64 protein-coding genes and 2 pseudogenes (1 of these 66 only partly in view) are annotated in these 53715 nt (G+C 71.5%); 41 read left to right on the forward strand and 25 right to left on the reverse strand.

Annotated features, from left to right (window positions below):
• Positions 1–86: 86 nt before the first annotated feature.
• Both AB0J72_RS22645 and AB0J72_RS22650 read right to left on the reverse strand, forming a co-directional pair.
• Positions 87–401, reverse strand: coding sequence for a muconolactone Delta-isomerase family protein (locus AB0J72_RS22645; protein ID WP_363401690.1), 315 nt, complete (start codon positions 399–401; stop codon positions 87–89).
• Positions 402–512: 111 nt separating this feature from the next.
• Positions 513–1199, reverse strand: a complete 687-nt coding sequence (locus AB0J72_RS22650; protein WP_363401692.1) for a TetR/AcrR family transcriptional regulator C-terminal domain-containing protein — start codon at positions 1197–1199, stop codon at positions 513–515.
• 78 nt (positions 1200–1277) lie between these two features.
• Here AB0J72_RS22650 and AB0J72_RS22655 point away from each other — a divergent pair, with 78 nt between their 5' ends.
• Entirely contained in the window at positions 1278–2714 is a 1437-nt protein-coding gene (locus tag AB0J72_RS22655; RefSeq protein ID WP_363401694.1) for an MFS transporter, read from the forward strand.
• 54 nt (positions 2715–2768) lie between these two features.
• Entirely contained in the window at positions 2769–3467 is a 699-nt protein-coding gene (locus AB0J72_RS22660) for an SDR family oxidoreductase (RefSeq protein WP_363401696.1), read from the forward strand.
• On the opposite strand, the gene AB0J72_RS22665 is transcribed toward AB0J72_RS22660, so the two are convergent.
• Positions 3439–3864 carry a hypothetical protein gene (locus AB0J72_RS22665; protein WP_363401698.1) on the reverse strand — a complete coding sequence of 142 codons (426 nt, stop codon included), beginning with the start codon at positions 3862–3864 and terminating at the stop codon, positions 3439–3441. The two genes, AB0J72_RS22660 and AB0J72_RS22665, sit on opposite strands and share 29 nt — an antisense overlap.
• 76 nt (positions 3865–3940) lie before the next feature.
• On the opposite strand from AB0J72_RS22665, the gene AB0J72_RS22670 reads away from it, so the two are divergent.
• On the forward strand, positions 3941–4069 hold the full coding sequence (locus AB0J72_RS22670) for a hypothetical protein (protein WP_363401700.1): 129 nt from the start codon (positions 3941–3943) through the stop codon (positions 4067–4069).
• Positions 4069–4401 (forward strand): hypothetical protein, encoded by a 333-nt coding sequence (locus AB0J72_RS22675; protein ID WP_363401702.1) that lies wholly within the window; start codon positions 4069–4071, stop codon positions 4399–4401. Before AB0J72_RS22670 ends, AB0J72_RS22675 begins: the two co-directional genes overlap by 1 nt.
• A gap of 7 nt (positions 4402–4408) precedes the next feature.
• Here the strand turns inward: AB0J72_RS22675 and AB0J72_RS22680 are convergent, their stop codons facing one another.
• Together AB0J72_RS22680 and AB0J72_RS22685 are read right to left on the reverse strand one after the other, a co-directional pair.
• Complete coding sequence (locus AB0J72_RS22680; protein ID WP_363401704.1) at positions 4409–5188, reverse strand: hypothetical protein; 780 nt, start codon at positions 5186–5188, stop codon at positions 4409–4411.
• Between the two features lie 5 nt (positions 5189–5193).
• Positions 5194–5748 (reverse strand): SigE family RNA polymerase sigma factor, encoded by a 555-nt coding sequence (locus AB0J72_RS22685; protein ID WP_363401706.1) that lies wholly within the window; start codon positions 5746–5748, stop codon positions 5194–5196.
• A 211-nt stretch (positions 5749–5959) separates the two neighbouring features.
• Here AB0J72_RS22685 and AB0J72_RS22690 point away from each other — a divergent pair, with 211 nt between their 5' ends.
• The 6 genes from AB0J72_RS22690 (at position 5960) to AB0J72_RS22715 (ending at position 10822) form a co-directional block, all read left to right on the forward strand.
• Positions 5960–7036, forward strand: a complete 1077-nt coding sequence (locus AB0J72_RS22690) for a phosphoribosylaminoimidazolecarboxamide formyltransferase (protein WP_363401708.1) — start codon at positions 5960–5962, stop codon at positions 7034–7036.
• A gap of 78 nt (positions 7037–7114) precedes the next feature.
• Complete coding sequence (locus AB0J72_RS22695) at positions 7115–7996, forward strand: prenyltransferase (RefSeq protein WP_363401710.1); 882 nt, start codon at positions 7115–7117, stop codon at positions 7994–7996.
• A gap of 64 nt (positions 7997–8060) precedes the next feature.
• Positions 8061–8861 carry a helix-turn-helix domain-containing protein gene (locus tag AB0J72_RS22700; RefSeq protein WP_363401712.1) on the forward strand — a complete coding sequence of 267 codons (801 nt, stop codon included), beginning with the start codon at positions 8061–8063 and terminating at the stop codon, positions 8859–8861.
• A gap of 21 nt (positions 8862–8882) precedes the next feature.
• Positions 8883–9821, forward strand: a complete 939-nt coding sequence (locus AB0J72_RS22705) for a hypothetical protein (protein WP_363401714.1) — start codon at positions 8883–8885, stop codon at positions 9819–9821.
• A 9-nt stretch (positions 9822–9830) separates the two neighbouring features.
• A complete protein-coding gene (locus AB0J72_RS22710) occupies positions 9831–10352 on the forward strand; it encodes a hypothetical protein (RefSeq protein WP_363401716.1) in 522 nt (173 codons plus the stop codon).
• Positions 10352–10822, forward strand: coding sequence for a DinB family protein (locus tag AB0J72_RS22715; protein ID WP_363401718.1), 471 nt, complete (start codon positions 10352–10354; stop codon positions 10820–10822). The genes AB0J72_RS22710 and AB0J72_RS22715 overlap by 1 nt, the downstream gene beginning before the upstream one ends.
• 5 nt (positions 10823–10827) lie before the next feature.
• On the opposite strand, the gene AB0J72_RS22720 is transcribed toward AB0J72_RS22715, so the two are convergent.
• On the reverse strand, positions 10828–11316 hold the full coding sequence (locus AB0J72_RS22720) for a DUF5997 family protein (protein ID WP_363401720.1): 489 nt from the start codon (positions 11314–11316) through the stop codon (positions 10828–10830).
• A 23-nt stretch (positions 11317–11339) separates the two neighbouring features.
• On the opposite strand from AB0J72_RS22720, the gene AB0J72_RS22725 reads away from it, so the two are divergent.
• The 4 genes from AB0J72_RS22725 to AB0J72_RS22740 are packed head-to-tail and all read left to right on the forward strand — an operon-like array spanning position 11340 to position 14278.
• On the forward strand, positions 11340–12002 hold the full coding sequence (locus AB0J72_RS22725) for a LysR family transcriptional regulator substrate-binding protein (RefSeq protein WP_363401722.1): 663 nt from the start codon (positions 11340–11342) through the stop codon (positions 12000–12002).
• Positions 11999–12469, forward strand: coding sequence for a hypothetical protein (locus AB0J72_RS22730; protein ID WP_363401724.1), 471 nt, complete (start codon positions 11999–12001; stop codon positions 12467–12469). The genes AB0J72_RS22725 and AB0J72_RS22730 overlap by 4 nt, the downstream gene beginning before the upstream one ends.
• Before the next feature lie 20 nt (positions 12470–12489).
• Positions 12490–13305 (forward strand): DUF72 domain-containing protein, encoded by an 816-nt coding sequence (locus AB0J72_RS22735; protein WP_363401969.1) that lies wholly within the window; start codon positions 12490–12492, stop codon positions 13303–13305.
• Positions 13306–13348: 43 nt separating this feature from the next.
• Entirely contained in the window at positions 13349–14278 is a 930-nt protein-coding gene (locus AB0J72_RS22740; protein ID WP_363401726.1) for an SDR family NAD(P)-dependent oxidoreductase, read from the forward strand.
• Between the two features lie 61 nt (positions 14279–14339).
• Here the strand turns inward: AB0J72_RS22740 and AB0J72_RS22745 are convergent, their stop codons facing one another.
• Positions 14340–15116 carry a hypothetical protein gene (locus AB0J72_RS22745; RefSeq protein ID WP_363401728.1) on the reverse strand — a complete coding sequence of 259 codons (777 nt, stop codon included), beginning with the start codon at positions 15114–15116 and terminating at the stop codon, positions 14340–14342.
• Between the two features lie 63 nt (positions 15117–15179).
• Positions 15180–17942 carry a BTAD domain-containing putative transcriptional regulator gene (locus AB0J72_RS22750; protein WP_363401730.1) on the reverse strand — a complete coding sequence of 921 codons (2763 nt, stop codon included), beginning with the start codon at positions 17940–17942 and terminating at the stop codon, positions 15180–15182.
• Between the two features lie 132 nt (positions 17943–18074).
• Here AB0J72_RS22750 and AB0J72_RS22755 point away from each other — a divergent pair, with 132 nt between their 5' ends.
• Complete coding sequence (locus AB0J72_RS22755; protein WP_363401732.1) at positions 18075–18701, forward strand: hypothetical protein; 627 nt, start codon at positions 18075–18077, stop codon at positions 18699–18701.
• On the opposite strand, the gene tnpB is transcribed toward AB0J72_RS22755, so the two are convergent.
• The gene (gene tnpB / locus AB0J72_RS22760; RefSeq protein ID WP_363401734.1) at positions 18696–20075 is read right to left on the reverse strand and encodes an IS607 family element RNA-guided endonuclease TnpB; all 1380 of its coding nucleotides are present in this window, start codon (positions 20073–20075) and stop codon (positions 18696–18698) included. The two genes, AB0J72_RS22755 and tnpB, sit on opposite strands and share 6 nt — an antisense overlap.
• Positions 20072–20653 carry an IS607 family transposase gene (locus AB0J72_RS22765; protein WP_363401736.1) on the reverse strand — a complete coding sequence of 194 codons (582 nt, stop codon included), beginning with the start codon at positions 20651–20653 and terminating at the stop codon, positions 20072–20074. The genes tnpB and AB0J72_RS22765 overlap by 4 nt, the downstream gene beginning before the upstream one ends.
• 428 nt (positions 20654–21081) lie before the next feature.
• On the opposite strand from AB0J72_RS22765, the pseudogene AB0J72_RS22770 reads away from it, so the two are divergent.
• Positions 21082–21522 (forward strand): annotated as a pseudogene (locus tag AB0J72_RS22770) (glycoside hydrolase 43 family protein); the annotation flags it as partial.
• A 147-nt stretch (positions 21523–21669) separates the two neighbouring features.
• On the opposite strand, the gene AB0J72_RS22775 reads toward AB0J72_RS22770, so the two are convergent.
• Positions 21670–22083 (reverse strand): ATP-binding protein, encoded by a 414-nt coding sequence (locus tag AB0J72_RS22775; RefSeq protein WP_363401738.1) that lies wholly within the window; start codon positions 22081–22083, stop codon positions 21670–21672.
• Between the two features lie 101 nt (positions 22084–22184).
• Between AB0J72_RS22775 and AB0J72_RS22780 the strand changes: the two genes are divergently transcribed.
• Together AB0J72_RS22780 and AB0J72_RS22785 are read left to right on the forward strand one after the other, a co-directional pair.
• Entirely contained in the window at positions 22185–22490 is a 306-nt protein-coding gene (locus AB0J72_RS22780; protein WP_363401740.1) for an STAS domain-containing protein, read from the forward strand.
• 119 nt (positions 22491–22609) lie between these two features.
• The gene (locus AB0J72_RS22785; protein ID WP_363401742.1) at positions 22610–23839 is read left to right on the forward strand and encodes a SpoIIE family protein phosphatase; all 1230 of its coding nucleotides are present in this window, start codon (positions 22610–22612) and stop codon (positions 23837–23839) included.
• A 26-nt stretch (positions 23840–23865) separates the two neighbouring features.
• On the opposite strand, the gene AB0J72_RS22790 is transcribed toward AB0J72_RS22785, so the two are convergent.
• Positions 23866–24498: a hypothetical protein gene (locus AB0J72_RS22790; protein WP_363401744.1), complete on the reverse strand. Its 633-nt coding sequence runs from the start codon at positions 24496–24498 to the stop codon at positions 23866–23868.
• A gap of 30 nt (positions 24499–24528) precedes the next feature.
• Between AB0J72_RS22790 and AB0J72_RS22795 the strand changes: the two genes are divergently transcribed.
• Positions 24529–24942: an ASCH domain-containing protein gene (locus AB0J72_RS22795; RefSeq protein WP_363401745.1), complete on the forward strand. Its 414-nt coding sequence runs from the start codon at positions 24529–24531 to the stop codon at positions 24940–24942.
• A gap of 37 nt (positions 24943–24979) precedes the next feature.
• On the opposite strand, the gene AB0J72_RS22800 is transcribed toward AB0J72_RS22795, so the two are convergent.
• Complete coding sequence (locus AB0J72_RS22800) at positions 24980–25573, reverse strand: hypothetical protein (RefSeq protein ID WP_363401747.1); 594 nt, start codon at positions 25571–25573, stop codon at positions 24980–24982.
• A 27-nt stretch (positions 25574–25600) separates the two neighbouring features.
• Here AB0J72_RS22800 and pyrF point away from each other — a divergent pair, with 27 nt between their 5' ends.
• The gene (gene pyrF / locus AB0J72_RS22805; protein WP_363401749.1) at positions 25601–26308 is read left to right on the forward strand and encodes an orotidine-5'-phosphate decarboxylase; all 708 of its coding nucleotides are present in this window, start codon (positions 25601–25603) and stop codon (positions 26306–26308) included.
• Positions 26309–26316: 8 nt separating this feature from the next.
• Here pyrF and AB0J72_RS22810 read toward each other — a convergent pair whose 3' ends face one another.
• Together AB0J72_RS22810 and AB0J72_RS22815 are read right to left on the reverse strand one after the other, a co-directional pair.
• Positions 26317–27042, reverse strand: coding sequence for a GAF and ANTAR domain-containing protein (locus AB0J72_RS22810; protein ID WP_363401751.1), 726 nt, complete (start codon positions 27040–27042; stop codon positions 26317–26319).
• A gap of 168 nt (positions 27043–27210) precedes the next feature.
• The gene (locus AB0J72_RS22815; RefSeq protein ID WP_363401753.1) at positions 27211–27726 is read right to left on the reverse strand and encodes an AAA family ATPase; all 516 of its coding nucleotides are present in this window, start codon (positions 27724–27726) and stop codon (positions 27211–27213) included.
• Positions 27727–27809: 83 nt separating this feature from the next.
• Here AB0J72_RS22815 and AB0J72_RS22820 point away from each other — a divergent pair, with 83 nt between their 5' ends.
• A complete protein-coding gene (locus AB0J72_RS22820; protein ID WP_363401755.1) occupies positions 27810–28778 on the forward strand; it encodes a nitronate monooxygenase in 969 nt (322 codons plus the stop codon).
• Positions 28779–28792: 14 nt separating this feature from the next.
• Here the strand turns inward: AB0J72_RS22820 and AB0J72_RS22825 are convergent, their stop codons facing one another.
• Positions 28793–28933, reverse strand: coding sequence for a hypothetical protein (locus tag AB0J72_RS22825; RefSeq protein ID WP_363401757.1), 141 nt, complete (start codon positions 28931–28933; stop codon positions 28793–28795).
• Between the two features lie 26 nt (positions 28934–28959).
• On the opposite strand from AB0J72_RS22825, the gene AB0J72_RS22830 reads away from it, so the two are divergent.
• Positions 28960–29355, forward strand: a complete 396-nt coding sequence (locus tag AB0J72_RS22830; RefSeq protein ID WP_363401759.1) for a hypothetical protein — start codon at positions 28960–28962, stop codon at positions 29353–29355.
• 109 nt (positions 29356–29464) lie between these two features.
• On the opposite strand, the gene AB0J72_RS22835 is transcribed toward AB0J72_RS22830, so the two are convergent.
• Complete coding sequence (locus AB0J72_RS22835) at positions 29465–29638, reverse strand: hypothetical protein (RefSeq protein WP_363401761.1); 174 nt, start codon at positions 29636–29638, stop codon at positions 29465–29467.
• Positions 29639–29869: 231 nt separating this feature from the next.
• On the opposite strand from AB0J72_RS22835, the gene AB0J72_RS22840 reads away from it, so the two are divergent.
• From AB0J72_RS22840 to AB0J72_RS22865, 6 genes are all read left to right on the forward strand, one after another.
• On the forward strand, positions 29870–30394 hold the full coding sequence (locus tag AB0J72_RS22840) for a YcxB family protein (protein ID WP_363401763.1): 525 nt from the start codon (positions 29870–29872) through the stop codon (positions 30392–30394).
• A 265-nt stretch (positions 30395–30659) separates the two neighbouring features.
• Positions 30660–31088, forward strand: coding sequence for a RidA family protein (locus tag AB0J72_RS22845; protein ID WP_363401971.1), 429 nt, complete (start codon positions 30660–30662; stop codon positions 31086–31088).
• 118 nt (positions 31089–31206) lie between these two features.
• Positions 31207–31668 (forward strand): hypothetical protein, encoded by a 462-nt coding sequence (locus AB0J72_RS22850; RefSeq protein ID WP_363401765.1) that lies wholly within the window; start codon positions 31207–31209, stop codon positions 31666–31668.
• Positions 31669–31887: 219 nt separating this feature from the next.
• Complete coding sequence (locus AB0J72_RS22855) at positions 31888–32271, forward strand: hypothetical protein (RefSeq protein ID WP_363401767.1); 384 nt, start codon at positions 31888–31890, stop codon at positions 32269–32271.
• A gap of 983 nt (positions 32272–33254) precedes the next feature.
• A complete protein-coding gene (locus AB0J72_RS22860) occupies positions 33255–33743 on the forward strand; it encodes a hypothetical protein (protein ID WP_363401769.1) in 489 nt (162 codons plus the stop codon).
• 773 nt (positions 33744–34516) lie between these two features.
• The gene (locus AB0J72_RS22865) at positions 34517–35329 is read left to right on the forward strand and encodes a hypothetical protein (RefSeq protein ID WP_363401771.1); all 813 of its coding nucleotides are present in this window, start codon (positions 34517–34519) and stop codon (positions 35327–35329) included.
• A 284-nt stretch (positions 35330–35613) separates the two neighbouring features.
• On the opposite strand, the gene AB0J72_RS22870 is transcribed toward AB0J72_RS22865, so the two are convergent.
• The 3 genes from AB0J72_RS22870 to AB0J72_RS22880 all read right to left on the reverse strand — a co-directional run bounded on the left by AB0J72_RS22870 (position 35614) and on the right by AB0J72_RS22880 (position 38772).
• Complete coding sequence (locus tag AB0J72_RS22870) at positions 35614–36639, reverse strand: hypothetical protein (protein WP_363401773.1); 1026 nt, start codon at positions 36637–36639, stop codon at positions 35614–35616.
• Entirely contained in the window at positions 36636–37124 is a 489-nt protein-coding gene (locus tag AB0J72_RS22875; RefSeq protein ID WP_363401775.1) for a SigE family RNA polymerase sigma factor, read from the reverse strand. The genes AB0J72_RS22870 and AB0J72_RS22875 overlap by 4 nt, the downstream gene beginning before the upstream one ends.
• 271 nt (positions 37125–37395) lie before the next feature.
• Positions 37396–38772: a VWA domain-containing protein gene (locus tag AB0J72_RS22880; RefSeq protein WP_363401777.1), complete on the reverse strand. Its 1377-nt coding sequence runs from the start codon at positions 38770–38772 to the stop codon at positions 37396–37398.
• A 104-nt stretch (positions 38773–38876) separates the two neighbouring features.
• Between AB0J72_RS22880 and AB0J72_RS22885 the strand changes: the two genes are divergently transcribed.
• Positions 38877–39014 (forward strand): hypothetical protein, encoded by a 138-nt coding sequence (locus AB0J72_RS22885; RefSeq protein WP_363401779.1) that lies wholly within the window; start codon positions 38877–38879, stop codon positions 39012–39014.
• Between the two features lie 145 nt (positions 39015–39159).
• On the opposite strand, the gene AB0J72_RS22890 is transcribed toward AB0J72_RS22885, so the two are convergent.
• Positions 39160–39834, reverse strand: coding sequence for an alpha/beta hydrolase-fold protein (locus AB0J72_RS22890; RefSeq protein ID WP_363401781.1), 675 nt, complete (start codon positions 39832–39834; stop codon positions 39160–39162).
• Between the two features lie 22 nt (positions 39835–39856).
• Here AB0J72_RS22890 and AB0J72_RS22895 point away from each other — a divergent pair, with 22 nt between their 5' ends.
• Positions 39857–40165, forward strand: coding sequence for a hypothetical protein (locus AB0J72_RS22895; RefSeq protein WP_363401783.1), 309 nt, complete (start codon positions 39857–39859; stop codon positions 40163–40165).
• A 98-nt stretch (positions 40166–40263) separates the two neighbouring features.
• Positions 40264–40806, forward strand: a complete 543-nt coding sequence (locus tag AB0J72_RS22900; RefSeq protein WP_363401785.1) for a hypothetical protein — start codon at positions 40264–40266, stop codon at positions 40804–40806.
• Positions 40807–40824: 18 nt separating this feature from the next.
• On the opposite strand, the gene AB0J72_RS22905 is transcribed toward AB0J72_RS22900, so the two are convergent.
• Positions 40825–41652 (reverse strand): methyltransferase domain-containing protein, encoded by an 828-nt coding sequence (locus tag AB0J72_RS22905; RefSeq protein WP_363401787.1) that lies wholly within the window; start codon positions 41650–41652, stop codon positions 40825–40827.
• Positions 41653–41786: 134 nt separating this feature from the next.
• Between AB0J72_RS22905 and AB0J72_RS22910 the strand changes: the two genes are divergently transcribed.
• Positions 41787–42041 carry a hypothetical protein gene (locus tag AB0J72_RS22910; protein ID WP_363401789.1) on the forward strand — a complete coding sequence of 85 codons (255 nt, stop codon included), beginning with the start codon at positions 41787–41789 and terminating at the stop codon, positions 42039–42041.
• A 47-nt stretch (positions 42042–42088) separates the two neighbouring features.
• Here the strand turns inward: AB0J72_RS22910 and AB0J72_RS22915 are convergent, their stop codons facing one another.
• Together AB0J72_RS22915 and AB0J72_RS22920 are read right to left on the reverse strand one after the other, a co-directional pair.
• A complete protein-coding gene (locus AB0J72_RS22915; protein WP_363401791.1) occupies positions 42089–43999 on the reverse strand; it encodes a DUF4118 domain-containing protein in 1911 nt (636 codons plus the stop codon).
• 214 nt (positions 44000–44213) lie between these two features.
• Positions 44214–44834, reverse strand: coding sequence for a TetR/AcrR family transcriptional regulator (locus AB0J72_RS22920; RefSeq protein ID WP_363401793.1), 621 nt, complete (start codon positions 44832–44834; stop codon positions 44214–44216).
• Positions 44835–44945: 111 nt separating this feature from the next.
• Between AB0J72_RS22920 and AB0J72_RS22925 the strand changes: the two genes are divergently transcribed.
• The 9 genes and pseudogenes from AB0J72_RS22925 to AB0J72_RS22965 all read left to right on the forward strand — a co-directional run bounded on the left by AB0J72_RS22925 (position 44946) and on the right by AB0J72_RS22965 (position 53501).
• Positions 44946–46313, forward strand: coding sequence for a M20/M25/M40 family metallo-hydrolase (locus tag AB0J72_RS22925; protein ID WP_363401796.1), 1368 nt, complete (start codon positions 44946–44948; stop codon positions 46311–46313).
• Positions 46310–48121 carry a prolyl oligopeptidase family serine peptidase gene (locus tag AB0J72_RS22930; protein ID WP_363401798.1) on the forward strand — a complete coding sequence of 604 codons (1812 nt, stop codon included), beginning with the start codon at positions 46310–46312 and terminating at the stop codon, positions 48119–48121. Before AB0J72_RS22925 ends, AB0J72_RS22930 begins: the two co-directional genes overlap by 4 nt.
• Before the next feature lie 157 nt (positions 48122–48278).
• Positions 48279–49016, forward strand: a pseudogene (locus tag AB0J72_RS22935) (beta-phosphoglucomutase family hydrolase); the annotation flags it as partial.
• A gap of 96 nt (positions 49017–49112) precedes the next feature.
• Positions 49113–51455, forward strand: coding sequence for a glycosyl hydrolase family 65 protein (locus AB0J72_RS22940; protein WP_363401973.1), 2343 nt, complete (start codon positions 49113–49115; stop codon positions 51453–51455).
• 87 nt (positions 51456–51542) lie between these two features.
• Positions 51543–51710 (forward strand): hypothetical protein, encoded by a 168-nt coding sequence (locus tag AB0J72_RS22945; RefSeq protein WP_363401800.1) that lies wholly within the window; start codon positions 51543–51545, stop codon positions 51708–51710.
• Between the two features lie 27 nt (positions 51711–51737).
• On the forward strand, positions 51738–52067 hold the full coding sequence (locus AB0J72_RS22950) for a metalloregulator ArsR/SmtB family transcription factor (RefSeq protein ID WP_363401802.1): 330 nt from the start codon (positions 51738–51740) through the stop codon (positions 52065–52067).
• Positions 52067–52765 (forward strand): cation transporter, encoded by a 699-nt coding sequence (locus tag AB0J72_RS22955; protein WP_363401804.1) that lies wholly within the window; start codon positions 52067–52069, stop codon positions 52763–52765. The genes AB0J72_RS22950 and AB0J72_RS22955 overlap by 1 nt, the downstream gene beginning before the upstream one ends.
• On the forward strand, positions 52756–53373 hold the full coding sequence (locus AB0J72_RS22960) for an isoprenylcysteine carboxylmethyltransferase family protein (RefSeq protein ID WP_363401975.1): 618 nt from the start codon (positions 52756–52758) through the stop codon (positions 53371–53373). The genes AB0J72_RS22955 and AB0J72_RS22960 overlap by 10 nt, the downstream gene beginning before the upstream one ends.
• On the forward strand, positions 53370–53501 hold the full coding sequence (locus tag AB0J72_RS22965; protein WP_363401806.1) for a hypothetical protein: 132 nt from the start codon (positions 53370–53372) through the stop codon (positions 53499–53501). Before AB0J72_RS22960 ends, AB0J72_RS22965 begins: the two co-directional genes overlap by 4 nt.
• Before the next feature lie 4 nt (positions 53502–53505).
• On the opposite strand, the gene AB0J72_RS22970 is transcribed toward AB0J72_RS22965, so the two are convergent.
• A protein-coding gene (locus AB0J72_RS22970; RefSeq protein ID WP_363401808.1) for a DUF305 domain-containing protein crosses the window boundary here: on the reverse strand, positions 53506–53715 show its 3' portion. It continues 432 nt past the right edge of the window; the window shows 210 of its 642 coding nt (coding positions 433–642); its start codon lies off the right edge, out of view; the stop codon is at positions 53506–53508.

Consider the following 53715-nt stretch of genomic DNA (forward strand, 5'->3'; position numbering starts at 1 on the left):
CGGCCTCCCCGGGCGCCGGGTCCGTTACGCCGGCGGCGGCGGGGGCGGCGCCGCCCCCGCCGGTCGTGACGAGCGCCCGCACGGGCTCAGCCCGCGGGCGCGAGGTCGCGGTTGGCGAACGCGTCGACGTCGAACCCGCCGGGCGTCGACAGCGGCAGCACCTCGAGGCGCAGGTGCGAGGAGAGCGGGTTGCCGTACAGGACGTCGGTGAGCTCCTCGTGCGAGGCGACCTCGTAGATGTTGAGCCCGCCGGACTGGCCGACGACGATCCAGCTGTGCTTGATGACGCCCTTGTCGATCAGGCCCTGGATGTAGCCGAAGCCCTCCGGCAGCCGGTGCCGGAACTCGTCGGAGCTGATCCCGATGGGGTTCTGGTGCGTGAAGACGGCGAACAGTGCCATGGATGCCCTCCAGGGTGCGCGTCCCGCGTGGTGCGGGCTCACGGACCAGCCTGTTCGCGGCCGGTGCAGCGGGACTGGAGCGCTCCTGGAGCCGTGGCCCGGCGGGAGTGTTCAGGGGCGGTCGGGGTCCGGTGCGGTGTCGAGCTTGAGCTCCTGCAGGCGCAGGCCGTCCAGGAGCAGGTCGAGGCCGGCGACGAACTGGTCGCGGTCGTCGTGGTCGCGCAGGTCGGCGGCGGCGCGGGTCAGGAACGGGAACGCGGCCGGGTCGAGGGCCTCCCACTGCGCCGCCAGCTCGGCCAGGACCGTGTCGCGGCTCACGCTGGGGTCGGCGGTCACGGCGTTGCCGCTCTCCTGCGCGGTGACGCTGGTGACGAAGTTGAAGATGGCGGTGGCGATGACGAAGTGGCGCTCGGCGGGCAGGGTGGTCTTCGTGAGCAGGGTGCCGATGCGGTCCAGCAGGCGCAGCGCGTTGGGCTGGGGCGGCACCACGCCGATGTGGGCTGCGGCCCACGGGTGCCGCTCGAAGGTGTCGTAGACGGCGAGCGCGAGGGTCCGCAGGGACGCGTCGGAGCCCTCGGTGAGCGCGTCGCCCATGACCCGGTCGGCGGCGAGGCGGACCAGGTCGTCCTTGTTCGCCACGTGCCAGTACAGCGCGCCCGCACCCGTCTTGAGCCGCTCGGTGAGCAGCTTGAACGTGAGCCCGCGCTCGCCGTGCTCGTCGAGCAGCTCGACGGCGGCGGCGGCCACCACCTCCCTCGACAGTCGTGCGGTGCGGCCCTTGGCGGGTGTCTGTGGCATGCCTCCATCTTGACACGGACTGGAATGTCATTCCAGAATCGGAGCGTAATGGAATGACATTCCAGAAGGGGGTGCGAGATGAGTGTCGACGTCACCGAGGTGCGCAAGCCGGGGCAGGCCACCTCCCTGCGGGCGGTCTGGCCCGCCATCCTCGGGCTGTCGGTCGTCTTCCTGGTGGAGATGCTCGACAACTCCGTGCTCAACGTGGCGCTGCCCACCATCACGCGGGACCTCCACGCCTCCGCCGCCGACCTGCAGTGGATCACCTCCGGCTACTCGCTGCTCTTCGGCGGCCTGATGATCGCGTTCGGCTCCATCGCCGACCGGTACGGGACCCGGCGGGTCATGCTCATCGGGCTCGGCCTGTTCGCGCTCGCCAGCCTCGCCGTGCTGGCGGTCCGCACGCCGGGCCAGCTCGTCGCGGTGCGGGCGGTCATCGGCGTCACCGCGGCCATGACCGCACCCGGGACGATGGCGCTGTGCTTCCGGCTGTTCGACCAGGAGAACCTCCTGATGCGGGCGACCGGCCTGATCTCCTCGGTCGGCCTCGTCGGCCTGGCCGTGGGGCCGACCGTCGGCGGGCTGGTGATCCAGGTGCTGCCGTGGCAGGCGTTGCTGCTGCTCAACGTGCCGATCGCGGTGCTCGCGATCGGGTGCATCCGGTTCGGCGTCCCCGCCGACGACCCCGCGCACCGCAACCGCTCGCCGCTGGACCTGCCCGGCGCGCTGCTCGGCACGGCCACGATCATCCTCGCCCTGTGGACGGCCACCCTGGCGGTCGAGGAGGGCTGGGGTCACGCGAAGCCGTGGCTCGCCGGCGCGGGCGCCGTGCTCAGCGCGCTCGGGTTCGTGCTCCGCGAGCGCAGCACCGCCCACCCGATGTTCGACTTCGCCCTGCTCAGGCGCCCGTCGGTGTCGGCCAGCCTCGCGTACCAGGCGGCGATCGGCCTCGGGCTCGCCGTGCTCACCTTCAGCGTCTCGCTGCAGCTGCAGCTCGTCTGGGGCTGGTCACCGGCGCAGGCCGCGCTCGGCAACCTCCCGCAGATCGTCACCATGCTCGCGGTCGGGCCGTTCGTGGAGAAGTTCGTCGAGAAGCTCGGCACCCGCCTGGCCGGCCCGATCGGCGCGGCCGCCGTCGTCGCGGGCCTGCTCATCTATGGCCTCCTGGGCCGGCAGCACTACGCCTGGATCGCCGTCGCACTGGTACTGACGGCCGCCGGCATGCGGGTCGTCATGATCCTCGCCGCCGTGACGGTCATGCGCGGGCTGCCCGAGGACCAGACCTCCATCGGCGCCGCGCTCAACGACACCAGCCAGGAGGTCGCGAGCAGCATCGGCATGGCCGTCACGGGCACGATCGTGGCCGCCGCGCTCGCCGGTCCGCTGACGGACGTCGGTACCCGTACCGCGGCGACCCACAGCTTCGAGAACGCCGTCACCGTCGCGACGCTGACGCTCACCGCCGTCTGTGCCGCCCTCGTCCTCTGGGCGATCCGCCGTAGCCGCAAAGGCTGATCTCCTGACGCGCGTCGGTGCCATACCGTGATCGGACCACTTCAAGAGGTAACCATGAAGATCGAAGGGTCCGTCGCGCTGGTCACCGGCGCCAACCGCGGCCTCGGCCTGCACATCGCCCGCGAACTGCTCGCCCGCGGCGCGACCGTGTACGCGACGGCCCGCGACCCGCGATCCGTCGACCTGCCCGGCGCGACGGTCCTGCCGCTCGACGTCACCGACGCCGCATCGGTGGCGGCCGCCGCGGCCGCGGCCGGCGACGTCACGCTGCTGGTCAACAACGCCGGCGTGGCGACGTTCGCCAACCTCGTCGACGGCGACCTCGACGACATCCGCCTCGAGATGGAGACGCACTTCTTCGGCACGCTCCGCATGGTCCGCGCCTTCGCCCCGATCCTGGCCGCCAACGGCGGCGGCGCCGTCGTCAACCTCCTGTCGGTGCTGTCGTGGATCACGTTCCTCAACGCGACGTCCTACGCCGCGGCCAAGGCCGCCGAGTGGAGCCTCACCAACGGCATCCGCCTCGAGCTGGCCGCCCAGGGCACCCAGGTCTCCGGCGTCCACCTCGGCGCCGCCGACACCGACATGATGTCCCGCTGGGACGTGCCGAAGCTCGACCCCGCGGCCGTCGCGACCGCCGTGGCCGACGGCGTCGCCCGGGGCGACCTGGAGATCCTCGTCGACGACGCCGCCACCGGCGCCAAGCAGGCCCTCGCCGCCGACCTCAGGACGGTGTACCCGCAGCTGTCGTGACCGTCCCGCCCGCCGCGGCCAGCCGGTCGGCGAGCAACTGCGTCTCGGCCGGGGTGCCGGTGACGCCGTCCCCCGTCAGGCGCGCGTAGGCGTCGACGGCCTCGGCGATCGTCATCCCGTACCGGCGAAACACCACGAGCAGGCGCGCCCGCAGCGGACGGTTGACTTCGGGGTCGGCGTGCACCCGGGCGAGCCCGACGCGGGCGACGAGCGCCTCCCGGTAGATCCCGGAGAACCCGTCCATGCCGCATTCCTCCCACGCGGCGCCGCATTCGCACCGCGTGGAGACGCTCCGCTCGATCCGGCCGTAGTAGAGCACCTCGGTCACCCAGCTCCGGCTGATGCCGCCGCAGCTGGCGCACGGCTGCAGGATCTCGTCACCGACCAGTCGCCGCACGCCGCCACGGTACCCGGCAGGCGGCGGGCGGCAACCGGGTCGCGACCGGCGGTGGGCTCCGGTCGTTCACCTTGACATGACGCGTCGGGTGTTCGGGGTGCTGGTCTGGGTCTTCGTCGTGCTCGTGGCATCGTCGCCGGTCGCGGCGCCGGTCAGCGGGGCCGAGCCGGCGGGGCCGAGCCGGCGGCGCGGCTCGACGACCTGATGCGGCGGATCACCGGCAGCGTCGAGGAGCGACGGGCCGCCGAACTGCTCAACTACCACCGCGTCGAGGGCGGGCTCGCCGCCTGCATGCGGAGCAAGGGCCACCCCGACGTCGGCGACGACCGCCCCGAGTACCTGTCCACCCGGCCGGCCGGGCAGATCGAGGCCGCGTTCGCCGCCGACGCCGCGTGCCGCCGCCCCGCGTACGAGCTGGCGATGGCGCGGGTCGCGCCGGCGCTGGGGGCGTGGGAGGCCGGCCACCGGGCGGAGCTGGACGCGGTGCGGCAGGCGTGGCGCCGGCTGGTCGCCGACGCCACGCGTCTGCCTCGCTAGGACGGCGTCAGGGCAGCATCGCCGGGTTGCCCGCCAGCGCCGCGACCTGGTCCGCGGTGATGAACGCCTTGTCCAGGGCGGGTTTGCGGTCCGTGGCGGTGTCGTGGGGGTAGACGGGGACGGTGCGCTGGGCGGTCACGCTGAAGTGGCCGCCCTGCAGGTAGCGGCGGGCGACGATGACGTCGCCGTCGCCGTGGTCCTCCAGCCAGACCACGACCGGCACGCCGGCGACGTCGACGACGCGGCACTCGCGGCCCGCGTCGGGCAGGGCGCACAGGCCGCCGGGCGGCACGGTTTCGCTGGTCTGCGCCAGGTACGCGCCGAGGTAGCCCTCCCCGTGGCCGTCCGAGACGACGACGTGGGCGGACATCACCACGAGCGCCGAGCCGGTCGGCGAGTCCAGGCGCATCGCCGGCGTGCTCGGACCGGCGAACGGGTACTGGGTGCGCCCCGTGTACCCCGCCGGCAGGGCCGCGACGAGCAGGTCGTACACGGCGCGGTCGTGTGTCGGGAGCGCCTGCGCCGACGGTACCGGCGCCGCGGACGCGACCTGAGAGCCGGCGGGCTGCGCGGCGGGCACGGCGACGAACGGCGCGGGGGGCTGCGGGCGGGACGGCAGCAGCGCGGGCGCGACCAGGGCCGCCGCGACCGTCACGCCGGCGAGACCCGCGGTGGCGGCGACGACCCGGTCACGGGTCCGCGCGGACCGGGCCGCGACCGCGAGGACCCGCTCCGCCTCGCGCAGCGGCGGCGCGTCGTCGAGGGCGAGGTCGCAGAGCATCTTCACGTCGTTCACTGGAGTCCTCCGGGGCTGGTCGGTCTGAGGTCTTCGAGGGTGTCGCCGAGCACCTCGCGCAGGTTGTCGAGGCCGCGGGCGGTCTGGCTCTTCACGGTGCCGGTGGAGCAGCCGAGCACGTCGGCGACCTGCTCGACCGACAGGTCCGCCCAGAAGCGCAGGACCAGCACCGCCCGCCGCCCTTTCGGGATGCGCAGCAGCGCCCGCTTGAGCACCTGCCGGTCCTCGACGCCCCGCTGGTCGGGGACGCTCGCGTCGAGCACCTCGTCGTCGGGCGTCGGGCGTTCCCGCCGCCACGGCCTTCGGCGTTCGTCGAGGAAGGCCCGCAGCAGCACCCGCCGCGCGTACTGGTCGAGCACGTCGTGCCGGTCGATCCGGCCCCACGCGCGGTACAGCTTCGTGAACACCGTCTGGGTCAGGTCCTCGGCGAGGTGCCAGTCCCCGCACAGCAGAAAGGCGGTGTTTCTCAGGTGTCCGGCGCGGGCGGCGTAGTACGCGACGAACTCGTCGTCGTGCGGGCGCCGGCCGCGCCGCAGAATTCGCATCATCATCGCGTTAGACACGTACACCACCCGGGATCGGGTTGCCCGGCCGCACCTTCCCCGCACATCGGTGCCGGTTCGATGCGCTGAGGTCCGGTAGGTTAGGGGCGGCCGTTACTGGCGCGGGTGGGGCACCACCGGGGACCGGCCGGATCGATGGGTGTGGCGCCGTCCGCCTGGGCGCCTCCGGGAAGCAGACGTCCTGCGAAACGGAGGCACGGTGGACCTGCGCTATGGCATGAACCCGCACCAGCGACCCGCGAAGGTGGCAGCGCTCGACCCGGGGCGGCCGCCGTTGCGGTTCCTGCACGGGGCGCCGTCGTTCGTGAACGTGCTCGACGCGGCCGGGGCCTGGCAGCTGGTCCGGGAGGCGGCGGCCGCGCTCGGCGGGCCGGTCGCGGCGTCGTTCAAGCACGTGTCGCCCGCCGGGGCCGCGACCGCGGGTCCGCTCGATGTGGTCATGGCCGCCACGTACCGGCTGAACCCCGCGACGACAGGCCGGCTGACCAGCGCGTACGTCAGGGCGCGGGACGCGGACCCGAAGAGCTCCTACGGCGACTTCGTCGCGGTGTCCGAGCCCGTCGACGCCGAGCTCGCCGACCTGCTGCGGCGGGTGGTGTCCGACGGAATCGTGGCGCCCGGGTTCGAGGACGGGGTGGTGGCGACGCTCGCGGCGAAGAAGGGCGGCCGGTTCCTCGTCGTCGAGGCAGACCCGGCGTTCCGGCCTCCTTCGGTGGAGCATCGCGAGGTGTACGGGATGCGCCTCACCCAGCCGTGCGACGACGCCCCGCTGACCCGGGAACTGCTCGGTGAGGGGCTGCCCGGGGCCGCGGCCGACGACCTGCTGCTCGGGCTGGTGACGGTCAGGTACACGCAGTCGAACTCGGTCGCCTACGTCCGGGACGGCATGGTGCTCGGGGTCGGCGCGGGACAGCAGTCACGGGTGGACTGCACGAGGCTGGCCGGCGCCAAGGCCGACACGTGGTGGCTGCGCCGCCATCCCGCGGTGCCCGCCGGCGACCAGGACAAGGTCCAGGACCGGGTCGCCGAGCAGCTCCGGCGGGTGGAGCTGCTCGACGCCGCCGACCGGGAGGCCTGGCTGGCTGGGAGGGACGGGGTCGCGTTCGTCTCCGACGGGGCGCTGCCCTTCGCCGACAACGTGGAGCACGCCGCCCGGCACGGCGTGCGGTACATCGCCGAACCGGGCGACTCGATCCGCTCCACCGACGTGTCCGCCGAGTGCGACCGCCGCGGCATCACCCTCGTCCGAACGGGAATCCGACTGTTCTGCCATTAGGAGCCGCCCGGAAAACAGCGACCCCGGCATGACGCGGCTCTCAGTGCGGACACAGGTGTCGAGGACGATGATCGGGGCATGACGGCGGTGTTGGAACGTCCGGCCGCGGTGCTGGTCGCGGTCTCGCGGCCGTGGTTCTGGCCGGTGTCGTGGGTGCCGGCGTACCTCGGCACGGTGCTGGCGGGGCACGACTGGCTGCCCGCGCCGGCCGACCGGGGGCGCGCGCTCGTGGCGCTGCTCGTGCTCGGCCCGCTCATCTGGGGCGCGGTGCTGGCCCAGAACGACCTGCAGGACCTGCGCAGCGACCGCGACAACCCGCGCAAGGCGACGGCCCCACTGGTCACCGGAGCGGTCTCCGCCAGGCGTTTGCGGGTGTGGTACCGGTGGCTGGCGGTCACCTGCGTCGCGGCCGCCCTGTACGTGGGGCCGCTGTTCGTGCTCGGCGTCGCCGGGGTGCTGCTGCTCGGCTGGGCGTACAGCGTGCCGCCGCTGCGGCTGAAGACCCGGCCCGGCTGGGACGTCGCGGTCAACGCGCTGGTCGTCGGGGTCGTGTCGCCGGCCGCGGGCTGGGCGATCACCCGGCCGCCGTGGGAGTTTCCGTGGCAGTTCGGGCTGATCGGCCTGCTCTTCGCCGCCGCCCTGTACGTGCCGACCACCGTCACCGACCTGGCCGCCGACACGGGCGCGGGCGACACGACGTTCGCCGTGCGGTTCGGGCCGCGGTTCGCGCACCGGCTCGGCGTCGCGCTGTGGGCGGCTGCGCTGGCGTTCTGCGTGCTGCTGGCGTGGCTGGACGTGCTGGTGCCGCGCTCGACGCTCGTGCCGCAGCTGCTGATGACACCGGTCCTGCTCGCCGCCTACGCGGTCCTGACCCGCCGCCCCACGATCACCAAGATGGCCGTGGTGTCGATCGTGTTCGGCATCCCGACGGTCGGCTTCGCGCTCGCGTACATCGGCTGAAGCGAGGCTGCGACGGGGGCGAGCGCTTGACCTTGCCCCAAGGGAAAGCCGCAGACTCGGGGGCGTGGACGGAAAGCACCTGCTGGCAGGGCAGTTCGGGGCGGCCTCGCGGCTGTCGCCGAAGGCCCTGCGCCTGTACGCGGAGCAGGGGCTGCTCATCCCGGCCGAGGTGGACCCGGCGACGGGCTACCGCTACTACCGGCCGGAGCAGCTGCCCCGGGCCCGGCTGATCGCCAGGCTCCGGTCGCTCGGGCTGCCGCTGGCGAAGATCGGTGCCCTGCTCGACCTCACCCCGCAGGCGCGGGCGCTGGAGCTACGGGGGTGGTTGCGCACGCAGCGCGACCGGCTCGACGAGCGCGCCGCGGTGGTCGAGGCGGTCGACCGCTCCGGCGAGGACCTCGCGCTCGCCGGAGCGGTCCGGGTCCGGGACGTCGCCGCGACCAGGGCCGTCTGCCGCCGCCGGCAGGTCGACATCCGCGGGCTGAAGGACCTGATCCGCACCGCGGAGCGGGACATCCGGGCGCACCTGCGCGACTCGGGGCTGCCCGCCGACGGCCTGCGGCGGGTCTGCTTCCACGAGCTGGTCACGCCCGACAGCGATGCGCCGGTGGAGGTGTCGATCGCCTGCACCGGCCCCGTCGACCCGGTCGACGACCTGTACGTGCGGCTGATCCCGGCACACACCGAGGCGTACCTGCCGGTGCCGGCGCCGATGGAGGACTATCCGCTGATCCTGCGCGTGTACGACGCCGTCGAGGCGTGGACGGACGCGCGGCCCGGGATGGTGACCACCGGCCGCCCGTACGAGGTCCACCCGGGCACCGCCGGCGCGCGGTTCGACGTCGCATACCCCGTCTCACCATAGGAGCACCGTTCCATGCGCCACGTGCCCTACGTTGGCAACGGCCCGTACTGCTACAGCAACTCGTTCGCCATGCTGATGGGGGCGGCGGCGCCGCCGACCGCGGTCATCGAGGTCACCACCGGTGGCCCGTTCGGCATGCAGCTCGTCGCCGGCACGACGGTGTTCTTCGACGCGTACGGTTGGAACCCCGGCATCGGCTGCGGGCGGGCGCTGGACGCGCTCGGCTGGACCTCGGCCGTCCACAGTGGAGGGGACGCCGCCGCCGCGCTGGCCCGCCTGGCCGCCGCGGTGAAGGACGGCCCGGTGTGGGCGGGGCCGCTGGAGATGGGCCACCTGCGGCACCAGCCCGAGATGACCGGGCCGATCGGCGCCGACCACTTCGTCGTCGTCCTCGACGTGGACGGCGAACGGGTCCTGGTCCACGACCCGCACGGCCACCCGTACGCGCAGGTGCCGGTCGCCGACTTCATGGCGGCCTGGCGGGCGGTGACGGTGGACTACGGCGAGCCGTACACCATGCGCACCGGCTTCACGAAGGTCGCCGACGTGACCGACGCCGACGCGATCCGTGCCGTCATCCCCGCCGCCGTCGAGTGGCTGGGGGCGCGGGCCGGCGCCGGCATGCCGCCCGGCAGCCTCGCCAACGCCGCGGCCGCGCTGCGGTGCGCCGAACTCGTCGCGGCCGGCGCCGGCGGTGGGCTGCGCGAACACCTCATCCACTTCGCGATCCGGGTCGGCGCCCGCCGGCTCAGCGACACCGCCGACTGCCTGCGGCTGGCCGGCTACCCCGGCGCGGCGGGGATCGCCGTCGGCCAGGCCCGCCTCGTCGGCGCCCTGCAGCACCCGGTGGTCACCGGCGACCTGCCTGCGGCCGCGGCACTGCTGCGGGCGCTCGCCCCGACGTACGACCGGCTCCGCGCGGCGCTCCTGGAGCCCCGGACGACCGGGACGCCGCTATGATCTTGTGACGTGACGACGTTCCCGTACCGGCCGGACAGCCCCGAGGGCCTGGCGGCCCGGTGGGTGCAGTGGGTCGCCGCGAGCGGGCCGCTGCGCAACCCGGTGGCCGACGACACCGGCCGGCACGCGCACCGGCGCCAGCCCGCGGACGTGTGGTTCCTGGCCGGGTGCTTCGGCGGCGCCGTCGAGCGGCGCTGCACGGTCCCGGCGGGTGTGCCGCTGTTCTTCCCGGCGTTCAACATGTGGTGCCCGGACGGCACGTACATCCCGCCGATGCCGGAGGCGACCGGCGAGGCGTACGTCGACGACGAACGGCACCCGGTCGTGCCCATCGACGCGTCGGAGCTCTTCGAGGTGCGGGGCGTGTTCCTGAACCCCGTCACCCGCCGCCGGGGTGCCGTCGGGATGCGGGTGTGGGGCCTGTGGTCGACGGTCGAGCCGCTCAGCCCCGGGGCGCACCGGGTGCGCTTCGCCGGCACCGACGGGCGCGGCTTCCGCGTCGTCGCCATGTATCACCTGGAGGTGGCCTGATGACCGGCTTTCACGACCCGATGCGGGTGCAGCTGGAGGCGTTCGTCGACGAGCACCGCGAGGCGCTCGCCGTGTGCCTCGACGGGCTCACCGAGGAGCAGGCGCGCCGGTCGCTGGTGCGGTCCCGCACGACGCTGCTCGGGCTGGTGAAGCACGTCACGTTCGTCGAGAAGGTGTGGTTCGACGAGGCGGTCACCGGCCGGTCCCGGGCCGAGATCGGGATTCCGGAAACACCCGACGAGAGTTTCGTCCTCGACGACACGGACACGATCGCCACCGTGCGTGCGGCGTTCCGGGAGACCTGTGCGGCCTCCCGGCGGGCGACCGCGGGGCTCGACCTGGACGACCTGCTGCCCGGCAACCGCCGGGGGCCGCTGCCGCTGCGCTGGGTCTACCTGCACGTGCTGCGCGAGCTGGCCCAGCACTGCGGCCACGCCGACATCCTGCGCGAGCAGCTGCTGGACGCGTAGCGGCGCTACCGGCCGCGGCGCGCGGCGGCGGCCTTCCTCGGGGCGGGCTTCTTCGCGGGCGCCGACTTCTTGGCAGGCGCCGACTTCTTGGCGGGCGTCTTCTGCGGGGCGGGCGCCGCGGCGGCCTCTTCGCGGGCGGCCTGCAGGCGGCGCTCCTCGCGCTTGTTCTCCGCGTGGATCTCGCGCTCCTTGACCAGCCACTCCGGCGGGTCCGCGGCGAGGGCGGCGATCTGCGCGGTCGTGAGCGGGTCGGTGATGCCGCCGCGGGCCAGCCCGCTGTTGGAGACCCGCAGGCGGGCCGCGACCACGTTGCGCGGGTGCGGGCCGTCCTTGCGCAGGTCGGCGAGCCACTGCGGGGGGTTGCGCTGCATCTCGTCGAGCTCCTCGCGGGACACCATCCCGTCCTGGAACTCCTGCGGGGTCGCGGGCAGATACACGTCGAGCTTCAGCGCCGCCGTGGCGGGCTTCATCACCTGGGACTTCTTCGGGCTCACGCGGCCAAGGGTACCCTGGCCGGATGCCCACGCCGTTTCGCCTGCTCGTCGTCCCGGGGGTGACCGTGGACAAGTGGACCCGCCTGTGGGCCGAGCGGCTGCCCGACGTGGAGCTGCTGGTCGAGCCCGTCCCGGCCCAGGACGCGCCGGGGCTGCTGCTCGACGGTGCCGACGCGGGGCTGGTCCGCCTGCCGGTCGATCCGGACGCGTTCCACGCCATCCCGCTGTACACCGAGACCACCGTCGTGGTCGTCCCGAAGGACCATCTGCTCACCGCGGGCGAGGAGCTGACCGTCGCCGACCTGGCCGACGAGACCCTCCTGAGCCCGCTCGACGACACCCTGACCTGGCCGTCGATGCCGGCGGCGGTGCTGGCGGAGCGGCCGGGGACGACGGCCGCCGCGGTCGAATGGGTCGCGTCTTCGGCAGGTGTACTGGTGGTCCCGCAGTCCCTCGCCCGCGCCCACCACCGCAAGGACCTGACCTACCGTGTGCTGGCCGACGCCCCGACCTCCTCGGTCGGCCTCGCCTGGGTCCGGGACCGCCACACCGACCTGGTCGAGGAGATGATCGGCATCGTCCGGGGACGCACCGCCAACAGCACCCGCGGCCGCGCTGCGGAGCAACCCGCCAGGAGAAGACCCGCCAGGCCGCAGCCGGGCGCCAAGGCCCGCAAGCGGCGATGAACGAGGCCCAGGTGCACCAGGTGCTCGACGCCCTCGAGGCGGCCGGCTGCCCGCACTGGATCTCCGGCGGCTGGGGCATCGACGCCCTCGTCGGCCGGCAGACGAGGGAGCACCGGGACCTCGACCTCGCCGTCGACGGCGCCCGGGAGGCCGAGGCGCTGCGGGCCCTCGAGGCGCTCGGCTACCGGATCGAGACCGACTGGCGCCCCGTCCGCGTCGAGGTCGCCGGCCCCGGCGGCGGGTATGTCGACCTGCACCCCGTGGCCTTCACCGACGACGGTGCGGGACGGCAGGAGGGGCTCGACGGCGGCTGGTTCGACTACCCGCGCGCCGACCTCACCATCGGCACGATCGGCGGCTGGGCCGTGCCGTGCATCTCGAAGCGGCTTCAGCAGGTCTTCCACCAGGGCTACGAGCCCCGCGAGGTCGACCGGGCGGACCTGCGGCTTCTGGGGGAGTGCGGGTGAAGCTGCACGTGGGGTGCGCGATGTGGGCGCACAAGGCGTGGCAGTGGCCGGGGAAGGAGCGGCTCAAGGCGTACGCCGGACGGTGCAACGCCGTCGAGGGCAACACCACGTTCTACGCGACGCCGACCAGGGAGACCGTGGCGACGTGGGCGCGGCAGACCGGGCCGGACTTCCGGTTCGTGGTGAAGCTGCCGAAGCGGGTCACCCACGAGCGGCGCCTGACCGACGCCGGCCCCGACGTGCGCGCGTTCCTCGACGCGATCGAGCCGCTGGGCCCCCGCACCCACGCCGTGTGGATCCAGCTGCCCGCGTCGTTCGGGCCGGCGGACGTGCCGGTGCTGGAGCGCTTCCTGCGCCGGATGCCGCCGTCGCTGCGGTGCGCGGTGGAGGTCCGCCACCTGGACTTCTTCGCCGACCGGGCGGCGGCCCGCGAGCTGGAGACGGCCCTGGAGACGGTGGCGGCGGAGTGGGTGCCGTTCGACACGACCGCGTTCTTCACCAGCCCGCCGACCAGCGACGCCGAGCGCGACGCGTGGACGAAGAAGCCGCGGGTGCCGCGGCGGACGGCGGCGCTGACCGAGCGGCCGATCGTGCGGTACCTCGGCCGCGACGACCCGGACAGGACGGTCGACGGCTGGCAGGTCTGGCTGGACGTCGTGACCGGCTGGTTGCGGGAAGGCCGGTCGCCGACGGTCTTCGTGCACACGCCGGACAACGCCGACGCGCCCGCCCTCGCCCGGCGCTTCCACGACGAGGTCCGGGCGCGCCTGCCGGAGCTCGAGCCGCTGCCGGAGCCCGAGGCGGCCGAGGACGACGAGCCCCTCACCCTGTTCTGAGGGGCTTGCGTTCGAGCGCGCTCGAAGGTGCAGGGTGGGAGGTATGAACGGGAACCTTGGAGCGAAGACCACCGCCGCCGAGGTGATCGACGGCGTCGACCTGAGCGGACGGACCGCGATCGTCACCGGCGGCGCGTCGGGCATCGGCACCGAGACGACTAGGGCGCTCGCCGCCGCCGGCGCGCGGGTGATCGTCGCCGTCCGGGACGTCGCGAAGGCCAAGGGTGTCGTCGAGGCGGAGGTCGCCGAGCTCGACCTGGCATCGATCCGGTCGGTGGACGCGTTCGTCGCGACCGTCAGCGGCCCGGTGCACATCCTGGTCAACAACGCCGGTGTGATGGCGGCGCCGTTCACACTGACCGCCGACGGGTTCGAGCTGCAGTTCGGCACCAACCACCTCGGCCACTTCGCGCTCGTCCAGGGGCTGCTGCCGCGGCTGCTGGAGGGCGCGGCGCAGGCCGGCGAGGCTCGGGTCGTGTCGGTGAGCTCCGCCGGGCACCACCGCAGCGACGTACACCTCGACGACCCGAACTTCCAGGACCGCCCCTACGACCGCTGGCAGGCCTACGGCCAGTCGAAGACCGCCAACGTGCTGCTCGCCGTCGAGCTGGACCGCCGGCACGCCGGGGACGGGATCGTGGCCAACGCGCTGCACCCGGGCGGCATCCTGACGCCGTTGCAGCGGCACCTGAGCGTCGAGGAGCAGGTGGAGCTCGGCTGGATCGACGAGCAGGGCCGGCCGCTGCAGGACTTCAAGACGACCGGGCAGGGCGCCGCGACGTCGGTCTACGCTGCGGTGTCGCCGGACCTGGCCAAGCGGGGCGGGCAGTACCTCGAGGACTGCGCGGTCGCCACGGAGTACGGCGGCAGCGGGCCGTTCCGCGGGTACATGCCGTACGCCCGGGACCCGAAGCGCGCCGCCGAGCTGTGGGAGCGCAGCGAGGACTGGGTCGGGCGGGCCCGCAAGGGATGACGTGAGGCACCGGCCCCGGCGGCGCGGTGTTGCCGGGGCCGGTGCGGTCAGGTGGGACCTCTCAGTAGAGGTCGGTGGTGCTGGCGCCGCCGAAGCCCGGCGCGGTCACGGTCAGCCGGGTGGCGTTGATGGTGCGCTGGTCGGGCATCGTGACCCGGCCGGTGCCCTCGTGCGCCGGCAGCGTGTACGTCCAGTACCGCGGCGTCTGCACCCGCTCGTGGGTGCCGGGGATCGTGTACCAGACCCAGTAGTCCCAGCGGACGGTGAAGCTGGTCTCGCCGACGACGTTGTCGTCGAACGAGATCATCCACTGCTGGCCGTTGTGGAACGACACGATGTTCGAGATGGCCGGCGCGTTGTAGGTGCGGCAGCCGAGCTGCGGGTTGCCCGCCGGGGTGGCGCCGGACGGCGTCACGTTGATGGCGTACGCGCAGACGGTGTGCGAGCCGTGCTTCGCCGGGATCACCGCTTCGTAGCCGCGGTACGCCCCGAAGTACGGGTACGCGGCCGCGACGTCCGCCCGGTAGGTGTTCGCGACGGTCGAGCCGGCGAACGTGCCGTCGATGTACACGTGGACCTGCAGCGACGCGGCGGTGTCGCCGTCGGCGGCCCAGCCTTCGACGCGCACGCCGTTGCTGGTGAACGTGACGGCGTCGAGGGCGCCGCGGGCCGGGGTGTCGATCGGGCCGGGGTCCGGGTCCGGGTCTTGGTCGCCGCACGCGGGCGGCGGCACCGGCTGGTCGCACAGCGGCGAGGCGTGCGCCGTCCCGGGGACGACTATGGCGCCGGCCAGGGCGAGGTGCGCCGCCGCGGTAGCGATGGTCAAGGACTTCTTCATCGAATACTCCGTGGTTGTCGCGGAGGCCCATGGTGCGGCCCGCCGCGTGCAATCCACGTGCAGTCAGAGCCTGTCGATGTACGCGCGCACCGCCGCCCGGTCCATCAGCCGCCCGCGCCGGTGCGCCTCCTCGAACTCCGCCGGGTCGAGCTGGGACGTGACCGCGGCGACGTTGCGGGGGCCGTTGAGCGGGTCCATGCGCTGCGGTGAGTAGCCGACCTGCCCGCCGAGCGCGTCGACCGCGCCGAGCAGCACCGCGCCGGCGCCGGGCCGGCCGGTGAGGGCGAGCGTGCCGGCGAGCAGGTGCGTGGTGGCGAGCCAGCCGGTGACGTCGTCCTCCTCGTCCAGGTCGCGGGTGGCGCGGCGGGTGAGCGCGTAGGCCTCGTCGTGCTCGCCGTTGACGGCGGCCTGCTTGGCGCGGATCCAGCGGGCGGAGCCGGCCGACCAGACGAAGCCGCAGCGGGTGCCGACCTCGATCGCCTCGTCGAGGGCGGCCGCGGCGGTCTCCGCGTCGCCGCTCGCACCGGCGATCAGACCGATACTGATCAGCGCCTCGGGCAGGACCCAGTCGGCGCCGCTGGCGATGGCCTGCTCGCGGGCCTCCTCGCCCATCTTGGCCCCTTCCTCCAGCTGACCGCGCAGGCCCAGCGACAGGGTGAGGTACGCCGACGCGCGGGCCAGGGTCGTGGGCCGCCCCGCCGCCCGGGCGAGCTCCAGGGCGACGAGGATCGCCTCGGTGCTGGCGGCGACGTCCCCGGCGAGGTACTGCAGGCAGGCGATGCCGGTCAGTGCCCTGGCCCGGTCGTCGCCGGGCGCGTCCGGGGCGGCGTCGAGGCCGGCCCGCAGCCAGCGCAGCCCCTCGGTGATGTGGCCGGTGCGGTACCAGAACCAGGCGAGGTCGGCGGCGAGCCGCAGCCCGGCCGCCGGGTCCTCGCCGCCGAGGGCGAACGCGAGCGCGGCGCGGGTGTCGTCCTGCTCGGCCGAGAGGGCGCGCAGCCACCAGCGGGCGTGGGGTCCGCGCAGTTCACGGTCGGCGGTCGCGGCGAGCTCCGCGGCGCGGGCGAGGTGGCGGCGGCGGACCGCGCGGCGCTCGTCGTCGCCGAGGCGGCGGCCGGCGTACTGCCGCAGCGTCCGCAGCATGCGGTAGCGCCGCGGTGACGTGTCCGGCAGCGTCGTGACCAGTGACGCGGTGATGAGCCCGGTCAGCGGCGTGAGCACGTCGCCGGCGACGCGCTCGGCGGCGTCGAGGTCGAACGTGCCGGCGAAGACGCTGAGCCGCGCGAACGTGTCCCGCTGCGGCTGGTCGAGGAGCCGGTAGGTCACGTCGATCGCGGTGTCGAGGCTGCGGTGCCGGGCCGGCACGTCGCGGCGGGCGGTCCGCAGCGCCGCCGGGTCGTCGAGCCGCTCCAGGATCTGCGCCGGGGACAGCGCGACGAGCTGCCCGGCGGCGAGCTCCACGGCGAGCGGCAGGCCGTCGAGGCGTTCGCAGATCCGGGTGACGACGGCCCGCTCGGCGGCGTCGCAGCGCCACTCGGGGGCGACGGCGGCGGCCCGGTCCAGGAACAGCTCGACCGCGACGGTGGCGGCGGGCAGCGGCGGCACGGGGTGGCGCCGCTCGCCGCCGATGCTCAGCGGCACCCGGCTGGTGACGAGGATCCGCAGGCCGGGCAGGCCGGTGAGCAGCCGCGGCAGGACGCCGGCGAGGGCGTCGACGAGGTGTTCGCCGTTGTCGACGAGCAGGACGATCCGCCGGTCGCCGACGGAGGCGGCGACGCCGGCGAGGTCGGTGGAGACGGCCAGGCCGAACGCCTGGGCGAGGGTCGGCTCCAGCAGGGTGTCGTCGGCGAGCCCGGCGAGCTCCGCGACGCACACGTCGCGGCCGAGTCCGCGGCACACCTCGACCGCGAGGCGGCTCTTGCCGCTGCCGCCCGGCCCGACGAGCGTGATCAGCCGGTGGTCGCGCAGCAGCGCCCGGACCTCGGCGACCTCGACGTCGCGGCCCAGGAACCGGTCCGCGGGCAACGGCGGCGGCTGGGGCAGCACCGGCGGCCGGGGCGGCTGAAGCGGCTGGGGGAGCGCGGGGACCGCCGGGCCGAGGTGCGGCTCCTGCCGCAGGATCGACTGGGCGAGGGTGGCCAGCTCCCCGCCCGGGTCCAGGCCGAACTCGTCGGCGAGCATGGTGCGCGCCTCGTGGTAGGTGGCGAGCGCCTCGGCCTGCCGGCCCGCCCGGTACAGCGACAGCATCAGCCTCGCGCGGCTGCCCTCCCGCAGCGGATGCTCCGCGACGAGCGCCGACGCCGCGGCGACGGCCTCCGCGGTGCGGCCGAGCGCGAGCAGGGCGTCGACCCGCAGCTCCGCGGCGACCTGGCGCAGCTCGGTGAGCCGGGCGATCTCCGCCTGCGCGGCGGGGTCGTCGGCGAGGTCCATCAGCGCCGGCCCGCGCCACAGCGTGAGCGCCGCGTCGACGCTGCGCAGCGCCGCCGCCGGGTCCGCGGTGAGCGCCTCCCGGCTCCGGGCGACCCCGTGCTCGAAGCGCTGCGCGTCGATCTGCCGGGCGCAGGCGACGACCCGGTAGCCGCGCTGGTGCCGTTCGAGGGTATCGGGGCCGATCACCCGGCGCAGCCGCGACAGGTAGGTCTGCAGGGCGTTCGTCGCGCTGGGCGGCGGGTCCTCGCCCCACACGCCGTCGATGAGCCGGTCGACGCTGACCACCTGGTCGGCGTCGAGCAGCAGGGTGGCGAGGACCGCCCGGGGTTTCGGTCCGCCGAGCGCGACGACCCTGCCCGCGGCGATGACCTCCAGCGGACCCAGGATCCGAAACTCCATGTGACTCCTTGCGGTGGTGCGAGCGCGTCGAGGGTGCCACACATGTGCCACTCCGATGGGCGTGTCAGTCTTGTGAACGACACATTTCGAAACGGCTTCGGGATCATCGGTACGGGTCCATACCGTGTCGGCATGTTGCGACGACTCCTCACCGTCCTGGCGCTGCTGGCGCCGCTGCTGGTGCCCTTCGCGGCACCGGCGCCGGCCGGCGCCTCGACCTTCGCGCCCGCCGGCGGGCGGCTGATGTTCGCCGGCCAGTCCACGAAAGTGTCGTGGGACGACTACACGTCGTTCGCCGCCGCGCCCAGCGGCGGCTCCGTCTACTACGAAGTGAAGTCCGGCACCTGGGTCAACGCCGGGCACCGCGACTACGCCACGTTCCTGGCCCAGCAGGGCAAGATGATCCAGGTCGGCGTGTCGTGGAAGGACAACCCGCCCGGCTTCAACGGCGGCGACGAGAACACCAAGGCGGCCCGGTCCCGGGCGGTCACCGCGGAGCTCGCCGCCGGCGGTTACGCCGCGCAGTTCAACCAGCTCATCGCGTTCATCAACCAGTACCCGAACGCGAAGTTCTTCCTGCGCCTGGACTACGAGGTGTCCAGTTTCTACCACTGCACCGACGCCTCGTGCTCCTCGTACAAGAACGCGTTCGCCCGGATCCGCTCGCTGATCGAGGGCCAGAAGCGGCAGGACAACGTCACGTACGTGTTCCACCCGGTGCGCGGCGAGTACGAGCAGATGTACCGTTCTCGTTCATGATGCTGTAGCCAGCATCCGATCGAGAGTCCCACCGCGAGGTGGGACGGTCCCGGTCTGACCCGCAGGCGCGGTGCCGGGTTGACGCTTCGCAGCCACCTGCCCGCGTACGCGGGTCTTCCGGTCGGCTCCACGTCCAGCCACCGAGCCACTCCCGGCGGTGTCGAACTCGGCCGCCAACGCGGCCAGGTTCGCGGCGGCGTTGCGGTCGCGGTCCATGACCAGGCCGCACGCCTCGCAGTGGTATTCGCGCTCGGCCAGGGCCAGCTTGGCTTTCACCGCACCACAGCCTGAGCAGGTTTTGCTGGACGGGTACCAGCGGTCGGCCGTCAGCAGCCGGCCACCGTTCCATTGCGTCTTGTACGCCAACTGGCGGCGGATCTCGGCGAACCCTGCGTCGGTGACGTGCCGCGCGAGAGTCCGGTTGCGTAGCATGCCGGCGACGTTGAGGTCTTCCACCACGATCGTGCCGTGTTCACGGGCGAGCCGGGTGGTGAGCTTGTGCAGCCCGTCGCGGCGCAGGTTCGCCACCCTTGCATGGGCGCGGCCGAGACGGGCCGATGCCCGCTGCCACCGGTTCGACGGGCGCCGGCCGGTCCGCCGGTCCGGACCGGCCTTGCGTGCCATCGCCCGCCCGAACGTCCGCAGGCGGGCCTGCGCGGCTTGCAGGTGGCGGGGGTTGGCGACCAGTTCGCCGGTGGACAGCACCGCGAGATGCTTGATGCCGACGTCGACCCCGACCACCGAGTCCGGCCGTGCTGGTTTGCGTTCGGCGCGGTCCACCTCGACGGTGAACGAGACATGCCAACGCCTGCCGTCGCGTCGCACGGTGGCCGACATGATCCGGGCCGTGCCGGCCTCGATGCGGCGGGCGAGTTTGCGGGCGGACTCATGCAGCTTCAGCCGGCCCAGCCTCGGCAGCACGACATGCCTGCGGTCGGGTTCGACGCGGATGGTGCCGGTGGTGAACCGCACCGACGGGGTGGTGCGGCGGCGGGACTTGAACCGAGGAAACCCGACCGGCCTGCCTGTCCGCTTGCCGGTCCGCGAGTCGTTCCAGTTCTTCAACGCGCGGGCCAGCGCGTCGAGGCCGGTGTTGTACGCCTCCTTGGAGCATTCCGCCCACCACGGGGCGACCTCGGCCTTGGCTTCGTTCCATGCGCGGCGCAGTGCCGCCAGCGTCCACGACATCGGCTCGGTGAGCTGATTGTCGCGGGTGCCGTAGGTGCGTTCGGCGGCCCGCTGCTCCATGACAGCCTTGACCCGCGCGAGCGCCCAGTTGTGGGCGACACGGGCCGCGCCGGCGTGAGCGAGCACGGCCCGTTCCTGGTGTGGGGTGAGGTCGAGGGCGTACCGGTACGCCTGGACCGTCTTCACGACACGTCCGAGCCGATCGCCTCGACCGCGCGGCGGACGCGGTTCGCGGCAGCGCGGCGGCCGTACAGGCGGGCGCACAGTGAGGTCAGGATCTCGGTGACGTCACCAACCAGGTCGTCATCAACTTCGGCCGGATCGACCACCAGCAGACGGCGTCCCTGCGCGGCCAAGGCAGCCTCGACGCACTCGGCACCGAAGCGGGCGAACCGGTCCCGGCGCTCGACCACGATCGTGGACACTCGTGGGTCGCGGAGCAGGGCAAGGAACTTCTTGCAGCGCCCGTCGAGCGCCGATCCGACCTCGGTGACGACACGGTCCACGGCCAGCCCTTGACCGGTGGCCCAGGTGGTGACCCGCGCGACCTGCCGGTCCAGGTCCGCCCCCTGGCCGGCGGATGACACCCGGGCATACACGGCGGTCGTCGCGGCGACGGTAGTGGCAGTGGCAGTCGCGGTGGGATCGACCAGGATAAGTCGGCCAACCCTGCGTGCGGGAACTGGCAGCTTCCCCTCCCGGAACCAGCGGTAGGCGGTGACGTGGTGCACGCCTTGAAGCTCCGCCCACTCCTTCAAGTTCACTAGAGCATCATATTGCATTATCATGCGTTGACAGTTGGCCATCCCGGTGACGCCGGCACCGACTGGGTCGGCGTGTCCGTCTTCGCCCACGAGCTGTGCCTCAACAAAGGCGACTGGATCAAGTTCGACGGCGTAACCTTCGGCGGCCGCACCCCCCAACCAGCGTGGTGTTCCGCTACTCCTCGGCCCGCCCGACCAGCCAGGCGTTCACACTGGAGTTCCACGCCGGCTCAGCGACCGGGCCGGTCATCGCCGCACCCGGGATACTCGGCACCGGCAGCTGGACGACGTAAGGAGATCGCCTTCAACGTCAGCAACCTGCCGACGGCACCACCTCCATGACCGCGGTTATCCGCTGCAGCGACAGCGCGGAAATGATGGACATCGACTGGTTCCGCTTCCGGTAGCGGACCAGCCGCCGGGTCCAGCACGCGCGGGCGACGTTCGAGGCGACGGTCGAGTTCGCGCCGGTGCACTGCCAGCAGCTGGCCGGCATCACCGTGTACTACAACAGCCGCAACTGGTTCCTGCTGCGGGTCGGCTACGACGAGACCGACGGCCCGTTCGTCGACGTGCTCTCCAGCGACCGGGGACGGGTCACCGCGCACGGTCCCGCGGTGCCGGTCGACGGGCCGGTCCGGCTCCGGCTCGACCTCGACGGCGGGGCGCTGCGGGCGTCGTACGGCGACGTGGAGTGGGGCCCGTTCGACGCGAGCATCCTCTCCGACGAGTACGCCCAGGAGTCCGACAACGGGGTGCCCCGCGCGTGGGGCTTCACCGGCGCGTTCTTCGGACTGTGGGTGCAGGACATGACCGGCGGCGGGCTGCCCGCGGACTTCTCCGCGGCGACCTACAAGCCGCAACCCTGAGACGTCCCTGACCGGGCACGGACGCCGGCGTTCGCTGGGCTCCTCGCCGCTGCGGTTTCCGCATGCCGAGGAGCCCGACGGCGCCGGCCGGCACGCTTCCGGCCACCCGGCGGTAGGCATCCACGCAAGACGGGTGGCGGCGCCGGCCTACGCGGCGCGGGCGTCGAGGGTCAGGCGGACCAGGCGCCGGCCGGCGGTGGTGTCGACCGTGAGGTCGTCGGAGAGCTTCTCGGCCAGCCACAGGCCCCGGCCGTGGATCTGGTCGGGCGGGGGAGCCTGCGCCGGGACGAGGAACCGCCACGGCGTGGTGCCGGTGTCGGCGATCTCGACGACGAGCCTGCCCGCCTGCGAGATCAGGGTGACCGCGGCCGTGCCGCCGCCGTGCTCCACCGCGTTGATGACGATCTCGTTGACGGCGATGATGAATCCGTTTACCCGGTCGGGTGATAGGCCGACCTCGCGGGCGGCGTCCGCCACCCGCTCCCGGACGTCGCCGACGCCGGCCACCGTCACCGGTGGCAGGGCCACCAGCACCGGTGATGTGTCAGGGTCGTCCCGCATGTCGCATCCACAGGTCGTGTACTGCCGCGGCGCCGTCGCGCCCCCGTCGCAGCCACCATATAGGGTCAGCGGATGCTTGTCGTTTCGTGCTGGGAGGGGCCATGACGCTGTCGATGTCGACCACCCGCGACGACGACACCTGCACGGTCAGCATCGCCGGGGACGTGGACCTCTCCACCGCCGGTGAGCTGGACCGTGAGGTGCTCGCCGCCGTCGACAGCGGCGCCACCACGGTCGTGGTGGACCTGGCGGAGGTGACCTTCATCGACTCGGCCGGCATCAACACGCTGCTCAAGGGCCGCCGGCACGCCGGGGAGCAGGGCCGGCAGCTCCGGATCGCCAACGCGACCGGCGTCGTGCGCGACGTGCTCGACATGACCGGCGTCCTGGCGCACCTGTCCGGCTGAGCCTCCGGTCGCGGCGTTCATCGTCGGGTCGCACCGCGGTGTCGGAGGGGGTGCGGCGCGGTGCTGATGCGACACTGTGCGGGTTCGAGCGGGCGGAGGGGCGAGAGGCAGGGGCACGGGTGCCGAGGCGCGGCGGGAAGGCGTTGGCGGTCAGCGAGGAGAAGCTGCGCCGGCTGCAGGCGGTGACCGACGCCGCCCTGTCGCAGCTCGGCCTCGAGGACCTGCTGCACGAGCTGCTGGAGCGGACCCTGGACATCCTGCGCGCCGACAGTGCGGCCCTGCTGCTGCTCGACCACGACGGCACCGAGCTGGTCGCGATGGCGACCGCCGGTCTCGACCGGGAGCCCCGGCACGAGGTCCGGGTGCCCGTCGGCCACGGCTTCGCCGGCGGGGTCGCCGTCCGCGGGGTCGCCGTCGCCGTCGAGCGCTTCGACCGGGCCGGCAGCGGCGGCACCGACTTCGACGCGGCGCTGTTACCCGAGCGCACCACGTCCGTCCTCGGCGTGCCGATGCTCAGCAGCGGCCGGGTCATCGGCGTGCTGCACGTCGGCACCCTGCAGCAGCGCTCGTTCACCGCCGACGACATCGAGCTGCTGCAGCTCGTCGCCGACCGGGCCGGCCTCGCCACCGAGGCGCGCCGGTCGCACCTGGACCGGGCTGCGGCCGTCGCTCTGCAGCGCAGCCTGCTCCCGGCCCGCCCGCCCGCGGTCCCCGGCCTGGACGTCGCCGTCCGGTATGTTCCCGGTGCCCAGGTCGGCGTCGGCGGCGACTGGTACGACGTCTTCGACCTCCCGTCAGGGCACGTCGGCATCGTCATCGGCGACGTGGCCGGCAGCGGCCTGCACGCGGCGGTGGTGATGGGCCGGATCCGCAGCGCGCTGCGCGCGTACGCGATGGAGACCGACGACCCGGCGGACGTCCTCACCCGCCTGGACCGCAAGGTGCAGCGCTTCGAGCCCGACGCCATGGCCACCGCCGTCTATGCCGTCCTGGCCCCGGACCTCGGCACCGTGACCATGTCCAACGCCGGCCACCTGCCGCCGGTCCTGATGACACCGGACCAGCCGAGCCGGCTGCTCAGCATCCCCCCGGACCTGCCCCTGGGGGCGTACCGCGACGCCGCCCGGCGCAACACGCGGCTGCCGCTGGAGCCCGGCGAGGGCCTGTTCCTGTACACCGACGGCCTCGTCGAGCGCCGTGCCCGCGGGATCACCCCGGGCCTGCAGCGGATGGTCGGTGTGCTCGCCGCCGTGGCCTCCGCCGACGGCACCTGCAACGCGGCGATGACCCTCCTGGACAACGCCGCCCCGACCGACGACGTCGCCGTCCTCGCGATCCGCCGTACCTGACGCGCGGTCCTTACCGTGCGTGACGGCTACGCCACGTGGTCGCGGATGGCCGGGTCCAGGACGTCGGTGGGGTCCCAGCCGGCGTCTTCCCCGTCGACCGGCGCGGCGGCGAGGAACGCGGCCTCGACCGGGCGCAGCGACTCGATCAGCGCGCCGACCGGGTGACGGTCGGTGAACCTGGCGCCGTCCCGGTCGACCAGCAGCACGGCGAGCGGCTGGTCGCCGCCGAGCGGCAGGTCCGGGTAGACGTCGCCGCCCCAGTGCAGGACCGGGGCGCCCGCGTCGGCGAACCGGCCGGCGCCGGCGAGCATGAGCAGGTCGGTCTGCGTGCTGTAGACGTCACCGTGGTAGTCGTACAGGTAGATCTCCAGTGCGTCGTCGCGGTGCCGGGCGAGCGTGAATCCGCCGGCCGCGCGGGCCGCGAGCAGCTCCAGCGGGGTCCTGGCCCGGGCGGCGCGGATCCCGGCCACCGCGGCGGGGTAGCCGGCGAGATCTGCGAGGTCCCAGTCGGTGCCGGCGCCGTCGATCGCCCAACCGGTCCACATCGCCGCCGGATTGGCGATCACGTCGAGCCCGGGCAGCGGCGCCACCAGCCAGTCGTCGAACCCGGCCCTGGACATCGGCATCCGCGTTGCCACCATGTACGAGCGACCACTCACGCGCCCGACAGTAGCCGTAGTGTTGGCCGGGTGACCGACCTCCCCACGTTTCAGTTCGGGTTTCCCGGCCCGCTGCGCGACGCGCTCGTCGCCGCGGTGCTGAACGGCACGAAGACGACCACGACCGGGCTGCTCCAGGACTGGGAGATCGACGGTGAGCCGCTGCCCGCCGCCGGCGACCGGTCGGCCGTGGTCGACTCCGGCGACCGTCCTGTCGCGGTGATCGAGCTGACCGGCGTCGAGGTCCGCCGCCTCGGCGACGTCGACGCCCGGCACGCCCGCGACGAGGGCGAGGGCCACGACACCGTCGCCGCCTGGCGGGCGGGGCACGAGGAGTTCTGGCACGGGGCCGACTACCGCGGCTGGCTCGGCGACCCGGGGTTCACCGTCGACGACGACACACCCGCCGTCCTGCAACGCTTCCGGGTCGTCGAGAGGCTCTGAGCCGCTTTTCCAGCACCCCGCTTTCAGCACCGCGCTTTCAGCACACCGTGCCGCCGTCGGCCGCGAGCGCCTCGGCCACCTCGGTGAGGACCGCCCGCCACTGGGTCTCGTCCTGCTTGGGCAGCACGTCGTCCCACAGGACCAGGCAGCTGCCGCGCAGCTGCTCGAAGCCGGCCGGCCGGCCCATGAACCACAGATGCAGGTGCGCCGCGCCGTCGCCGATCTTCGACGCGTGCACCCTGGCGATCCCGCCTACGGACATGATCGCCCGCTCGACCCGCTGCAGCATCGGCCCGACCTCGGCGGCCCGCTCCGGCGGCAGGGTGCCCAGGTCGTAGTGGCCGATCGGGCACAGCAGCACCACGACCGGCACCGCGCTCGGCCCGCCGGCGTGCCGGAGCATCCAGTGCTCGTCCGCCCAGACCGTTCTCGCGGTCTCGTCCTTGCAGATCATGCACGACTCGGGCCCGTCCTCGCCGTTGCGCGGCGGCTCCGGCAGCACCGGCGGATCGAGCGAGCGCACCCGCAGCTCGCCGTCGAACGGAAACGTGTCCCAACCGGGAATCCCACTGCCGTCGAACGGCGTCGACGGCGCACCGACAGGCAGGTGCCGCACGAAACGATCGGTCATGCCGCCGATCATGCCAAACTGCTCGCCGTGAATCTGTCCCGTCGCGTCATCGTCGCGCTCGACCACGACAACGCCCAGGACGCCGCCACGACGGTCGACCGTCTCGGCGACGCCGGCCAGGCGTACAAGATCGGACTGGAGCTCCTGACCGCCGCGGGCCCGTCCCTGGCCGCCGCGCTCGCCGCCGCCGGCAAGGACGTCTTCCTGGACCTGAAGCTCTTCGAGATCCCGTCGTCCGTCGCCGCCGCCGTACGAGCGGCCGGCCGCCACGGCGCCACCATGGTCACCGTCCACGCGACGGCGGGGTCCAGGATCCTGGCCGCGGCGGTGGAGGCGGCCGCGCCGTTCCCGCGGCTGCGCGTCGTCGCGCTGACCGTCGTCACCAGCCTCACCGCCGCGGACCTCGCCGAGGTCGGCATCGACGCCACCACCGAGGAACAGGTCACCCGCCTCGCCGCACTGGCACGGCGGGCGGGCTGCCACGGCGTCGTCGCCTCCCCGCACGACGCGGCCGCACTGCGCCGGCTGCTCGGCCCGGACCAGCTGATCGTCACACCCGGCGTCACACTGCCCGGCGGCCCGGCCACCAGCGATCATGCCCGCCCCGCACACCCGGTGGACGCCTTCCGTGCCGGCGCGTCACACGTCGTCATCGGCCGCGCCCTGACCCGGGCCCCGGACCCGGCCGCCGTGCTCGCCACCATCGTCGACGACCTGCGGGCGGCCGCGGCCTGAGCGATCCGTCAGTCCCTGAAGTCGGGCCGGGGCTCGGGCGGTGCGCCGCTGACCCTGGTGACGATGTCGCCGGCCACGTCGCGGAGCTTGCGGTTGCGGCTCTGCGACGCCCGACGCAGCAGGTCGAAGGCGGTGGCGGCGGTGCAGCGCTGCTGCGCCATCAGGATGCCGATGGCCTGGTCGATCACGCTGCTGGAGACCATGGCCTCGGCGAGCTGATCCAGCAGCTGGGACTGGCGGAACTGGCGGACGGTGAGCGTGAGTGCGTCGGTGCACTGCGCCGCGATCCCTTCCGCCTGCTTCCGGACCGGTGCGGTGAACACCCGGGTGGCGGCCGCGTAGAGGTTCATCGCGCCGAGGCTCTGCCCCTCGATGATCAGCGGCATCGACAGTGAGCTCGCGATACCGTGCGCGACCGCGTGCGGCCGGTACGCGTTCCAGCGCCGCTCCCGCCTGAGATCGTCGACGAGAATGACCTCGGCTTCCCGCATCGCGTCCAGGCACGGCCCTTCGTCGGCGCCGTACTGGATCTCGTCGACCTGACCGGCCAGCTCGTCACTGACCGCCACCGAGAACGGCCGCCCGTCCCGCCGCACCGTCATCCCGCACGCCACCGCCGGCGTCACCGCCGCGGCGGCGACGTGCACCAGCCGGTCGAGGAAGTCGTCCAGGTCGTGCGCCTGCACGAGCAGCCCGAGCAGCTGCGCGGCGGTCGAGTGCGGATGCTCGGTCACGACGGGCCGCTTTCCTGAGGTCGGCACTGAATTCTCTGATCTGTAACGTGTTGCCCAGATCCGCCGTGCCCTACTCATTCAGCCGTGCTGCGATCTGCGCCGGCCGCGCGGATGGTCCTGGGCGACCCGCTCACTACGTCACTGGGCTGCGGTTGCCGGCGGGGTCCCTCATCGAGAGGCTCGCACGTACGTGAGCGCGCGGGCGACGTTGGCCGGGACGTCGTCGACGGAGTCGAGGACGAGCCGGTCGTCGGTCCAGCCGGCGAAGCCGTCCCGCCGGGCCAGCACCGACTCCCAGGTGGGTTCGGCGTCGCCGGCGATCGGGTTGTCGGCCCGCTCGGCGAGGCGGCGGCGGTGCAGGGCCTCGTCGGAGCAGATCACCTCGACGAACCGCAGCCGCACCTCGTGCCGGGCGGACAGGTCACGCCACTGCTGGCGGGCGACCTCGGCGTCGTTGACGGCGTCGACGATCACGGTCTGGCCGAGCTTGAGCATCGCGCCGGCGAGGGCACCGACCACGACGAACGCGGCGAGCCCCGTCGGCTGGTCACGGTCGACGCCGGCGGCCCACAGCGCGACCTCGACCGGGTCGACGGGCAGGATCGGCGCAGGCAGCTCCCGCGCCAGCTGCCCGGCGATGGTGCTCTTCCCGGTCCCCTGCAGGCCGCACATCACGATCAGCACCCAGACAGGCTGCCACAGACATCCGCCGAGTGGATCCCGATGGCCGGTGCCGCCGAGCTCCGCGGTGACAGTACCGTGCGGGGATGCTGTCGACGCGGTTCACGAGCCTGGTAGGAGTGCGGCACCCGATCATGCTGGCGCCCATGGGCGGCTCTGCCGGCGGTGCGCTCGCGGCGGCTGTCTCGCGGGGCGGCGGGCTGGGGATGCTCGGAGCGGCCGACGGCGACCCGGCATGGCTGGCGCGCGAGGCGCCGGTCGCCGCGGCCACCGGGCTGCCGTGGGGGATCGGCTTCCTCACGTGGATGACGACCGTCGACGCGGTTCGGCGGTCGCTCGTGTACGAGCCGCGAGCCGTCATGCTGTCGTTCGGCGACGCACGCCCGTACACCCGCATCGTCCGCGACTCGGGCGCCCTGCTCATCCTCCAGGTCACCGACCTCGACGAGGCCCGCCAGGCGCTGGACCTCGGCGCCGACGTCGTCGTCGCGCAGGGCACCGAAGCGGGCGGGCACGGCGCGCTGCGTGGACGCTCGACCCTGCCGTTCGTGCCGGCGGTCGCCGACCTCGCCGGGCAGGTGCCGGTCCTCGCCGCGGGCGGCATCGCCGACGGCCGGGGCGTGGCGGCAGTGCTGGTCCTCGGCGCGGCCGGGGCGGTGATCGGCACCAGGTTCCAGGCGACCACCGAGGCGCTCGTGGCCCCCGCCACCGCGTCGGCGCTGGTGGCGGCCCGCGGCGACGACACCGAACGCAACCGGGTGCTGGACATCGCCCGTGGGTCGCGCTGGCCGTCGCGGTTCGCGGCCCGCACGCTGCGCCACCCGTACATCGACCGCTGGCGCGACCGGGAGGACGAGCTCACCGCCGACGAGCAGGCCCGGCGCGACTACCAGGACGACGTGGCCCGCGGCGCCGTCCCGCCGCTGCCGATCTGGGCCGGCGAGGGCGTCGACCTCATCACCGACCTGCCGTCGGCCGCCGCGCTCGTCCCGGAACTCGCCACCCAGGCCGAGGCCGCGCTGGCCCGCTGCTCAGGTGGTGCCCCAACGGTCTAGGAACTCCCCAGCGGTCAATTCGTCGAGCTGATCGCGGCCAGCGGCTCCTGGAGGGTCTTGCCCAGCACGGTCATCACGTACTCGGCGTGCCGCTGCGGACCGGCAAGCAGCGCGTGGACGACCAGGACCCGCCACTTGGACGCGAGCCGCTCCAACGCCTGCCGCGTCGCACAGCTCTCCGGTGGGCTCGTTCTCGCAGCGTTGTGGTGTCGGCGTCCTGGCGGTGTCGGGTGGCCCAGATGTCGGCCTCGAGCGCGATCGCCGCACGTTCCCATTCGCGCTCCGGGCCGAAGACTCCCGGACCCGGTGCACCGCGACGGTCGCGGTAACTCCTGCGATCCAACGCCTGCCTTGCCAGCCCGCTGAAACCGACGAATGCGCACCAGGGCAGCTCTTCAAGGTCGATCACGGTCGGTCGTGGTTCGGCGACCTCGGGCAGACCGGGCGCTGGCAGCAGTTCCAGCGGAAGTTCGTGACCCTAGCCGGAATCGCCGCGTTTGTAGGCGAGATCAGGGGGTTCACTCACATCGGCACGAGCGAGCGCCGGGCCGCGAGCATTCGGCTTCACCAAACGTGACGTGGTGGCCGGAGTCCGGCGCGTGACTCGCGGCAGATGGGGGTGTACCGGCCGGAGACGATTCGAACCCCAGCGGTGCACGGCACGCCAGCCGGTCAACGGTGACTACTCACGCGGCGCCTGCTGCAGGATCGTCTGAGTGAAGGGCAGTCAGGCGGTCACCGGACAGATAGCCGCCGGCAACGGCACCACCACAGCACAGCGCGGCGACCAGGCCGATGATGTCGAGGGCGAGCCCTGCACGAGGGCGACGCCGCCGCGGCGCCGGGAACGGAACGGTCATGATCACGGAGTATCGCGGCCCGGCTCCCGGAAGACAATGTCGTGCGGGACGAGGACAACACGGCACGCACCTACTCGCAAGATCGCGTGCACTGCCATCGGCAACGAGAACGCACCGACCGCAGCCACGCCCGGCCATAGCTGCGGCCAGCAGTGAGGATTCCCGCAGGTCCAGCGCGAGATCTGCGACATGTGCGTGGACGCGATCTTGCGAGTGCCATACCATCGCCGCGTGCGGATCGAGTTCACTCACAGCCGTGGCCAGGAGTACTTCCGAGCGCAGCTCCGGGCCGATGCATGGCGTGGAGTTGGCCCGACGCTGATGCTGGCGGCGATGCTGGCCGTCGGCGGCGCGTTCACGGCATTGAGCGACGCAGACCCTCAGGCCACCGTCTTCGGGGTCGCCGCACTCGTCGTGGCGATCCTGCTGACACTCAGGGCACGTCAGCGATTCGTCGGTGCCGTCACCGTCCCTGCACTGTGGCACCGCCCCCGCACGTGGTCGATTACCGAGGACGCACTCGAATCGCACACAGATCTCAGCTCGCAGCGGTGGACATGGGCAGCGGTTCAGCGCGTTGAGCAACGGCCTGAGGCGTACCTGTTCTGGCAGGGCCCAGTGATGTTCGACCTACCCCGGGCACCGTTGAGTACCGCTCAAGAATCCGAACTTCAGGCACACCTCGTCACGTTGGGGCTGTGGCGACCGATCGCAGCGGTCACCCGTACGGCACCACCTGCCACCGACGGAGCCTGAACGTGCCCGGACGGCAGCGGATGCGGATGTGTCACGGGGTGCAGCCCTGGCGAGCAAGAGCTCGCTGTCACTCTGCATGACGGAACCCGCATCGTTGATCTGCGGTCTGCCGACGCGCAGCAGTCGCGGCAGATCCGGACGTCTGGCGATCGTGGGTGGCCAGGGATCCTGGGTGGCCGGATTTTCGTTCGTCACTGCCGAGCGAGTTTGCGACGATGCGTCCGTGACCATTTCCGGCTCCATCGAGCTGATCCGCGCGCCTCAGCTGACCGACCAGGCTCCGTACGCCTACGCCGCGGTGGCCTCCGACGTCCGGCGGCTGGTGTTCACCGCCGGTGCCTGCCCGCTCGACGAGGCCGGCGCGACCGTCGCTGTTGGCGACGTGGCCGGGCAGGCCGAACAGGTGATGGCGAATCTTCGCACGGCGTTGGCGGCCGCCGGCGCCACCCTCACCGATGTGGTCAAGACGACCGTCTACGTCGCCAGCCATGACCGCACCGACCTCGTCACCGCATGGGACGTGGTCCGCCGGCACTTCGCCGACCACGATGCGCCCAGCACCCTGCTCGGGGTTACGGTCCTCGGCTACCCCGACCAGCTCGTCGAGGTAGAAGCCGTCGCAGCGCTGACTGAGAGCCAGTTACTGCCGGCAACGCCCTTCAGCCCACCGCCGAGCGCCTCTCAGCGGCTATGAGCGGACACCAAGATCGTAAGCGGATTTTCGCTCTGGCATTTCTCTCGGTGGAGCGTTGTGCCGGCAGCAGGTGGTTCGTCGTGGTCACCGGCGGACGGCCGTCGTAGCCTCTTGGTTCGTGAGCGACGACGACGTGTACATGGAACTCGTCTGCGGCGACGACTTCAACGGCCCATGCGCCCGCTGCGGCGCGCCTGTCTTGCTCCACGTCGCGGAGAGCCTCGAGGGTGACCGGATCACCTGGACCGCTACAACGCGATGCGTGAGCTGTCCGTACACCGTGGCGTCGCAGGATCAGCCAGCGTTCTTCGACAGAGTGGACGTCATTGTCCGGCAGACCCTCATCGCGCGAGTCGGACTCACTCGGCTGCGCGCCGACCCAGAGGTGAACCGCACCCTGCGGTTGCGGGCACTCGCATTGTTTCGCCAGCAAGGGGCCACCGTCGTCGGCGCGGCGGACACCTACACCGAGCTCACCGGCGAGGGGCTGACCGGGTCGCCAGCGGAGATGGCGGTCCTGGCAGCCCGGCTCACAGCCGCCGGTCTGCTCGGGCTCCGCTGCGTCGGCGCCAGCGCCTGATCGGTCCAGGTGGCCGTACCGTTGATGGTGGCGTCATCGCGCATCCGGGCGACGCGTCGTGGTTCAACGAGCCCGACCCGCGGCATGTGCGGAATCGCGATCAAGCGCTCCCGGCGGCATGAGCGCGCACGTCATCGAGCGGCACTGACGAGTCCGCTGCACGGAATTGGCGGCGTGTACCAGCACCCCCGAAGCGGGTCGATTCGATACGGTGAGCCGATGCAGCGGCTCACTGACGAAACGGTCGTGGCGGTGGGTCGACTGACGTTGGCCGCGACCGAACTGGAATACATCCTCGCCTGGATCGGCGCCGATCAGGCCGATGGCGACCCAGCGGCGGTGTTCACCGTTCCCGGGGAGCCGTTGCGCGCGGCGCGCGGGTCGGTCCAGTTCGCGCCGTCGGAGCGTCGGGCGTCCTTCATCGGATTGGTCGAAGCCGCCGGAATGTACCTGACGCAGGGCCATGCGGCTGTCCGAGCCATGTGGTTCGACAACAGCCGTGTAGACGCGGCAACCTTCGACGAGATCACCGGTCTGCTGCTGCGCTGCCGGGACCAGTTGCAGACGCTGCTCGACGAGGCCGGTCGCGCGCCGACCGCGTGACTTCGCAGAAGTCCGGACCTGTGCACGAGAGGCTGATGCGAGCCGGAATCACAGAAGGCGAGCGCCTGAAGCGGCCCAGCGAAGGCGGTCACCGGCCGCACGCCGCCGGCGCGGCAATGGCAACTGAAGGGTGAGCTGAGCCGGCGAGCCTTCGTGCGCGCTCATCGGCTTCCGGTAGCTGTCCCTCAATACCTCCGCGACTCAACGTAGCTGTGAGAAGACTCGGCGGCCGATCAACGTTCGGCCGCCGCCCTGATCGCCTTCAGCACCGCAGCCTGCTGCCAGGTAGGTCCCAAACTCACCGACAACGATCAAGGGAGCGTGACGCGCAGGGGCCCGGAGTTCACGCAAATCCGGGTCCCGGTTCTCACGAACCGAGCCAGCCTCGTCATCACCCGCACCATCATCGACGCCACCGCGGCACCATCGCCCTCGCCGACCACGGACGCCCCGGAACAACCTTCCGCATCCAGCTACCTAGCCGCCCCTGAGCCGTGATCATGCGCACGACAACGTACAGCGGATGTCTGCATCGGACGCCAATGCTCGGGCCAGCCGGCTGCGATGCGTGCGGTTCGTACTCCTCACGTACCTGTCCTGTCCGCGACAGGGTCCAGCGTCCCGCCCCCACGGCTACAGTCCACGTCGTTTGGGTTGATCGCGTCCGGGCTCTGAGCGGAGGCTCGGTCCACCGGATCCACGCGACGGTCGGACGGCGGTACCGGCGGCCTGTCGGATGGTGTGCCGGAGACGCGGTCTGCAGGCCCCGTTCGGTGCGCTGGGTCGGCGACCGACTGCGGGTGCAGCCGTCGACGGCCGGGCTGCCAGGAGACCGGCGGCTCCGGTCCCGCTGGCGTCGTTGTCGCCGGTGAGCGGCCCGATCCGGACGGCACCCCGGCCGGCCACGGCGGCGTGGACGCACTGCTCGCCGCAGTCAGCCGCCACGGCAGCCCGGCCATGCTGTCCTCTGTGGACGGTGTGGCGTGACGGCCGGCGCGGACGGGTTCGCGCTGGCCGTGCTGGAGCACCACCTGGGCAACGCCCGCGCCGAGGCGTACAGGATCCTGCAGCTGCGCCTCGCGTCGTGCGTGCTCGACCTGCACGTCGCCACGGCCGCCGGCACCGGCGGGTATGCACGGGACCTGCACGCACTCACGGCCGCGATCACACACAGCCTGGACAGGGTCCGCGCCGATGAGGTGCACTTCGGCACGCTGTCTCAACTGCAGGGCGCCGCGCTGCACCTGCGGTTCCTGCACCGCGAGGCAGAAACCGCCGACACGGGCAACCCGCTCTACAACGTGACCATCTGGCTGCTGAGGCAATCAGCTCCTGCACCAGCCTCCTGCACGCCGACCAGGCCCTCACCACCGCTGCCCGCTACGACAGCACCGCAACCACCACCACCGCTACAGCCGCCGACACGACGTGACGTGACCGTGTGCGGTAGGCAGCGCCGATCATTCGGTTGACACCCCCGGTCGCGGCATCGAGATGTTCCACCGCCGACCGGCACCTGGCCGTCTTCGTGACCGCGGCCCGAGGTGACTGACCGCATACGGATCGTCGGCCGCACTTCGGGCGCCCGCTGCGGCGCCGCGGCCACGACGCAGTGCGCCGGCACCGCTTGCCGGGCCCACGCGCATCACGTTTCCTTGATCGTTGTCTGTGAGTCTGGGACCCACCTGGCAGCATGCTGCGGCACCGGACGCGATCAGATCGGCGGGTCGCGCGTTGCTCTGCTTTCGAGCCGTGTCGGAGCTACGTTGAGTAGCGGAAGCCGGTGAGGACGGCTACCGGATCTGCCGAGAACAGTGCACCTGATCATGCGGGCACGAAGGGCTCTACAATCCTGTCGATGCTGGTTCGGAGGGTCGTAGGTGTCCGGCTGGCGGTAGCCCGGTTTGCTGGAGGTCTTCATGCGAGAAGATCACCCGATCGACCGTCTTGTAGCCATGGTTGAAGGAGCGGTGCCCGCGTTAGTCGCCAACTCGATGCTCTCAGTATGGCGTGGTTATATCCGGGCCGGCGATCAGGAAAGGGAATGATGACGCGCACAACCCCACCGCGTCCGTTAGATGTGGTCTCGTTGTTTCCGGAACTGGCAGAGATGGCCAGGACGGCCACCCGCCTTCATCCCCGTCCGGGAGGCCCGACCGTGCATGACAGCTCGGTAGGTGGGCCTTTGCTGTGGCCGGTAGGTGATGCCTGGCCGACATGCAGCGACGAGCACGAGCCGCACGAGTTGACGACGCTGGAGGACGTTCGCACGCTTCGACGCATCCTCGCCGCGGCGTGGCAACGGCCCAGGGCGCCGAGAACGAATCTGCTGACTCCTGATGAGAAGGCGGTCGTAGATCGCATACATGCTGGCTACGATCCGGCGCTGCTGCCGGTGGAGCCGCTGCCGCTCATCCCGCTGGCGCAGCTCTACGCCCGGGACGTCCCTGATCTACCCTGTCCCGATGGCACAGACATGCTTCAGGTGCTGTGGTGCCCGTTCGACGAAATCATGGATGCGCGGTCGGCGGTACACCTGCGGTGGCGGCAGTCCACAAGCGTGCGGAACCTTTTGACGCACCCGCCCGAGCCGGCCTTCATCGGACAGGGCTATTACGTGCCGGAACCTTGCGTTCTGTATCCAGAGCAGGTCATCGAGTATCCGGCCTATCACGACCTGGATGACGAGCTGGCGGAGCGCATCATTTCCCGAGAGAGGGAGCTCCTCCAGTCACCGGACAAGAAGCAACCGAGTTACAGGGGCGATCTGTCCATCGCTCCCGGCTGGAAGGTCGGTGGCTGGTCCGCCTTCTTTACCTTCCGGGACCCGGCGGATCCTCATGAGCTTCGGTGCTGCGACAATCCGCTGGAACCCCTACTCACCATCCCCAGCGACGAATGGGATGGCGACAGCCGCAGCTGGCGTCCCATCACTGACGAGGAGGACAAGCCGGTCGACCACACCCCGACCCAGGTGGAAATCGGTCGTGGCTACAAACTCCAGGTCTACCGGTGCACCGCCTCGCAGGAGCACCCACCAGTCACCGTCATGCAGTAGTCGACAGTGGCCCCGACGCCTGGGCAGACCCGCCACCGAAAGTACCGAAGCAGCTTCGCCAAGCGCGGTCGAGGTGCCTGCTGCCATCCATACATGATGGCTGAGAGGCGCACGCTCATGCCGCCGTTGGTGTGCGGCGCCCCTGCCGTTGCCCGCCACCGAGGGTGATCGCCCAGGCGAGATCAAGGCACGCTGTCCTGCCGATGTGCGTGCCTCGGCCTATGTCGTGACGAGGACGAGTTTTCGGTAGGGCCACGTGTCCGCCGGGTGGTCGGGCCTGAACCTCAACGTCCACCGATCCAGCTCATGTCCGGCCATGGTCCGAACTCAAACTCCTCGATGATCCGGATCAGGGTGGGCATGACCTGTTCGCCGCCGGGTCCATCGTCGAGTTGGGCGGACACCTCGACGCCGTCGGGCAGGGTCAGGAAGAGCTGTCCCATCGCCGGCACCTGCCAGCCGCTCCAGTCGCGGATGCGGACCGGTTCGCTGGTGAACGTGTTCGCCAGGCGCATCTCGGCGCTGGTCCCCATGCTGATGATGAGCTGCCGTCCGCCGGTGCCGCTCACCCTCACATCCTGGACCCAGTCGGTGCCTGCAAATCCGTGTGCCAGCCGCCAGGGCGCGGCAGCAAGGTCGAGCGGCAGCCAGCCGAAGCGCGGGCCGACCGAGGTGACTCCCGGATCCGGTCGCAGTGAGCGCGCGACCCGGACGGCCAGGTTCTGTTGGGCGTCCGCGCCATCATCGGTGTGTACGCTGATCAACAGCTGCGGCTGGCCAGGCGGCTGCCAGGTGAGGAACGTGCCGAGAGTCTGATCGCCGACCTGGACGAGCCGGCCCGGCACTCCATTGACGTCGATCGTTGTCAATGGACCGTTCGGCCGGTCGGGATCGAGCGATGAGTGCCAGCCGACCATCAACGAGATCCCCTGGCTCATGTCGCCTGTCTGCCAGCCCCGCGAGACCACGGGTGCCTGCGTCCCATCCACGACGACGCCACGTTGCCCTTCGCCGTACCCACGGGGCAGCCATGTCGGGCGGAAGCGCAGGGGAACCTCCAGCCAGCCGCCGCCGGGACCGGCGTGCAGCACCGGGAACCTCGACTCCGGCGGCCGGGTGAAGCGCCACACTCCAGCCGCCGCGACGCCGGTGGCGGCCGCGACCGTACCGGCGCCGGCGAGCCGCAGGACCAGTCGGCGCTGGCGGTGCCGGCGCGCGCGGACGGCCAGCGAAGCGTGGATCCGCTCCGGTGGTGGGGCCTCGTCGGCGAGGGCGGCGAAGGCGCTTCGGATGGCATCGGCGTCGATCATTTGTCCTCCAGTACTGGTTGCGTCGCCGCCATCTCACGCAGCTTGGCCAGCGCACGCGACGCTTGACTACGCACCGTCCCCTCGGTGCAGTCCAGTAACACGGCAATGTCGGCGTCGGACATGTCCTCGTAGAAGCGCAGCGCGATCACGAGGCGCTGACGGACCGGGAGGGTACGGATCACCTGCAGGATCGCCTCACGCAGCACGATCACGTCGACGTCATTCTGGGCCGGTGCCGGCCATTGGGCCCGTTCCCGGCGGAGGGCGGCTGCTACCCGCCGCCGGGCGGACAGCAGCTCATTCACGATCATCTTGCGCAGGTACGCGTCCGGTGCGTCCAACTCGCAGATCCGCGCCCACTTCGGCTGTGCCTTGATGAGGACGTCCTGGACGACATCCTCAGCCACGTGCGGATCGCCGGCCAGCACCGTCGCCTGCCGCAGCAGCGCCGGCAACCGCGCCGCCACGTACTCCTCGAATGTCAACTCGCCTCCCTGCTCACCCCCTAACACGAAGCTGCGCGCCACCCGTGTTGCACGACAAGGCGGAATCATCGCGGCCTACGGCCGACCGGAACTCTGCTCACCCGTCAGCGCTGGGCCGCGTCCGGCCACGCATACCGCGCTGGAGGCCATCCTCTTCTGCCGCCGGTCGTGCGCGATTGGCGAACGAGTACCGGCTGCAGGGCGTCGCGACGTTCGATGAGGCGGCCGGGATCGCCCGGTTTGGTTCCGCGGTGACGCCCGCGTCCGGCGCTCAAGCCGGCGGTAGCAGGCCCGCGTGGCGGGCCCGGTGCAGCCAGCCCGGATACTGGGCCATCATCAGCTCGAACAGGTCCTCATCCGCGATTGCCGTCGGGCTTGGCACCGAGAAGAAGCCGGCGTTGTCCAGGTACCTTCCGGCGAGGTCATCGAGCCTTTCCAGGAATGCGAACTCCCCGTCCCGCTGCAGCTCGTCCACCGCCATGAACTGCCAGAAGATCGGCTCGTACGAGCTGGACCGGAGCTGTTCGACCGCGACGTCCGGGTCGGTGGGTGTGCCGTCGGTGACGAACATGACGTACACCGGTGTCACGCCGGCGATCGGTGCGCAGCGGGGCGCGTCGCTGCCGAAGTACCTCCGACGCACGAGTTTCATCGCGGCGCCGTACTGGGTTGCACCCTCCAGCTTGTTCTGGTTCACCGCCCGTGCGATGTACTCGTGCGCGTTGGCCAGGGCAAGCGGGCCTTTGTCGTGGGCCTTTCCGCCGAACAGGAACACGTCGATCCGCTCGTCGTCGTCAAAGCGCATGCCCAGCGCGAGCACCCGCTCGGCGAGCGCCTGCACCTGGCCGCGCTGGTAGTGCCAGTACATCGAGAAGGAGATGTCCAGGCACAGCGCGACGCGGGCGGTGTGCGTGGCGAGGCCGCGTTTGGCGAGGCTGACGGCGGCCTGTTTGGTGAGCGACAGCAGGTGCGGGGACGTGGCGGCGACCCGCATCTCCATATCCGTGAGTCGCTCGTCTTTGCGGAGATCGATGGGTGTCGATGTTGACGCTGGGCTGGCCGGGGGCGTGGGCGGGGCCGCTGACCAGGCTGGGGGCATCGGCGCGGGCGCGGCCGGTGGCGCAGGCAGCACCTCGACCACCGTCACGCCGAAGTCCTGCGCGAACCCTGCCAGTCCCGACGCGTACCCCTGCCCCACCGCGCGTAGCTTCCACTCGGCGCCGCGTCGGTACACCTCCGCGAACAGGAACGCCGTCTCGCTTGACGCGTCGTCGACGTGAAACCGCAGAATCTCGGCTCCGCTCGCCGCGTCCAGTATTGCGAGGTACAGCTGCGGCACCGACCCGAACGTGCCACCGTCGGTCGAGCCGCCGATCACCACCCGGTCCACCGCGGGCGGCAGGCGGGCCGGGTCGATCGCGAACGTCTCACCACCCGCCGCCTTGCCTTCATAGCGCACCGCGCCGCTCGGGTGCGCGGGCTGGTTGTAAAAGACCATGTCCGCGTCGCCACCCACCTTGCCGCTGGCGCCGAGAACCAGGGCGCAACCGTCCACTTCTGGTACCCCTGCACCCGGTTGCCAGCCGACCACGGCGCGTAGCGGGGTGGTGGCCGGCAGCGTTGTGTTCTGTCCCTTGGCCAGCAGCATGGCGCAAAGATAGCGGCACGCAGCAACGGCATCGGCCAGACCTGTAACGCCCCTGTGCGTGTTCGCCGGTGTAGGACCACAGGGCGGGATCTACGATCGGCACCGTGAAGTTGGTGGCGAGTGAACCGACCCTCGACCGTGCTGGCGAGGTGGACGTTGTCTGCTGGATCCGGGTCTACCGCGCAGCAGGCGCCGCCGTCGTGATCGTGACGGAGGTGCCAGGCAACCCGGCCCTTCGGTGACCATGAGCCGTTCATGCGCGAGCCATCATCACATGCACTCTCGTGCCGCGAGTCACGCGCCGGCGTTCGGCAGCGACGTCACGCTTGGTAAGCCAAATGCTGGAGGCGCGGCGCTCGCAAGAAGCCGATGAGAGTGTCGCGTAGGTCAGTGTCCGAACGCCCACGCCACCATCAGCGGAAACTCGTGTTTCGAGAAGGCGTCGCCGTGCGAGCCGGCCCGTTCGGCCATGACAACGTCCCCACCCGCCTCGCGTAACGCGTCCGCCCACCGGGTCGCGTTGGTGAGGAAGAACGGTTCCTCGGTGCCGGCGACGAGGTAGGTACGCGGAAGCCGGCCGGGCAGCGCGGCGGGCGGCCGGTACCCTGCCCCGGGCGAGGCGCAGAAGACCGCGCCGTAGATGTCGGGATGGCGCAGCCCCATGGCCAGCGCGAGTTCCGCACCGGCCGAGACACCGAACACCGCGGTTCGGCCGGCTGGCAGCCGGACGGCCAGGCGGGTCGCTGCCCATCGCCGGACGTCCTCGACGAAGAACTTCTCGTGGGCCGCGAACCGTTGCGGGTCGAAGGCGACCGCGGCCGTGCTACGGCCCGGTGAGTACTCGTGCAGCCGCACCGTCTCGTCCTCGACGCGGTGCGCGCCGATGATCATCGTGGGTGGCAGGTCGGCAGCCTCCAAAACCTCTCCCCACGACGTGATCAATTGCCCGTCGCCGGCGAAGACGACCGCCTCGGCCGCAGCCGCCGGTACGTAGGCGGTTACCTGCCGCCCACCGTCGTACTCCAACGTCTCGGTAATGAGCTCGCCCGGTGTGGACGACATCGGCGTGGGCTCCCTTACAGGCATGGGGCAGCTGCTGGCACACAGAACACTTTGGCAGGATCCCGTCTGCCCTGCCTACCTAGCTCTGCATCCGAACCCGTACAACGGCAATCGGCAGCTTGCGACACTCGCGCCTTGTGAACTGGCCGCCGTGACCTGGGAGCGGTTGCCGGCCAACATGCAGGCGCTGATCGACGACGCTATCCGTCGCGGCAACATACCGGGCCTCCTTGCGATGCGTGCGGCCGATCCGCCCATCGAATTGCCCCACGCGGCGGATGTACTCGCGTTCCGGCACAGAGCAGGCGTTGACCACGACGCCTCATGCTGACTGCTTCGGGCTCCGTGACCGGCCGGAGCGCCAGCCGCCTGGGCATGCCGCAGGTTGGGCCACGAGCGCCCCGCGGCAGATGAGGATGCCGTCGCTCGATGAAGTCGGTCCGTGCGAGGATCGACGGCGTGTCCGAGGAGCACATTCCGCCCGTGGTCCGAGAGGTGCAGGTCGACGAGGATGCCGTGACGATCGATCCGGCGCTGCCTGCGTTCCTGGCGCCGCCGGAGGACGCGCCTGCGTACCACGGGTTTCCGGTCGTCGCGGAGTCCGAGGTCGACGGGTGGCGGCTAGGCATGATCACCGGTTTCGGGGTCGAGGGCGACGGATACGTCATCGCACCCGACGACGGGCGTGCGGGGCTGATCTGGACGGCCGAGGGCGCGGGGTACTTCCGGGCTGGGCATCCGCAGTTCTGCGATGAAGTGTGCGGGCCGGACGAGTACACGTGGGGGGTGTTCTCGGTGGGCGTGAGGCTGCCGCTACGCGGCCCCGGCGACGCGCGTGCCTACCTGGCGGCGTTGGTACCGCGGCTGCGCCCGTTCTGGGCGGCGCGGACGGCGCGCCCGTTGGAGGCCGGTCAACTCGACCCGGCGTCCGACCCCCGGCCGAACGGGTTGCAGGCCGGGAAGCAGCCGTAGTCCTGCAGCGGTCGCGGTTCAGACCTTGCGGGCGCGCATCACGAAGACGCTTGGCATGAAGTGGCGAATAGGGTTGCCGTCTGCCTCGGTCCGCCGATCTTCATAGAACCCGTCGATGGTGAAGCCGGCGGCTATGACGCCGCCTATCTGGGTTTCCATCGTATGGCTGAAGTGGAACGGTCCGTTTTCCTGCCGCCGCTGTTGGCGTGCCTCGGGGCTGAGGCTGTCGATCTCGCTGTACGGCAGCGGGTTTTTGACGACGAAGACACCGTGGTCGTCCAGTGCGTCGCTGTCGAACACGAACTCGTCCGGGTTGAGAAAGCCGCTGATCAGGGCGCCGCCGTCGACCAGGACGCGATGGCACTCGGCCCAGACCGGGGTGAGGTCGGGCACGAACAGCGTCGAGACGGGGTTGATCAGCAGATCGAAGCCCTGATCGGGAAGGGCGCTCAGATCTGCCATGTCGGCCTGCACGGTGGTGATCTCAAGACCGTCACGGTCGGCGACGAACCGGTCCTGGTCGAGTTGGCGGGAGGACAGGTCGACAACGGTGACGGCGGCGCCGGCAGCGGCCAGGATCGGCGCCTGTTGCCCGCCACCCGAAGCCAGGCAGAGCACCCGAGCCCCGGCGAGTGGTTCAAGCCAGTGTCTCGGCACTGGCCGCTGCTCGCTGACGGTCAGTGACCAGTCGCCTCGTCGAGCCGCGGCCACGCGCGCGGAGGAGACGATGTGGGTGTACGGGTTGTCGCCACGGTCGACGGCATGGTCCCACGCCTGTTGGTTCAGGTCCTGGACGCGGTCTTGCGCTGTCATCAGGCCCTCCTTCGCAGCGATGACGTCGGGCAAGGGTGGCACGGAAGGTGGCCGGCCACACCCGAATTTCACATGTACCGGATGGCAGCCGGTTCAGCATCGACATCGTGGCCGAGCGGGAACGGCACGCGCAGTAGTGCGGTTTCGCCGACTCGTGGTTCTCGACGATGAATGCGTCGTGCAGGTTGTGCGCGACGTTCCAGGCGCTGACCGCCCGCCCGTCGACGACCGCCGGGTTGGCCCGGTCGGCGGCGGGCAGCCCGCTGGCGTTGGCCGCCCAGAACACGAACCGTTCCTGCCAGCGGGCGGCCTCGGCGTCGCCGGTCGGCGCCCACGCCAGCCCGGGGGACGGCCTGCGCGTAGACGCCCATCTCCTCCAGTTCGGTGTCGCCGCGGTCCCCGCCGGCGCTGCCGTTGGGTGACCAGGAGCCGCTGGGCACTGGGCGAATACAGCCCGGAAGTGCCCGAACTACAACGGTCCGGTGGCTCCTTGCCGGTGCTCTACTCCGGAAGGCCGACCGCCGAGCGGGCTGAACTCCGGGGGCGCGACCGGGATGGTGGCCTGAAGCGTGGTGCCGCCGTTGGCGGGGCTGGTGATGGTCAGTTGTCCGCCCAGCGCTTCGACTCGGTCCCGCAGTGCGGTGAGGCCGGATCCGCGACCGGGGTCGGCGCCGCCGACACCGTCGTCGCGGATGGATACGCGCAGGGTGCCGTCCTGGGTGACCGCCCGCAGGTGCACGACGGTGGCGTGGGCGTGTTTGGCCGAGTTCGTCAGCGCCTCGGAAACGACGTGGTAGGCGGCGATCTCGACGACTGGCGGCAGGCGCCCGTCGGCGTGGGTGTCCAGTTCGACCGGTACCGGTGACTTGCGGGCGAGCGACCTGATCGCGGGCTGTAGCCCGCCCGCGGCGAGCAGCGTCGGATGGATGCCCCGCGAGATCTCCCGCATGTTGTCCACGACGTTGTTCAGGCCGTGTACGGCGCTGGAAAGCTCCGCTCTGGTCTGCTCCAGCTCGGGCGGCAGGCCGGCCTGCACCAGGCCCAGCCGCAGCCCGATGCCGATGGCCTGCTGCAATGCGCTGTCGTGCAGGTCGCGCTCGATCCGCTGGCGCGCCTGGTCCGCGGCGGCGACCAGCCGGGCGCGCGATGCGACGAGTTCGGCCCGGCTGTCGGCGTTGGCGATCGCGGTGGCGGCGAGGTCCACGAAGTTCGCGACGCGCTGCTCCGTGCCGGGTGGCAGCGGACTGGGCCGGTTCGACGCGACGGCGGCCACGCCCCACAGCTGCCCCTGGACAATGATCGGGACCCCGACCGCGGAGCGGATACCCAGCTCCCGTGCCAGCGCGGCGGCTGGGCCGATGGCACCCTCGAAGCTGTCCATCCGGGCGGCCCGGCCCGTGTCCCATACCAGTGCCAGGACGTTCTGGCCCTCGGACGACCAGTGCATCTGCTCGGGCTGCAGATCGGCGAGGCTGGCCGACACGACGGTGACCATGCCCTCGGCCTCGTAGCGAAGCAGCCACGTCGTGTACTGGTCCTGCAGGGTGTTCTTGGCCAGGAGCCGGTGCAGCTCCGTGGTGATCGCCTCGAAGACCTCGGGTGGCTGGCCGCCTCGCGCCACGAGCGTCGCCACCCGCCGCAACGCGGCCTGCTCGGTGGCCAGCCGGCGCAGTTGTTTCCGGCTCGCCTTCAGCGAGTCCACCATGGCCACGCGTTCGTGCCCGGCCTGCAGCAGCGACGCGAGCGATGGCGCGACGCGCTCCCGCAGGCGCTGCACGGTCGGCTCCGGCACCCCGCGCGGCACGCGCAGGGTGCCCAGCGAGGTGGCGCCGACACGCAGTGGAAACGCCCAGTACCGGTCGTCGCCGGCGACGGCGCCGCGATCGATGACGGCCTCCGGCAGCTCGAGCGTCTCCGCGATGCGTTGCGCGACCTTGGGCAGGACGCCGGGAAGATCGTTCGCGTGCAGCAGCAGCCGGGCCATCTCCGCGGTGAGGTCGGACTCCTCCGCCTGCACGATCCGCAGCCGGAACACGTTCGCGATGACGCTCGTGGCCATCGCGACGACGAGGAAGGCCAACACCTCGGCCAACTGCTGCGCATTCGAGACGGCGACCCTGCCGAAGGGCGGGACATGGAAGACCACGAAGGCGAGAGAACTCGCCACCGCTGTGACGATGCCCAGCCACATCCCCCACACCATCGCGGCCACCAGCACGCCGATGATGTAGATGATGCCCGGGGACAGCGGTGTCACGATCGACCGCAGCGGGTAGAGCAGAACCGTCTCCACCGCGATCATCAGAGCGGCGACGGTGATCCCGACCGTACGGGACGGGGGTGTCAGCCGCACCAGCCGTGACCGCGAACCGACGCGCACCTTCCAAACCTAGCTCGGCTCCCTCGCTCCAGCTCACCGTCGGTGCCGGTGCCGGGTGGCCGATCTACCCGTGTGCGCCGGGCCAACCGGCACAACCGTGGCGCCGCGGATGTACTGGTTGAGCCGGAACGACGCTGCCGCGACGACCGCCCCGATCGGGCCGACGCGCGACCAGCCGCGTGGAGCCCCGATACACGGGCGCTGGTCTCATGTCTCAGGTCGAGGTTTGCAGGACCTGGCGGATCTGTCGCCGGAGAAGGTCCGAGGTCGTTCGCGTCCAGCGTTCGCGAACTCGCACCCGGCGGTGGAAGTCGGCGTCGGCGATGGCACTGAGCGACCGGGCGAGCGCCTCGATGTCGGTGTCGGGGCGCAGCAGGCCGGCTGTGATCAGGCGCCGCAGACGTTCGGCCAGGATGCTTTCGAAGCGATCGCTGATCTGCTGGTAGGACGTGCGCACCTCGGCCGACGCGGTGAACGACGCCGCGATCAGCTGCCGCCACAGCTGAGGCGGTCCGAACGACTCGTCGATGCGGTTGTACCCCTCGACGAACCGGGCCATCGCGGTGGCCGCGTCGTCACCCGCCCGCAACGTGATCTTCGCAAGGCGGACCTCGACGTCGGACCACTCATGCTCGAACAGCGCGACGAGAAGGTCGTTCTTGGAGACGAAGTAGTTGTAGATCGTGGCGGGGGAGACCACGGCGCGCCCGGCGATCTCCTCGATCGTCGTCATGTCGACCCCGCGCTCCTCGAACAGCTGACGCGCCGCATCCAGCACGGCGAGTCGGCGCAACTGCTTCTGCCTCTCGCGCAGGCCAGCTTCTTCCATGTCCATCCTGTCGAATCGAAACGAACTCGCGGCCGAGCGAATCCCTCGGTCGGAGCGGAACATTGACTGTAGTGAAGGAGAGATTTAGAGTCCACTCCACGACTCGACCGTGGAGGTGTGCAGGCGGTGACCGTTCTCCAGAGCGTGCTCGTCGACCTCGACCAACGTCGCGACGCCCATCTTGACGAGCTCGACCGGTACGTCTCGATTCCTTCGGTCAGCGCCGAGGACCGGGGCGTGCGTGAAGCGGCCGATCACATCCGCGGTCGCGCGGCGGCCTGGGGCCTCGAGACGATGCTGCTGGAGACCGGCGGCCAGCCCGCAGTGCTGCTGCGCGGGCCGCAGGTCGACGACGCGCCCCGCGTGCTGATCTACGGTCACTACGACGTGCAGCCCGCGGGCAGCGCCGACGACTGGCTGTTCGAACCGTTCAGGACGACGGTGCACGGCGGTCGCATCTACGGTCGCGGCACCGCCGACAACAAAGGTCAGCATCTCGCCCACCTCCTGGCCATCGAGTCATGGATCCGTCTTCATGGCGAGCCGCCCTGCAACGTCACCCTGCTGCTTGACGGCGAGGAGGAGGTCGGCAGCCCGAACCTCGCCGAGCTGGTCCGCCGCAACGCGGAGCTCCTTGCCTGCGATCTCGTCGTCTGGAGCGACGGCCCGGTGCACGAGAGCGGACGCGCGACGATGAACTTCGGGGTGCGCGGAATCGTCCAGTTCGAGCTGATCGCACGGGGTGCGGCCATCGACCTGCACTCGGGGAACTGGGGCGGGGTCGGACCGAATCCCGCCTGGGAGCTGGTGCACCTGCTCGGGTCGATGAAGAACGACCGTGGGCTGGTCACGATCGACGGCTTCACCGACGACGTGACACCCCTCAGCGCCGCCGAGGCACGCGCGCTCGAAGCCCTGCCCGTCGATGACGAACAGCTTGCCGCCCTCGGCATCGGGCGCTGGGACGAACCCGCCGAGCGGCCGTTCTACGACCGTCTCGCGGCACATCCGACCCTCACGATCAGCCGGTTCGAGACCGGTGCCTCGGGCGGGGACCGCGCGGTGATCCCGGCCATGGCGCGAGCCGTCTGCGACGTCCGGCTGGTCGATGCGATGACGGTCGACACCACGTACGAGCGCATCGCCGCTCACGTGCGGCGCCACGCCCCCGATGTTCGTTGCACGCTGCGCGCGGCGATGGAGCCGTCCCGCACGGACCTCGACTCAGCGTTCGTCGAACCGATCCGACGGGCATTGCGGCTCGTGCACGGTGAGGATCCGTACCTCGTGCCGGCCATGGGCGGCAGCCTTCCGGACTACGTGTTCACGAAGATCCTCGGCGTGCCGTCGATCGGCGTGCCGTTCGCCAACGCCGACGAGGCCAACCACGCTCCCAACGAGAACATCGAGCTGCATCGGTACCTGTCGGCGCCGAAGATCGCCGCGGCGCTGCTGTCCGAGCTGTCGAGGGTCAGGGTCCGATGACCGGCGACTGGCGGCAGGGGTTCCTCGCGCCTCGCCTCAGGTGGGTACAGGTGGCGAAGGCCGAGCGGTCGCGGGGCCTTGCGGCGCTGCAGGACGAGCGTGGGCTCGAGCTCGCGGCGTGCGACTTCACCACCGGGGAGGTCCGCCGAATCGGCGTGCCGACCGACGGGTTCATCGACTCGGCGTGGATCGCCGCCGACGCGACCTCCGCGTTCTTCCTCGCCGACGAGGGTGGCAACGAGCTCGGGCACGTCCATCGCGTGCTGCTCGACGACCCGAGCGTGATCGAGGACATGACGCCGGGCCTGCCCGACTACGCGCTGCGCGGTGCGGACGTGAGCGCGGACGGCGAAACGCTCGTGCTCGACATCGTCACCGACGAGGGCTACGACCTGGTCTGTCTCCCCGCCCGTGGCACGCCTGCGACCTCGCCCCGGCGCCTCGTCCGCACGGTGCACGAGGCGTGGAACTGCCGGATCTCGGCCGACGGCACGGTCGCCACGCTCGACACCACCGACCATGCGCCCGGCACCCGGCGTTTCGCCGTCACCGCGTACGACACCGCGACCGGCGCTGTCGTCGGACGCCTCGTGCTCCCGTCGCCCGGCGCGGCCACCGCCGTCTGCTGCTCGCCGCACCCGGGCGATCAGCGGGTGCTTGTCGCGACGCAGCGAGCCGGCGACCGGTCGGGCGTCCTCGTCTGGGACCCCGTCGGCGACACCACCGTCGAGCTCCTCAAGGAGACCACGGCGACGGTGGTCCCGCTCGACTGGTCACCGGACGGGCGCCACGTGCTGCTCTGCCTCGAGCTGCTCGCCGCGCAATGGCTCGAGCGTGTCGACGTCCTGACCGGCGAACGGGAGCGACTCGACCTCCCGGCCGGCAGTTTCCGCTCGCCATACCTGCGCATGTCGCAGTTCGGCCCGGGCGGCACGGTGCTCGCGTCGCACGAGCACGGAATGTCCCCGCTCACGCTGATCGCCTGGCACGCCCCGTCCCGGCACCGGGTGGTGCTCGGTGGAGACGGTCCGCCGGACCGCGCCGGTTTCGAGCACGTCGTGTTTCCTTCGAGCGACGGTACGCAGATCCAGGGATGGCTCGCCCGCCCGACCGGCACCGGCCCGTTCCCGGCGGTCGTGCACTGCCACGGCGGCCCGCACGTCTGCGTCGCCGACGAGTTCACACCCGCCGCCCGGGCCTGGGTCGAGCACGGCTTCGCCTTTCTCACGGTGAACTATCGCGGCTCGTCAGGGCGGGGCCGCGCGTTCGAGGAGCAGATCCACGGAGACGTCGGCCGCTGGGAGCTCGAAGACCTCGCCGCCGCGCACAGGTGGCTCGTCGACGAGGGAATCTCGGCCGCCGGTCAGATCCTCATCAACGGCGAGTCCTACGGCGGGTTCCTCGTGCTCTATGCGCTCGGACGGCAACCGGAGCTGTGGGCCGTAGGTATCGGGGAGGTCGTCCTCGCCGACTGGGAGCTGACCCACCACGACAGTCCGCTGGCGATGCGGCGCCTCGACGAGATGCTCTTCGGTGGGCCGCCCGAGACCCACGGCGACCTGTACCGTGAGCGTTCCCCGCTCACGTACGTCGACGAGGTCCGCGCACCGATCCTGTTGTGGCAGGGCAGCAACGACACCCGCACGCCTCCGGGACAGGTCGTCGCGTACGCCGAACGGCTCGCCGCTCGCAACCACCCGTTCGAGCTGCACTGGTTCGAAGGCGGCCACGGGTTCGGCGACGAGGGCGGGCACCTCGCGCACCTCGAACGAGCGATCGCCTTCGCCCGGACCGCCGTCGGCGGCTGAGCGAGAAGCCGGGTCAGCGGCCGTCAACCGGGCGGGGATCCAAGCGCTGACAGCAACACGTCCAAAAGACCGATGCGACTCAGGCCCGTGTCAGGAGCGGCGACGTGCCTACCATGGAGGCGATCGCCGCGGAGCGGATAGCAACGGGAAGATCGTCATGTCGTATGCAGTCACCCACACCGACTTCGACGCAGTGCTGTTCGATCTCGACGGGGTCCTGACCGCAACCCGTCCGGTGCACGCATCGGCCTGGAAGCGCATGTCCGAGGAGTTCCTGGGCGCGTGGGACGCCGAGCACGGCACTCATACCGCGGGGTTCGACGAACGGACCGACTACGCCACGTACGTCGACAGCAAGCCTGGCCAGGACGGTGTACGCGACTTCCTGGCCTCTCGCGGCATTGAACTTCCGGAGGGCTCACCCGACGCCCGGCCCGGGGCGGAGTCTGTGTGGGGCCTGGGCAACCGACAGCAGTTGCTGGTCGAGGACGAACTCGAGCGGACCGGTGTCGAGGTGTTCCCGGGGTCGGTCGCTTGGCTCAGGGAACTGCGCGAGGCGGGGCTGCGCACCGCGGTCGTGTCGACCAGCCGCAACTGCGCCTCGATCCTGCAGCACGCGGGCATCACCAACCTGTTCGACACCCGGGTGGACGGTGTGACGGCACAGGAGCTTCGGTTGTCGGCCAAGCCGGCGCCCGACGCGTTCCTGGAAGCTGCCCGCCGGCTCGGCGTCCCGCCCGGCCGTGCGGTGGTCGTCGAGGACACCGTCACGGGGGTGCAGGCCGGCCGGGCCGGCGCGTTCGGACTGGTCGTGGGGGTCAACCGGGATGGGCGTGCGGAGGAACTGGCTGCCCGCGGAGCCGACCTCGTCGTCGCCGACCTCGGCCAGCTGCTGGCCGCGTCCACCGAGGAAGTCCACCGGGCCGGCCCGAGAGACCACCGGCTCCTGGCCGCGGCCGAGCGGATCATCGCGGAGACCGGTGACCATACGGTGGACCCCTGGCGGCTTCGCGAACGCGCCTACAACCCCGGATACGTCGGGCAGACCGAAACGCTGTTCGCGGTGTCCAACGGCTATCTGGGAATCCGGGCGTCCTTCGAGGAGGGGGAGCCGTCGTACCGGCCAGGGACCCTGCTCAACGGGTTTCACGAGACCTGGCCCATCGTGTATCCGGAACAAGCCCACGGGTTCGCCACCACCGGCCAGACCATCGTGCGGGTGCCGGACGGCACCGCGATCCGGCTGTTCGTCGACGACGACCCGGTGACCTGTGAGACGACGGAGGTTCGCCAGTTCGACCGCGCCCTCGACATGCGGCGGGGCGTCCTGGACCGCTCGGTGGTCTACCAGTTGGCGGACGGCCGGCGGTTCCGGGTGGACACCAGGAGGTTCGCGTCCCTGGCCCAGCGGCACCTGGCGTGCCTTCGCTACGAGGTGACGGCGCTCGACGCTCCTGGAAGTGTGGTGATCTCGTCGGAACTGCTCACCCCGCGGGCGGCCGAGGGGCCGGCGCTCGACCCGCGACAGAGCCGGGCACTCACCGAAGGGACTCTGGAACCCGGCCTCGAACGTGCCGAGAACGTCCGGGTGATCCGCACCTGGCGCGCGGCGCGCAGCGGGTTGGTGGTCGCCGTCGGGATGGACCACGAGTTCGACGAGCAGTTCGTCACACACGTCCGTACCAAGCTCGACGGCCACCGCGCCGACGTCGCCTTCCAGGCCGATGTGCAGCCTGGGCAGACCGTCACGCTCACCAAGTGGCTGGCCTACCACCACGGCGCCGAGGATGCGGCGGACCTGGCCGACCGTGCTGGGGTGACGTTGCTCCGAGCCCGCGGCATCGGCTATTCGGCCGCGCTCGCGGACCACGAGCGTGTGGTCACACAGTTCTGGCAGCGCAGCGAGGTGGTCTGGGAGGGAGCGTCCGCCGCCCAGCAGGCGCTGCATTTCAGCCTGTTCAGCATCCTGCAGGCGTCGCTGCGCAGCGAAGGGCACGGGGTGCCTGCGAAGGGTTTGACCGGCACGGGCTATGAGGGGCACTACTTCTGGGACACGGAGGCGTACGTGCTGCCGTTCCTGACGCATTCGTCCCCGAACGTCGCCCGCAGTCTGCTCATGCACCGCATCCGCATGCTGCCCGCGGCCCGCCGCCGGGCCCGTGAGGTCGGATGCGCCGGGGCGTTGTTCCCGTGGCGCACCATCAACGGCGAAGAGGCGTCGGCGTACTACGCTGCCGGAACGGCGCAGTACCACATCGATGCCGACATCGCCTATGCCCTCGACCAGTACGTCAAGGTCACCGGCGATGCCGACCTGTTGTTCAGGCACGGCGCCGAACTGCTGGTCGAGACGGCCCGCATGTGGGCCGGCCTTGGCTTCTTCTCCCAGCGGCATGGCGGTAGGTTCGTCATCCACAAGGTGACCGGGCCTGACGAGTACACCACGGTCGTCGACAACAACCTGTTCACCAACCTCATGGCGGCCGAGAACCTGACCCTGGCCGCCGAAGCGGTGGATCGCGTGCGAGTGGAGTCCCCGCCTGACTTCCGCACCCTGGTCGAACACACCGGCCTGCGCGAGGAGGAGCTGGCGACCTGGCGACGTGCGGCAGAGCGGATGTACCTTCCGTACGACGAGGCCACCGGCGTTCACCTGCAGGACGACAGCTTCCTCGATCAGGCGCCGTGGGACTTCGCCGCGACGCCGCCGGAGCGCTATCCGCTGCTGCTGCATTACCACCCGCTGGTCATCTACCGGCATCAGGTGATCAAGCAGACCGACGTCGTGCTCGCCACGGTGCTGCTGCCCGACCGCTTCACCGCGCACCAGCGACGGCAGATCTTCGACTACTACGATCCGCTCACCACCGGGGACTCCTCACTCTCCGAGTGCATCCAGGCGATCGCCGCGGCGGACGTGGGCAAGTACCGCAGCGCCGAGGAGTATCTCGTGGACGCCGCCGCGGTCGACATGGCCGACACCGCCGGCAACCTCCGCGACGGCGTCCACGTCGCGTCGGCCGGTGGCACCTGGATGGCGGTCGTGTACGGCTTCGCCAGGTACCGCTGGCGCTCACCGCGCGGCCCGGAGTTCTCCCCGATGCTGCCCACCCGGGCCCGTCGCCTGCGCTTCCCACTGCGCATCCACGGGTCGGTGCTCGATGTCGACATCGAAGAGCATCGCGTCACGTACTCCGTAAGACATGGAGATCCAGTGACCGCGCACCATTACGGCGAGGAGTTCACCGCCGTCGCCGGGTCGCCGGTGTCCTTCTCGGGTGACTACCACACCCATGATGCTGCGCCAGGCCCTGCACCGTCTGACACCGCGTGAACCGATCTGCCCGCGCTGCGGACCGGTCACGCGGCGGCCGCGGTCGACGGCCTGCGCCACCTCACCGAGGTCGACCACGTCCCGGGCGTGCACGACCTGCGCGTGCACGCCGTGACCTCGGGCCTGCCGGTGCTCACCGCGCATGTCGTCGTCCAGGACGAATGCTTTCAGGGCGGGCACGCACCGCAGCTGCTCGACGCGCTCCAGGCATGCGTGGCCGGCACTTCGACGTCACGGCAGTACATCATTCGCTGAATTCACAATTTGGTGTACTGTGACCGCATGGATACGTTGACGCACGGGCAGGTGCTGGCCCGGTTCGGCCACGCGCTGTCCGACCCGGTGAGGGCCCGGCTGCTGCTCGCGCTGCGCGACGGCCCCGGATACCCGGCCGAGCTCGCCGACCTGCTCGGGACCAGCCGGCAGAACCTGTCGAACCACCTGGCGTGCCTGCGCGGCTGCGGCCTCGTGGTCACCGTGCCGGAGGGGCGACGCACCCGGTACGAGCTGGCCGACGCCCGCCTCGCGCACGCCCTCGGTGACCTGCTGGGCCTGGTCCTCGCCGTCGACCCGGCGGCCTGCCCGGCAGCGGCGGAAGACGGGTGCTGCTGATGGCCGCCCTGCCGCTGCTCCCGATCGGCCGCGGCGGCCCCACGGCGGCCAGGCGCGCGGTGCTCGTCCGGCGGGTCAAGATGTTCGTCGCGGCCACCATCACGTACAACGTCATCGAGGCGGTCATCGCGGTCACCGCCGGAACCACGGCGTCGTCGACCGCTCTGATCGGCTTCGGTCTCGACTCCGTGATCGAGGTGTCCTCCGCCGCCGCCGTGGCGTGGCAGTTCTCCGGCACCGACCACGAACGCAAGGAACGCACCGCACTGCGGATCATCGCCGTGTCGTTCTACGCCCTCGCCGCCTACGTCACCGTCGAATCGGTGCGCGCACTGATCGGCGGCGACCGCGCGGAGCACTCCACGGTCGGGCTCCTCCTGGCGGCGGTGTCCCTGGCGGTGATGCCGCTGCTGTCCGCCGCCCAGCGCAGGGCCGGTCGGGAGCTCGGTTCAGCTTCGGCGGTGGCCGACTCGAAGCAGACGCTGTTGTGCACCTACCTGTCGGCGGTGCTGCTGGTCGGTCTGGCGGTCAACTCGCTGTTCGGCTGGTGGTGGGCCGACCCCCTCGCGGCGCTCGTCATCGCCGCCGTCGCCGTCAAGGAGGGCCGCGAGGCGTGGCGTGGCGACGCCTGCTGCGCCCCAGCCGCTGCCCTGCGCCCCGCCCCGGAGCAGCCGTGCACCGACCGGTGCTGCCAGTGACCGCCGTTGCCGCGCTCGCGCTGTACATCGCCGGGCTCGGGCTGGCGTTCGGGTGGCGCAGCGTCGTGCAGTGGCGCCGCACCGGCGACACGGGTCCGCGGCTCGACGCCGGCCCGCCCGGGTCGGTCGGCTGGTGGGCGAAGCTCCTCTTCGTCGCCGCGCTCGCTCTCGGCCTGGCCGGCCCGTCCGCGGCGCTCGCCGGGCTGCCGCCGGTCTCCGCCCTCGACCACACCGCCGTGCGGTGGGCCGGCGCGGTGCTCGCCGTCGCCGGGGTGGTCGCCACGCTCGCCGCCCAGCTGCACATGGGAGCCTCCTGGCGCGTCGGCGTGGATCCGGGAGAGCGCACCGCGCTGGTCACCGGAGGCGCGTTCACCCTCGCCCGCAACCCGATCTTCACCGCGATGACCGCGACCACGTTCGGCCTGGCCCTGCTGGTGCCCAACGTCGTCTCGCTCGCCGCCGCCGTCGTCCTGCTCGGGTCGGTGCAGCTGCAGGTGCGTGCGGTGGAGGAGCCGTACCTGCTGCGCGTGCACGGCGCCACGTACGCGGCATACGCGGCCCGCGTCGGACGGTTCCTGCCCGGCGTCGGACGGCGGGTCGACCCGTGACACGACAGGGTCACCGGCTCGGGTCGCTGACGGTGTCCGCCGTGCTGGCCGCCGCCACCGTGGACGTGCTGCGCGACCTGCCGTGGGCGCCGGTCACGTGGTCCGACATCTCCGAACCGACCGCCTGACCGGCTACGACAAGGGCTTGCCGCCGAGCTTCGTCAGGATGTCCCGCAGCAGTTCGATGTCGGACTGCTGCGACCGAAGGATCTTGCCCGCGGTCTCACGGACGTGACCCTCCGCCGCCTGTACCGCGGCGATCTCGGACATGTGGATGCCGCCGAGGTGGTGGCGCAGCATCAGCTGGCACCACAGGATGTCGAAGTCCTTGCCGGTCGCCTG

Source organism: Dactylosporangium sp. NPDC049742 (genome assembly GCF_040674675.1).
In the GTDB taxonomy this organism is placed as follows: domain Bacteria; phylum Actinomycetota; class Actinomycetes; order Mycobacteriales; family Micromonosporaceae; genus Dactylosporangium; species Dactylosporangium maewongense.

Bases quoted from the DNA above. Each gene is read 5' to 3' on its own strand.
- AB0J72_RS22645 (WP_363401690.1), bottom strand. From the start codon at position 401: ATGGCACTGTTCGCCGTCTTCACGCACCAGAACCCCATCGGGATCAGC.
- AB0J72_RS22650 (WP_363401692.1), bottom strand. From the start codon at position 1,199: ATGCCACAGACACCCGCCAAGGGCCGCACCGCACGACTGTCGAGGGAG.
- AB0J72_RS22655 (WP_363401694.1), top strand. From the start codon at position 1,278: ATGAGTGTCGACGTCACCGAGGTGCGCAAGCCGGGGCAGGCCACCTCC.
- AB0J72_RS22660 (WP_363401696.1), top strand. From the start codon at position 2,769: ATGAAGATCGAAGGGTCCGTCGCGCTGGTCACCGGCGCCAACCGCGGC.
- AB0J72_RS22670 (WP_363401700.1), top strand. From the start codon at position 3,941: ATGACGCGTCGGGTGTTCGGGGTGCTGGTCTGGGTCTTCGTCGTGCTC.
- AB0J72_RS22675 (WP_363401702.1), top strand. From the start codon at position 4,069: ATGCGGCGGATCACCGGCAGCGTCGAGGAGCGACGGGCCGCCGAACTG.
- AB0J72_RS22685 (WP_363401706.1), bottom strand. From the start codon at position 5,748: ATGATGATGCGAATTCTGCGGCGCGGCCGGCGCCCGCACGACGACGAG.
- AB0J72_RS22695 (WP_363401710.1), top strand. From the start codon at position 7,115: ATGACGGCGGTGTTGGAACGTCCGGCCGCGGTGCTGGTCGCGGTCTCG.
- AB0J72_RS22715 (WP_363401718.1), top strand. From the start codon at position 10,352: ATGACCGGCTTTCACGACCCGATGCGGGTGCAGCTGGAGGCGTTCGTC.
- AB0J72_RS22725 (WP_363401722.1), top strand. From the start codon at position 11,340: ATGCCCACGCCGTTTCGCCTGCTCGTCGTCCCGGGGGTGACCGTGGAC.
- AB0J72_RS22730 (WP_363401724.1), top strand. From the start codon at position 11,999: ATGAACGAGGCCCAGGTGCACCAGGTGCTCGACGCCCTCGAGGCGGCC.
- AB0J72_RS22735 (WP_363401969.1), top strand. From the start codon at position 12,490: ATGTGGGCGCACAAGGCGTGGCAGTGGCCGGGGAAGGAGCGGCTCAAG.
- AB0J72_RS22740 (WP_363401726.1), top strand. From the start codon at position 13,349: ATGAACGGGAACCTTGGAGCGAAGACCACCGCCGCCGAGGTGATCGAC.
- AB0J72_RS22745 (WP_363401728.1), bottom strand. From the start codon at position 15,116: ATGAAGAAGTCCTTGACCATCGCTACCGCGGCGGCGCACCTCGCCCTG.
- AB0J72_RS22750 (WP_363401730.1), bottom strand. From the start codon at position 17,942: ATGGAGTTTCGGATCCTGGGTCCGCTGGAGGTCATCGCCGCGGGCAGG.
- AB0J72_RS22755 (WP_363401732.1), top strand. From the start codon at position 18,075: ATGTTGCGACGACTCCTCACCGTCCTGGCGCTGCTGGCGCCGCTGCTG.
- AB0J72_RS22775 (WP_363401738.1), bottom strand. From the start codon at position 22,083: ATGCGGGACGACCCTGACACATCACCGGTGCTGGTGGCCCTGCCACCG.
- AB0J72_RS22780 (WP_363401740.1), top strand. From the start codon at position 22,185: ATGACGCTGTCGATGTCGACCACCCGCGACGACGACACCTGCACGGTC.
- AB0J72_RS22800 (WP_363401747.1), bottom strand. From the start codon at position 25,573: ATGACCGATCGTTTCGTGCGGCACCTGCCTGTCGGTGCGCCGTCGACG.
- AB0J72_RS22820 (WP_363401755.1), top strand. From the start codon at position 27,810: ATGCTGTCGACGCGGTTCACGAGCCTGGTAGGAGTGCGGCACCCGATC.
- AB0J72_RS22835 (WP_363401761.1), bottom strand. From the start codon at position 29,638: ATGACCGTTCCGTTCCCGGCGCCGCGGCGGCGTCGCCCTCGTGCAGGG.
- AB0J72_RS22855 (WP_363401767.1), top strand. From the start codon at position 31,888: ATGCAGCGGCTCACTGACGAAACGGTCGTGGCGGTGGGTCGACTGACG.
- AB0J72_RS22870 (WP_363401773.1), bottom strand. From the start codon at position 36,639: ATGATCGACGCCGATGCCATCCGAAGCGCCTTCGCCGCCCTCGCCGAC.
- AB0J72_RS22880 (WP_363401777.1), bottom strand. From the start codon at position 38,772: ATGCTGCTGGCCAAGGGACAGAACACAACGCTGCCGGCCACCACCCCG.
- AB0J72_RS22890 (WP_363401781.1), bottom strand. From the start codon at position 39,834: ATGTCGTCCACACCGGGCGAGCTCATTACCGAGACGTTGGAGTACGAC.
- AB0J72_RS22895 (WP_363401783.1), top strand. From the start codon at position 39,857: ATGGGGCAGCTGCTGGCACACAGAACACTTTGGCAGGATCCCGTCTGC.
- AB0J72_RS22900 (WP_363401785.1), top strand. From the start codon at position 40,264: ATGAAGTCGGTCCGTGCGAGGATCGACGGCGTGTCCGAGGAGCACATT.
- AB0J72_RS22910 (WP_363401789.1), top strand. From the start codon at position 41,787: ATGAATGCGTCGTGCAGGTTGTGCGCGACGTTCCAGGCGCTGACCGCC.
- AB0J72_RS22920 (WP_363401793.1), bottom strand. From the start codon at position 44,834: ATGGACATGGAAGAAGCTGGCCTGCGCGAGAGGCAGAAGCAGTTGCGC.
- AB0J72_RS22930 (WP_363401798.1), top strand. From the start codon at position 46,310: ATGACCGGCGACTGGCGGCAGGGGTTCCTCGCGCCTCGCCTCAGGTGG.
- AB0J72_RS22950 (WP_363401802.1), top strand. From the start codon at position 51,738: ATGGATACGTTGACGCACGGGCAGGTGCTGGCCCGGTTCGGCCACGCG.
- AB0J72_RS22955 (WP_363401804.1), top strand. From the start codon at position 52,067: ATGGCCGCCCTGCCGCTGCTCCCGATCGGCCGCGGCGGCCCCACGGCG.